This is a genomic window from bacterium (assembly GCA_024224155.1).
Classification (GTDB): Bacteria; Acidobacteriota; Thermoanaerobaculia; order Multivoradales; family JAHEKO01; genus CALZIK01.
The window spans coordinates 57672-115342 of record JAAENP010000364.1 but is presented as its reverse complement, the minus strand read 5'-3'; the positions used below and the strand labels follow the sequence as shown (position 1 = coordinate 115342).

The window sequence follows — 57671 nt, the reverse complement described above, 5'->3', positions numbered from 1 at the left end:
TGCCCGCGGAGCAGTAGCAGTCGAGGCCGTTCATGGCCTTTCCGCCGCCCAGGCCGATCCTGTTGACGATCGCTCCGGGAATGCCCGGTGGGAGCGGGAAGTCTGTGGCAAACCAGCCGAATCTGTTGGTCTTGCCGCTCGCGCCGCCGGCCGGAAACTCGTTGCCGTCCACATCGAGCAGGCTGCGGTCGAAGTTGACCTTGACGCCCTTCCGCGGGTCGCCCTGGTTACTCGCCTGACAGCCACACCTGGCCATGTTGCCGCCGGAGCTCGAGCCGCCGACCAGGGTGTAGGTGCCGTCGCCGTTCACCTCGTTCAGGAACCTCCTGGCCTTGACCGAGTCCGGACAGGAGAGCTCGCTCCGCACCACAGTGTGATTCTGATTGTCGGCCGCAAGCTCGACGGCTCCGAAAGAGAGGGCCGCAAGTCCGACGATGAGAGCCAGCAGCTGAGAGTGTTTCTTGCCCATGGTCGATACCTCCAAGAGGAAAGGTTCTAAATTACGCCGGTTCTTAACACATGGACGTTGGCGGCCGCAAATGGGAGTGCGACTATCCGCTATTATTTGGATAGCCTTTCTTTAGTCGCCAAGGAGGAGCCATGGGCGCCATCTCGTTAGCCGTGAGCCGGCTCAAGAAAGCCGGCGTCAAGCTGGGCTACGCGCACGCGCTCAACAAGCCGATCATTCAGCTGACCAGTATCAGCGTCGACGATCTCCCATTCGACGTTCAGACCTGGCCCACGCTTTCCTACAAGATCGGGGCGGTGTCCGAGCTCGCTCCCGAGCTTGCCAAGCGGCTGAAGACGGTCTTGAAGTAGGAGTCTCACATCGCTACGGGGGTGCTTCGAGCCTATGGTATTCTTACACAGAAGCTTGCGAAGCTCCTTGGACCTTCGTACGGAGTGGGAAATGGCCGGTCTTTGTACCCGGGTCATCCGGAAACAGAAGATTCCGCAGACAAAGGAGGTTGAGTATGCCGAGGCGATCTCGTGACGAGCATCTCTTTGGAGAGGGTCCCAAACGGATCCTCGCCCTGGATGGTGGTGGCATTCGTGGAATGCTGACACTTTCGTATCTGAAGCTCCTGGAAGAGCAGCTTCGCGAGCGTCACCAAAACGCGGACCTCCTGCTGAGCGACTACTACGATCTCATCGGCGGGACCTCGACCGGCGCGATCATCGCAGCCGGTCTCGCGAAGGGCTATGCGGTGGAAACACTCCAGGATCTTTACCGGGATTTCGGTAGAGACATCTTTCGGAAGAAATGGTGGCGCAAGGGCCTGGTCTTCGCCAAGTTCAGAGCCGGACCCCTACGGCGTTACCTGGATGAGCATTTCGACTTCGAGCTCGGTGATTCGAGGCTGACGACCGGCCTGATGATCATGACCAAACGCTGGGATACGGGTAGTCCCTGGGTGATCCACAATAACCCGAGAGGCAAGTACTTCAGCTCGGGCTCCTCCTCGCGCGAGCCCAACTCCAAGTACAACCTCGCTCAGGTGGTCAGGGCCAGCACCGCTGCGCCGACGTTCTTCCGTCCGGAGAAGCTGCGAATTGCTCGCGGCGTGGAGGGGAGGTTCGTAGACGGCGGGGTCACTCCACACAATAACCCCGCACTCCAGCTGTTGTTGATGGCAACGCTAGAGGGGTTCCGTTTGAATTGGGAGCTGGGCGCCGACAGGATCCTGCTGACGTCAGTGGGGACCGGGATGGACAACCCGAACTTGAACCCATCGACGATCAAGACCAAGCTCGCCCTCTATGATGGCATTACGTCGCTTTCGGCTCTTCGGGCGGATTGCGATTGGCTGGACCAGACTCTGCTGCAGTGGTTGTCCGAGAGCCGGACCCCCTGGAAGATTGACTCCGAGGTAGGCGACCTGTCCGCGGACCTCTTGACCGGGCAACCGCTGGTGACTTACCAGCGCTACAACGTCTGGTTCGATCGGAAGTGGCTCAAAGAGGATCTGGGAATAGACATCACCGAAGCCGAGGAGCGCAGCCTTCCGGACATGGCCAATCCCAGGAATCTCGCACCGCTAGAGGAGATCGGCAATAAGGCGGCGGCCCAGCAGATCGAACCGCAGGACTTTCCTCGCGGCTTCGACCTTCCTGAGAGGCAACGGCCATGAGTCGGCCGCGATGGCCATGACTCGATCGAGAAGGAGCAAGACATGAGTTCCTTGAAAAAGTGGTTAGAACACGCACCCAAGCCGCCAGAGCTCGAAGAGGGCCAGCAGTGGCATGTGTTCCTGAGTTATCGATCGGTCAATCGCGCCTGGGTGCTGCAGCTCTACGATGTGCTGCGGAGCCTCGAGTACGAGGTCTTTCTGGACCAGTACGTTCTTTCGGCGGATCAGAACCTGATCGCAGCACTCGAAGAGAATCTCGAGCATAGCGCTTCGGGCGTTTTGATCTGGTCAACGGACGCCGCCGACTCGGATTGGTGCAAGAAGGAGTATCGGACCTTCGAGGCCCGGGAGAGCAGCGGTGACGGCTTTCGCTATGTAGTTGCCAAACTCGACCGCGCTGACCTGCCGGTGTTCGCGAGTCAGAAGATCTGGATCGACTTCTCCGATCTGATGGGCGGGCCACAGGGAGCGGGGCTCCTACGCCTTCTCTACGGCCTGCACGGTGAGCCTTTGCCGGCAGCTGCCGTCAGGCTCGCCGCTGAGGTGGACCAGGAAGCTCGGCGCTCGGAGGCGAGAATCAAGGCTGCGGTGGCTGCGGGCTCTCGCGATCGTCTTCTGGAGTTGGCGGACTCCGGTGGGTTGGCCTGGGAAACGACGGCCGCGCTGGGCTGCGGAATAGTAGAAGGTCTGGTCAAGCTCGGCGCCTATGAGCAGGCACTCAAGAGCCTGGAGGTCTTGAAGGCGCGCTTTCCCAAGAGCCTGCGCGTTCAGCAACTGAAGGGCTTGGCACTTGCCCGCTCCGGGAACTGGCAACAAGCGCAGCTCGAGCTCGAGGAGCTCCGCGAGCTGGGAGAGCAGGATCCCGAGACTCTCGGCATTCTGGCGCGGACCTGGATGGACAGCTACAAGAAGAGCTCGGACCAGAACCACCTGCGCCGCTCCCGGGACCTCTACGCACAGGCCTTCGAGAATGCTCCGAATGACTACTACACCGGCATCAACGCCGCCGCGAAGAGTGTGTTTCTGGATGAGCTCGATGCCGGGAACGACTATGCGGAGAAGGTCGAGCGAATTGTAGGTACGGAAAAGAAGGACGGCGACTATTGGATGACCGCGACTGTAGCGGAGGCCCAGCTCATCAAGGGTAACTACCAGGCAGCTGGACGCCTCTACCGCGACGCCGTGAGCATGGCCGCGCAAGAGATGGGTTCGCATGCGAGCACATGGGGTCAGGCGAGGCTGCTTCTCGAGCACCTCGGACCCTCGGATGACGAGTATTCGCTGGTGGCTCAAGCCTTCGGTCACTTGGGTGAGGCAGGCACTTGAGGCCATGCGAGGATCTCCCACCCGGGAGGCGACCAACAGCGGCGCTCATCTCGGTCGTAGGGCAAGTGAACGAAATGTTGTGATTCGAATCTCGAGAAGGAGGAAACGATGAGTTTTCTGACGGCATTGCTCGCGTTTTCGGCGATCATGATCGTGTTGACGACGCTCGCCACGGTTGTGGTCGAAGGCCTGCACAAGCTAATGCGCAAGAGAGCCAGCGACTTCGAGCAGCTGTTGACCCAGCTGTACAAGGATGCTGTCGAACCGCGATTGGCGAATGCCGGCGTGCAAGTCGGTGCGACGGCAGACCAGTTCGTCCAGGATCTCATGAAGAACCCTGCGTTCGACGTCAGCAAGAAGGGTCGGCTCGCTAAGTTACCTCTGCTCAAGAATCTGTTCGATTCTTCGTTTCAGGAGTTGACCACGCGCCAGTTCGTGGAGCAGTTCGCTCAGACCGAAGCGGGCAGGAAACTCAAAGGCGAAGCGGATGACGTGGTCAAGGACCTGATCGGGAAGTTCTCGTACGAGTTCGAGCGCTATGGAGAGGCCGCCAGCAATTACTTTCGGCGGCGAGCCACGACTCTTTCGGTCATCGTCGCCTTCATTCTGGCTGTCGGCTTGAACATCGATGCGTTCAGGCTCTACGGCGCTTTGGCAGAGGACGAGACGTTGGCTGAGCAAGTCATCGCCAGCGTCGATGTGAACCAGCTGGAGACGGCGTACCAGGCAAGAATTGCGAACGCGGCCAATCCGGATGAGGCCGAGAAGGCCAAGAACGAGTACAAGCAGGTTCTGCAGGACATCAAGGAGGAATCGGAGAATCTCCGGGCGCTTGGGCTGCCGATTGGCTTCGAGTACTTCCCGTACTGCGAGGCTCGATCGACGAACGGCACAGCGGAACTGATCGATCCGCGCTGCGAGGAGTTGGGCAGCACCTCGTGGGAAAGTACGTGGCCTTTAGTTGGCCCTTTGCTGACGATAGGCAACAAGACTCTCTATAACGCCCGTGCCCGCGTGTTTTCGTCGCGAGCCGGCTATGGGTGGCTGTTCTCCGTTCTCGTGAGCGGCGGATTGATTGGTCTTGGTGCGCCATTCTGGTTCAAGACGTTCCGGTTCATAGCCAGTTTCGTACCGGGCATCAAGCTGCCGGACAGCACGGCGGCTCGCCAGGAACGGTCCGGCCAAGTCGCACAAGCGCAGCCAACGGCCGCGACAACGCCGAGCCCGCCGGCTGCCGCGGCAACTCTCGGAACGCCCTCCACGACAACCGGACAGGCCGGCGCGGCGACGACCGCTGGAGCCGGCACGGTCGCCGGTACGCCCGCTGCCGTGACAGCTCCGGCCACGACAGGAACCGTGCCGGACCTGGGTTTGACGGAGGACGATCTCGTTTCGGCGTTCACGAAATCGGAACGGTAGCTCGAACGCTCAATCTCGCCTGGGACGCCGTCCGGGAAGGGATGCGCGCTGCCTAGGTAAACGGGGAAGTTTCCGCCCTCCTATCCGATCACCAGAGTCCCGGGAGGCGTGACTCCCTTGCCCTCCTCGAGGCGCCATGTCACGGGACCCTTCCAGTCGTCGGACTGCTTCCAGCGCAGCGTGGCCACCCCGGTCGCCTGGCGCAGCAGCTGCCTCGTGTCGGACTCCGCCAGCCGGGTCATCAAGAGCCACATGCCGAAGGTCGGCGTCGGCCACTCGACCGAGCAGGCCGTGGCCTTTCGCCAGCCGTTCGCGCTGGCGCGAGTTGCCTCGCGATAGGCAGCCGGTGTGGGAGTGGGGCCGGTACCGAGGGCCAGCCGCAGCTTGCCGACAGCCTTAAAGCCTTTGCGCCTCCGGTAGACCTGGAGAATCGGATCGAAGTTGGGAGCAAATCTCGGCTGATTGGTGCCGGCGGCTGACAGGATGGGCTGGATCTCGACTTGCTGCCCAGCTACGGGGATGTCCCACTCTCCCTTGAGCGCTTTGCCAAAGGCATTGATGTCTTTCGTCCAGTTGTCGAGGAACTTGTTTGTCTTGACGACCGTTGCCAAGACGTCGCCGAGGTTCAAGTCCTTGAAGCGCTTGTCGACCAGCTGATCGTGGAACCAGCTTCTAGAAGCACCCAAGTAGCTCCGATTCCAGCTCGATTCGCTGGCGACGCCGGCGCAGAATTCGCTCAGCGCCGCGCCCGGCAGCCGAATGTCGAAGGCCAGGCGCGTCTGGGCGAGCGCGGGCACGTCGGCCAGACCGGAACCGCCGACGAAGCCTAGGCTCTCGAGCCGGGGCTTGAGGGCCGCGAGCTCCGAGGCCGTGGTCTCGTTGTCCTCGCGCGAATAGGTCGCGCGCAGTGTGCGGGAGGTTTCTTTCTCGAAAGGCGCTTCCAGGCTCGGCATGCTTTTCGTTGTGTCCGCCGCCTCAATCTCGAGCCAGAGGGCCGATTCGCTGGTCGTCTTGTTCCAGATCTCGGTGCGCTGAAAACCGCCGTTGTAGGTCGCCGACCTGAACAGCTTCTTGCCGTCCTGGCGGACCCGGAGGTTCGCCTCCTCGACTCGGCGGCTGACGCCCTTTTGGTTTCCGAGGAGTTTGCCCAGCGGGCCGAGGAACTTGAAGACGAACGACATCGAGCTGGTGCGCACACGGCGCGAGGTGAACGCGCATTCGCGCAGCCGGAACGGCAGCGCCCCGGCCTTCTCCTCGTTCACCCGCTCGGCCAGGGTGTCAAGCAGCTTGCGCACCTCGGCGCCCTTGAGCCTCTGCTCCACCTTGTTGCGGAACTTCTTCTCCGTTTCCAGGTCGATGTCCACGTCGATGAGCGCCGTGCTCGTCGAAACACGCGAGATCTCCAGACCCAGCGAAAACCCAATCTCGCCGCGGATCTCTCGGATCTTCTGCAGGATCTCGGCCTGAAGCCCCTCGGCGTCGTCGAGGAGGTTCTTGATCTTCTGCGCCCAGCTCTGGATCTTCTTCAGGTCCGCCGCGCTGATCTTGTCCCAAGCCTCGCCCGCCAGGCGCTCGATCAGCTTCCGCAGGCGAGCGCTGATGGCCGCTTCGAGCTCTTCCTTGGTCTGCACCTGGCGCAGTTTGTCGATGGTGCCGGCGATCCCGGTGCGCTCGGTGAAGGCCCGAATCTTCTCAATCACCTTGTTGTCCAGGTCGAAGAGCTCTTCGGCCTTCTTGGCGAGCCCGGCCACATCGGCCAGGGTCTTTCGAATGCCGGAGTCCGAGGACAAGAGGAGCTCCTCGAGGCTCTTGCCGCTCAGGGTCTCGATCAGGTCGACCGCCTCGGCGGCCTCACTCGAAAGATCGACCAGGTCGCCGATCTCCAGGTCCGGATCGTCGAGGCCGGTGAGCCGGCTCAGAGCCGTCCGGATCTTGGAGCCCGGTGACAGGTCGGCCTTGCCGAGCAGCTGATCCCAGAAGCTCTCGAGCTTCGCCCCGAAGGGCTCGACCTCCTTGTCGTAGAACTCGACGATCTCCCGGCTGGCCTCCAGTAGGCCCTTCACCTTGTTCGAGCCCGCCAGCCACTCCTTCCAGTGTGTGTCATTGACGAACTCGCCCACAGCGTCGGCCACATCCCCGGTCAGGCTCGTCTTGATGGTCTCCCAGTCACCGGCGGCCACGGCGTCGACTTCGCGCAGCGAGTCGATCAGCCGCGGAATCGGCGATTGGCCCAGCGCCTGCTCGAGCACCGTTGCCAGGCCGCCGCCGAAGTCATACTCGGCCTGGAGCGCCATCATGGCGCTGAAGCCGATTCGCCGCTCGCGCTCGCGCTGAAGCCGCACCCGCGCCCATCGATCCGACCGGCCGATGGCCAGGAGCATGCGCTCGTGCAGCGACAGCCCCAAGGCGGCCTTGATCGCCATCTCGCCGCTGGCCGTGACCTTCGCCGACGGCAGGCCGTCGAAGAGCTCGATCGACGTGTCTAGCGCGAAGCTGTGGCCGAACTCTGCGTCCAGGCCGAAATCGAGGTTCAGGGTGGCGTCCAGCCGGTGGATCTCGCCGTCGGCCAAACCCCCTTTGTTCACGTTCTTGCTGAGATCTACGAGCTGCGGCGGGCGCGTCGTCTTGAGCAGGTTGTTGAACGCCGTCAGCCGCTTGGTGTTTGTCTTGACCGGCAGCAGGTGCCGGTAGTCGATCCCGGTCTCGACCGAGCCCTTGGCGGAGATCTTCAGGGCTCCGGTCGACGCCGTCCCCTCGGCCCCGACGTTCGCGCCGATCGTAAGTCCGAAGTCGGCGAAGCTCGAGCCGGTGGGCGCCTTGAACTCGGCGCCGCTGCCGAAGAGGTCGCTCAGCTTCTGGCTCGAGGCGTGGATCTTCAACACCGGCTCCAGACTCACGTTGCCGGTCACGTCGACCACTTCGTCGAAGACCGACACCGAGCCCGCCTTCTCAAAACCCGAGATCTCGAGCTCGAAGGCCTGCGTGCCGACGTTGCGGTCGAGCGCTTCGACCTTCTCGTAGAGCGCGCCGAGTTTGGAATTACCGAGAATCCCGAGAGCGTTGGACGTGGGCAGTCGCGCCATGGTGCTCCTCCCTGTGGATGATTGTGGTCTTTAGCTAATTCTTAACATATTTGCCCCTGCCATCCAAATCCCCCGCCCCTGGTTGAGTGGCTACGAATTCGGTTATCAGCATCGCCTCTACTGAGTGTCCGATCGGGTAGCGCTCGGCTTGCGCAGTTGTCTGTGCGAGCTGGAAGCGCTCGAAGAGCGGCTCCCAAAGTAGGTGCTCGTCAAATTAACGACCTGCTCGCCGCTTCTCGCACGAGCTGCCCGAGGTCTCAGAGGCGCGGCATCGGGTCGACTTGTGCGCCCAGCTAGGTCAGGCTGGCGCGAGCAACCACTGATGACCGATAGGGGCGACTTGGCGGACCTACGATGACGACGAGGATCAAGGCGAAGATCTTCATCTCGGCCCAGCAGAACGGCCACAGGAGCGGGTCGACCTCGAAGACGTGGCAAATCAACTTGGCCCAGCACAGCCGAGTGCGTGAAAGCCTCCTCACCGTCTCACGTTTGGGCTCGGCAGCTTCAGAAGCTGTGGCACAAAGTGGTCTTGCTCCCCCCGGGCCGGACGTCCGCCCCGCCCAGTAACAAGACTGACCGCGTCGACGCCGAGGCTCTTCTCGAGGCGGCGCGAGACTCCGAGATTCGGCCCGGGCTCTCAACGGCAAGATCGGTCGCCGTTTCAGCCACATCACACCTGGCGTCCGCGAACGAAGCCCATCGGTGATCGCGGGACTGCCTTTCGCCGCTTCGCAGTAGCTGAAGAAGGCACTGAATACCGACAGCTTCCGCTGAATGGAAGCCGGAGCGTAGGACGCCCCATGAACGCGTGAACCGATCTTAATAGACGACCTGCCGAGGTGATCGGTCCTCCGAATAATGCGTAAATCTTGTATACATTGTGGTTGAGATGCTCACCCTGTCACGCGGTCGTCCTCGGCTGGACGCATCGCCTCGTACGTCTGCCTCGAGGAGGGCGAGTGGAGCGGTTGGCTTCACGAGATCCTCGAGCCGCATGCGTCGCCGATGCGAGTGAAGCTCAGCGGAGTCTCGGCCGCCCAGAGGGCGAAGGCCTGCTCGACGGCCTGTCGTGTCTGGGCCTGCGTGATGTCGGGACCGGGATTGAGCGATTCCTCGATCTCTGGTACTCGCCTCCCACTCGGAGGGCGCTACGGGAGATTCGGATTCGGGACCGGTCGTAAGGGACTCGGGCACTTTAGACAAGGTGCGCCTTGCCCCTCTTTTCGGGTGGTGCTCTTTCTTCGTCATCGTGTTACAGAGAAAAGACTGGCGGCAGCAATCGGGGAGGTCAGCGTGTTGAGCTTCATCGGAATCGGAGCGCCGGGAGTGGGACGAGGAAACCCGCTTTCGAGCTGGCTCCGGAGCGCAAGCGTGAGCCCCGATTCGCAGTCGTAGGAGGTTTCCGACCAGAGAGAGCACGTTCTGATCAAGGAGGAGAGCCGTGTCTTTCATCTACTTGTTTCCCAAGAAGCTCGATGCCGCCCTGCGTTGGCTCGATCTGCGGCATAGCCGGATCGACCACACCGCTCTTCACCGAAGGAAGTTCCTCGAGGGGTATTCACCCCTCGCTTTGTGGCTTCCGATCCCGCTCCTGGTGGCGCTGGCCTACGGCGCTCTTCGCCCGCGCGGATGGCTGCTCGGCCTTTTCTGTGCCGCCGTCATCGCCGCGCACGTGCTGGCGTGCCGTTGGCTGAAAAAGCGACTGATGCCGCAGATCCAGTGGGTTCTGGTGGTCCTCCTGGTTGTGGCGGTCGGGCTGCTATCTCTCGGCGGCAGCAACCGCGCGTGGTCTTCGGATCCGTACTTTCACGTCTTCGGTCCTTTCGCGGTCTTCGTTCTTGCCCTCGGGATGCCGGCGTGCCGCTGGTGGGCCGATTGGCTGATCGCGCGCAAGGGCCTGCGAGAAACGTTCCGTAAGTGCTTCGTTCCGCACCTCGGGAAGACTCAGCTCTACGTCAAGCCCCCGTCGGTGAAGCCGCCCAATCGCCCGGTTCGGATTCTCCGCGCATTCCTTTTGGTGCCGCTTACGTCACCGCTTCTGCTGGTCTTGTTTCCTTCGTTCTCACTGCTGGTCGCACCGGTCGGAGCCGTCAAGCTGGTTTCTATTAGCACGCTCGTCGTGACCTGGGCGCTGCTTGCGGCCGCCCACTACGAGGACCGGCTCAAGTACTTCCAGATCCTGCTTCGGCAGGCGTTTCTCGTGGGTTGGCCGGGAGCGGTGTCGTTTCTTGTGATCATTCTCGCCGCGGCTCGAATCGCCGGCGTGAGCTATGTGACCACGGTACTCGACCAGGCATCGTGGACGATCATCGTCGGTCTGGTCGTCATCTTCTACTTGATCTTCGGACTCTATGATTACTGGCGGCAGCGAGCACTGGCGGAGGTGCTCTTGGGCCTTCTTCACAAGGGCGAGGACGAGCATCCTCATCGGCTGCCCTACGGGAAGGAAGATGAAGTCCATAGCGCCGGTCATCTGCAGATTCATGGCGCGGGCCGCTTCATTGCGATTCGGCCGGCGAGCGAAACCAGCGGCCACGAGTGGGAGTTCGAGAGCTACCAGCCCCTGGAGGTTTTTAGGCGCATTCACAGGCAGCTCGTGGGTCGTGCGCGTACGGAGCCGGCGAATTGGCGGGAGGCGGACAACGTCGCGGTGTGCCTCGATACGCTCGAGGAGAAGGTCCGGCTCTATACCGCCGTTCCGGCCCTCGTGGTCGCCACAGTGATCGTGGGCAGTGGTTGGCTGGTGTTCAACCTCGGTCAGGAGCCGGCGTACGGGGCCAAGGCTGTGGCCGCCGAGACCCAAGGGGGCTCTTTCGAGCTGCTTCGAGCCCTCGAATCGGCTCCGAAGGGACAGACCTCCTTTGCGGTGGCGGCCTCGGGCGGCGGCACGCGCGCCGCCCTTTGGGCGTACGAGGTACTGCGGGAGCTCCACCGCCGAGACGCTCTGGAGCGCGTCGTGCTGTTGAGCAGCGTTTCGGGCGGAAGCGCCGGAGTGGCTTACTTTGCCGGCCACCGCGACGAGCTTCTCGAAGGGAGCCCAGCGGACTGGTGCGGCTTTCGTGAGGCAATGGCCGAGCGCTACATTCACCAGGTGCTCTCCGGAGTCGGCGAGTGGCGCATGGTAACCGGGACCCGGCTCGGAGAGCTTCTGACCGAGAGCTTCGAAAGGAAGTTCTTTGGCGCGTCAGCCCCGGGCGGAGCGTGTACGCACCTGGGTTGCCTCGACGAGCTCGGAGTGATCTTCAACACCGCCATCACCGGCTCGTGGGAAGAGGGGGTGTCGGCGGACTGTGATTGCGTGGCGGCCGATCGGCCGAAACACAAGTGTGGCACCCTGAGGCGGACCGGAAGTCGCCTGGTTCTGACCAACGTCGGTTCGATGACGGGAACGCGTGAGCGCTACCGGACCTGCGAGGAGGCGAAGAGGAACGGCCCTGCCGCGAGCGGCCGAGGCTGGCCGCTCGACTTCGAATACGTGGTCGTCAAGAACGCCGACGTGCCCCTGAATACCGCGGCTTCGCTCTCGGCGAATTTCCCGCCGGTCTTTTCCAACGCCCTGGTGCAGGTGGGGTCCGGGAAGACCGCGAACCGCTACTGGGTGACCGATGGCGGCGCCGTCGAGAACCGTGGCGTCGTCAGCCTGCTCCTGGCTCTCAAGGCCGAGCTGGAACAGGCCGAGGGGCAGGCCTACGAGCTTCCGGACCTCAAGATTCTGGTGGCTGAGGCCTCCGGTCTGTCGAGCCCGCTCTACAAAGAAGACCGTGGCCTCGGCGCTGTGGGTGCGGCGAAGGCCAAGATGGCCAATAAGCTGATTGCGGAGCTTCTGAGAGACGTCGGCAAGGCCTACGGAGAGCAGGGGGGTGGCGCCCGAGTCGAGATCGTCTATCTGCCCATGCCCACCGCTTTGCGCACCGCCTTCGGGACGCACTGGCAGATGCCGAAGAAGATCAAAGTCTCCGACCCCGACCTCTGGTACCGATCCAGCAAGCCGATCGCGCTCGACACCACAGAGATACTCGACGTGATCGATCTGGTCTTTGCCGCCGATCAGAAGGAACGCTCGAGCCGTGCACTCTGCAAGCCCGCGCGGAACCAATGGCTCCAGGAAGAGGAGGCAGCGACCCTCTGGAGCTGGCTCGGCAAGGACTGGGAGGAGCCGCTTGCGCAGTTCGACGCGGTCGTGCCGCGGCCGACGAGCTGACAGTCGGCCTCTCCCCTCGCCTCCCATCCGGGGAGCGTTGCGTAGGATGCGCATCCGGGGCCGGTCCCGAGGATCTGAACCGGTATCCGGTCTAGACCATCTCTTCGAGCCACTTCGATTCGAGGAAGGTCTTCCTCTTGTAGAGGCTCATGAGCCTGGTCTTGGAGATTCTCTTGAGCTCGGCCTGCGCGACCTGATTGCCTCCACCCTCAAGCCACGCGCTCTCCCAGATCTCTGCGAGATAGAACGCCCCGAGCTCGAGTATGTCGAGCGTCGCCTCTCCGAGGTCTCTCCAGAGATCTTCGTTTCGCCGCAGGCCCTCGCCCGCCGCGTTGTAGGAATCGATGATCTCCTCCGGAGATAACAGATCGATGGCGTCGTACGCAAGATCGATCGTCGCTCGAGCCGCCGCCCGTCCGCCGCTGAAACTCGAGGCGATCTGCCAACCCTCGAGCCTCTCGTTGAGCTTCTGGACGATCTCCGAGCGATATCGCTCGACCATGCTGGTTTCGTACTGCGCGTGCACGCCGGCCTCGCTCTCGTTATGGCCGTGATGAAGACGCGAGGTATGGAGCGGCTGTGCGGCGTCGCCGATGTAGTGGGCGAGGATACCCGCCGCCGCCACGTACTCGGCGATCTTTCGGTCGCGAACGAAACCGACCATCTCCTCGTAGAACTGCTGGACGCGAAACGGCAGTGATCCCTGGTACTTCTGCTCGGTGCCGATGCTCTGGTAGAAGGCGAGCCAGGTCGCCGGGTCGAGGGTCGTGGGGTCGTCGAGGTACCTGCTCATGAGCGTTTCGCCCTGGAAGTCGCCCTGGCCCTCTTCGTCCATGTCGGCAAAGTGGCTGGGTTTTTCCTTGCCGCGATAGGTTTTCCACCACAGGTCGGGAACGTCGGCGAGCGCAATGAAGGCCGCTTGTTTGCTCTTGGGGAACTTCTTGGTCAAGCGGTCGTCGTCGGAAAGCCCGATCAGCTCCTTGTTCTCCTGGAGCAGCTTGTAGAGCTTGGGGTGGGCGACCAGGTCGCAGGCCTTGGCACCCACCTCGTAGTGCCCGAGCTTTCCCCAAGTTTCGGGGAGACCGGTCTCCCAGTCGGAGACCAGCCGCACGCCCAGCTCGCGGCTGATGATCGTCAAATTGCTCGCCAGGGCAAACGACGTGCTCTCTTCCTCCGCCAGATCGAAGCTCGAGCTGCCCCATTGAACGGCGAAGGGCCGGTACTTGCCGTCGTCCTCGGGAGGATCGAAGAACCAGAGCGTGCCCGAGTCGCCCCTATGAGTTCCGAGCGAGCCGCCGGCCACCGCCGGACCGATCAGAAAGTCGGTAACGAAATCGATCCCGGCGCGCGAGCGGTAGCGATAGAAGAGGGCATAGATCCGGCCGGTCATCGACCCGGAGACCGCGCCGAAAGCCCTAGCGTTGCGGCCGACGAGGTCGAGCGAGAAGGAGTCCGGATCGAGATCCACCAACGGGCCGATTTCGCCCACTCCGTAGACCTGGGAGGTCCACTCGTTGAGGTTGTGAACGCGCACGAGCCCGGCGTCGAGCTGAAGCAGGGTCCGAAAGCCGGGCCATCCCGGGTAGGCCTTCGAGAACTTGATCAGGGCGGCCGAGGGCTCTCTCGACTCGCCGACCTCATAGGGCTCGCCGTGAATCACGGTGTAGGACGGCTGATTCTCGGGCCCGGCGACGTGCCGGCTGGTGAGGGCAAAAACGCTGTGTCCGTCGGTCACCAGGCAGCCCACCGAGCCCATCCGGGTCTGGCCCTGCACTTCGGAGAGGATCGGATAGCCGCCGCCCAGAAGCTGCGGCGCGAAATGTATATCGGCAATCGCCTCGCCCGGAACCGCCTCCGGCGTGGCGAGTACGACGCAGGTCGGAATCACCCGATCGTCGGGCAGGTAGAGCCTCGATGGAACGTACTGCTCGGGCTTGTCTTGGAGCTCGGCCGGTGTTTTCCACTTATTTACGAAGACCAGAACGCAGGGGTCGGACCAGGACGTAAGGTCCGAGTTTTGGAGCGTGCGGACCTCGTCTCTGGGTTTCTCGCGCCCGGTGGACGGCTCTTTGAAGTCCGGATCGTCGCGACGGATCAGGTAGCGCCCGATACCCGTGCCGACGATCGTGGGGAGATGGGTCGTGTGGCGGTGGTAGGCGTCTCTGGCCTCGAGCAGGTCAGCGATGGTGAGAGTAGAAAAGTCGTGCTTGGCAGTCATGGTAGTCGCTATATCCCGTCTGCGAAAGTGAGTTGACATGCGGCAGACGCCGCGGGCTGACTTGCTCTGTGTTCCGAGGCTCTACAGATCCCCTTCCTTGCGAAACAACTTGTAGTTAGGACCCAACTTGGCGCTCAGCTCCTCGGCCACATCGCCACGGAACTCGGGTTCCAGAGACTCTCCAAGCTCGTTTAAGCGGCCTCCTCGAGGCCCAGACCCCTCCGGTAGACGTTGATCCCGATATCGAGAAACTCTCGGTTGTTCTCCTTCCATGCCCGGAGGGCTTTCTGGGTGAGCTCGACGTCCAGGTCACTCACCGCCTTCCTGAGCTGAGGTTCGATGGTCTTGCCAAACTCCTGTTGGAGCTTGGCGACCCTGAGGTTCTCATCCGGGTGTCCGTCGAAGGCCTCCAGGAAGGCCTCCTGGGTCAACATGTTGATGAAGAAGCCGTCCCGCTCGATCGACTCCTTGAGCGAGTTGAGCTGCTCGAATCGGGCTTGGTTGTCGTCGCGCAGTTGCCACCGCGGGAGCTTCTTGAGATGCGGCTCGATGAGGTCGTGTCGAATGCGGCTCGCGAGGTTGATCATGGCAGCGAGCGCCACGAGCGGGGTGGGCCGGAGCCAGGAACCGTGCACCTGCTCCGAGAAGGTCAGCTCGAGTTTCAATCTGCCGTCCGCGTATTCTCGACAGAGCTCGATCTCCGGCCGATAGAGTTTCCCGTCCTTGCCGAGATAGCGTCCGGTGAGCTGCTTCGAGCGGTGCCGATGCTTTGGGTCTGGGTTCATTTTGGCCGCGATTTCGTTTCGAAGCTCTTCGATCCAGAGCAGGTTGTATCCCTTGGGGTCGCCTTCCAGCTTGGCCGCCTCTTCAATTTGCGACCATTTCCAGGTCTCCCCTCGAACGGGCTTCGGCTGGAGATCGAAGAGGTCTCCGAGGGAGCGCTCGTCCGATTCGACCTCGACGTCGGGGCTCAGGGAATCGAGGCTCTTGGGGCAGACGAGCTCAATCCATTTGTTGCCGTGGGAGACGCTCCTGATCTCGTTGGGGTCGGCGATCCCGTTGACCAGATCGCTGATCTTCTTTGCGATTGCTTGGAGGTCTTTGTCCTTTGCTTTGGGATTGAGCGGCTGGACGGTGCCACTGAAGTGTTTCTTCGTAAACAGGTCCTTGAGCAGCTTGAAGAGACTGTCGGGGTTGGCCTTGACGGCCTGGCGCTCGTTGAGCTGGGACGGGCACTTCCCCTCGTCGGGGAACAGACAGACCACCCTTTCCTGGCTTCCGTCTTCCAGGTCTTCGAACAGGCCCGCTTCATAGAGCGGCCAATCGAACTCTTTCTTGGCGGGCTTGGTCAAGACCAGCCACAGGACGTTGGCTTTGTCGAGCTCTTCCCGGATCTTCTGTCGCCACTTGTCGCCGAATTCGATGTCGGTGTCGTCGAAGAACTCCAGGCGTCCGGCCCCGATGGTCTCCAGATCTTCTTGAATCTCTTTGCCGAACACGTCGCGATCGCTCTGTTTGCGGCTGACGAAGATGCGGCAGTTTTCGGTGGGCTCTCTGCTGGGCATAGTGTTACTCCCGTGTGTAGGTGATGTGGGCGAGTGCGCGACGATCCAGGAGGCTACCTCCGAAGATCTCGTAGTGGCGCTTGTTGGTGAGGTTGGCGACGTCGAGCCCCCAACGCAGGTGGCTTCCGACGTTCAGGCCGAGATGAAGGTCGGCGACGATGTAGGACGGTACCGGTCCGCGAAAGAGGCCCGAGCTCCAATCGAAACCTTCGACCCAGCGCAGCCGAAGGGCGCTCGACCAGGGAGCTGGCGACCCGATCAGGCTCGCGGCCGCTTGCAGCTCGGGGGCGTTGGGCAGCAGGGGGTTCTCCGGTGGACTGTCGACGACGCGATACGCCGAGTGCGCCGCGGACAGGCTCAGCTGCCAGGCATCGGAGAAGAAATGGTGCAGCTCGATTTCGAGGCCTTTGGCCTCGGCTTTGCCGAAGTTGGTGAGCGACAGAATCGCCAGAATGGGCGATCCGTCGGCGTCGTTGGAGAGGAAGGTAAGAAGTCTCGGGGAGAGGCCCGCCTGGAGCGCGGAGAGCAGGGCGGATGCGGTGGCAGCCGGCAGGCCGCTCGGCGGGCGATAGGGACCATAGGTGGGGTTGAGTCGCCCGAGGCTGGTGCCCACCTGCGGCAGGATGCTGGTGGTGAAATCGGTCAGGTCGTTGCGGTAGAGACTCGCCGACAGGAACGTCTTGCCCACGCCGCCCCGGTAGCCGAGTTCCCAGGATTGGATCTCTTCGACCTCGAGGTCCGGGTTGCCGAGCGCGAGCTGCGGCACCCGATCGAATCCGAGCGTCCGGTCTCCCAGAAGGTCCGCCAGCGAAAGGTCGGTGAAGAGATCGAGCACCGGGCCGGCCGGAGTGCGGACGGCAAACTCGACCAGGGTCGGACTCTGGAAGGAGTTGTTGAAGGTCAGGCGGAGGTGATGGCGGAAGCCCGGGGCGTAGGCGAGGCCGAGCCGCATCGACAACTGGGCATCGTGGAGGCTGTTGTCATCCAGCCGGCCGGAGGCAACCAACGAGAGGTTGTTTCGGAGATCGGAGCGGACCTGGGCGAACGCGGAGCTCTGTTCGGCGGTGGCGACATCGGCGAAGATGCCGTGAACGCCGGAAGGGTCGGAGGAGTCGATCCGCTGTCGAAGGTGCGCCAGGCCGGCGACGACGAACCCGCGTCCTCCGAGGATCGTCCGGCTTCCCTGGAGCTCGATGCCCGTGTTGTAGCCCTCGGAGTACAGCGAGGCACCCGAGGACAGTCCGACCTGGTTGTCGCCATCTCGACCGCTGTAGAACGCCAGCAGATTCCAGTCGCCGGTGTTGTAATTGACGCGCATCCAGGGGCGCCGGACCCGGTCCGCCTGGGTGCGTCCGAGCGGCGCGGTCGTGGTGCCACCCTGAAAGCTCCCGGAGCCGCCTTCCAGGGTGAGCGCGGATTGCTCTCGAAAACGGTCGAAGCGAAGCGAAGCAAACGTGGTTTCGAGTTTGTCGAAAGGTGGAGCCACCAGCTCTTTCGGCAGGAGCTCGGGCTGGTACTCGACCGAGTCCACCCGGGACCGGGTCAGGTGGTCGCTCTCCTGGTGGCTTCCCGCCAGTCGCCAGTACCAGGAGGATCCGACCGGCCCGGCCGCGCGACCCTCGAGGCGCGTTGTGCCGAGCTCTCCCGCACTGAGCCGGAACTTGTAGCCCGGCGTGTCCTTTGCGCTCTTGGTGGTGATGTCGAGCACTCCCGAGATGGCGCCGGCGCCGTAAAGGGCCGAGCTCGGGCCGCGAACCAGCTCCACATTGTCGAACTCGTCGAGTGGCATGGACAGCGCGCCCCACTCCTGAACGCCGAGGAACTCGGGCACCGAGGTCTGACGCCCGTCGATCAGAGTCAAGACTCGCCGATTGATCGCGGAGTTGTAGCCTCGGGTGTTGAGATTGAAGTCATAGAGGCCGCTTTGGGCGATCTGGACGCTGGGCGTGAACGCCAAAAGGCGTGGCAGCTGTCCCGAAGAGCTCTGCGCAGCCAGCTCGCTGGGGAGCAGGGAGGTGACCGCCGCGGGCGCCTCTACCAGTCGCTCCCGGCGCCTCGACACCGAGTAGACGGTGAGGCTCTCCTGAAAGGCGCGCGGCCAGTCCAGAGTCAGCACGCACTCGTCCGGACTTTGCCAGGGAATCGTGACCTCTCGAGTCGCGGTACGACCGGCCTGTTGCAGCTCGAGGAGGTGCTTGCCGGGCGGCACACCTTCGAAGGCAAACCTGCCGGTGGTGTCGGTCAGAGTGGTCTGTCCGCCAAGAGCCACCCGCACTCCGGCCATGCGCTGTCCCTCGCGGTCGATCACGGTACCGGCCAAGCTGTGGCCGGAATCGCCGAGGCAGAACGGGGTGGACAGTAGCAGGGCCGTGACGAAAAACCCAATGAGCTTTTCTCGGGCGAGCTGGTTCCTTCCAGCCATCCTGCTCATGCTCAACCTCCTGTTCTCGCTTCATCCAGCCAGCGAGCTTCAGGCGACTAGGTGATTCCCAGCCCGTGACAAGCGGCTCCGGGTTCCCCAGGTGGCCCTTGTCAAGAACATAAGAAGATTACGAGTGAAATGGCGAACTCGACAACACCCTTTGGGGTGGGCCGCGAGGCACGGCACCGTCCGTCGGGACGTTGTGGGTTTGCGCTCGACTGCGGACTGCGCCGCGGTAGTGCAGCTGGCCGACGCACCGGAGGGATACCGACAGCTACGTGGAAGACGCTCTTGGCCAGGTCGACGGCGAAAGTGAGCTTCATGAGGGCTCCTCCTTTCTAAGTGGAAGGAGTCCATCCCATCACTTACCGGTCATGGGTGTCTCAGATCGAGTGTTGAGCTTCGCTAGTCCCAAGAAGGCGGAAGCCAGCACCTCGATTCGTTAGACGCCCTTTGGAACAGGACCTCGAGCTTCCGCAGCGACCTCGTTGATGGGTCGCGGGACTCTGTTTCCTATTCCCAAATCGATTTCTGATCCACGGCCAACATTGCTGCGCACTCTCTCTGCCTGAGCCCTAGAGCTCTGCGTGCAGCTTTGATCCGCCCGGCAGGTGAGTATTGATCAGTGGGATCAGCGCCAAGAAAGGCAATTATCGCGGGCCAGGCTCGTACTGTAGGTTGATGACGGCCAACTTCCCAATGTCGCACCGAAGCCTCTGGTAGGACAAAGCTCTCACGGCCTCTTCTTCGCACCCTCTGGGGCATCGCGCAGCGTACGCGAATCTACGCTATCGTTTCACCGAACCGTCTGAACCACCGCCGTGGTCAATGCTCGGACAAATCAATCAATTCATCCAGCAGTTCGGCCTCGGCGAGCGAGCGGAGGTGGCAGTCGCACTCGCCGTCATTTCGCTCCTTCTCGCTCTCCTCGCGACTGCGGCCTTCTTTGTCGCCAAGCGTCTGCTGCTCAAGGTCGCCGCGGCCGTGGTCCAAAGAACCAAGACGGATTGGGACGACCGCCTGCTCCGGCACCACGTCTTCTTCTGGCTCGCCCACCTCGCCCCGGGCATCGTTCTTTTCCTCCTCGCACCTAGCGCGCTTCGGGGCGCCGGGCAGCTGATCGCTGGAGTCCGCGGCGCCGCAATGATCTACATGGTCGTCGTTGTTCTCCTTGCCTTCGACTCGCTGCTCAATGCCGTACTCGAGATCTACAGCACCTTTCCCGTCTCCAAGCAGGTACCCCTCAAGAGCTTCGTCCAGGTGGCCAAGATCGTTCTCTACATCGCCGCGATCATCGTCATTCTGGCCACCCTCCTCGGCAAGTCGCCGGTCTTCCTGCTCAGCGGCATGGGTGTTCTCGCCTCGGTGCTCATGCTTGTCTTCAAGGACCCCATTCTCGGCTTTGTCGCCGGCATCCAGCTCTCGACGAACCGGATGTTGTCGAAAGGGGACTGGATCGCGATGCCCAGCCACGGGGCCGATGGCGACGTCATCGACATCGCTCTCACCACCGTCAAGGTCCAGAACTGGGACAAGACGATCACCACCATTCCCACTCACGCGCTGATCAGCGACTCGTTCAAGAACTGGCGCGGGATGTCGGAGTCCGGAGGCCGGCGGATCAAGCGATCGGTCTACATCGACATGAACACCATCAGACTCTGCACGCCCGAGATGATCGAGCGTCACTCCAAGATTCTCTACATTGCCGACTACATCGAGACCAAGCAGAGGGAACTCACGGCCTGGAACAAGGAGCGCGGCGTCGATGACACTAACATCGTCAACGGGCGTCGCATTACCAATGTCGGCACCTTTCGCGCCTATATCCTCGCCTATCTGAAGAACCACCCCAAGATCCATCAGGAGATGACCCTGCTTGTGAGGCAACTCGCTCCCACGTCCAGCGGCCTTCCCCTCGAGGTTTATTGTTTCAGCGCTGACCAGGACTGGGAGGCCTACGAGTCCATCCAAGCCGATGTCTTTGACCACCTCCTGGCGGTGTTACCGGAGTTCGACCTGCGCATCTTCCAGAACCCCAGCGGCAGCGATTTTCGACGGCTGGGTGCCTAGTTTCCCGTACCAGCCGAACCTCGTCATTGTCAGCGGCTTACGGTCCTGAGTCTGGATGACTCCTGCCCGACATCGGGCCGCGCAGCAGAGCCCTCACCTTGTGCTGACAGCCGCGGCCGCTGCCATGCTTTCTCGCGCGGTGGCGGGAAAAGGCAAAACGGCTTGATCCCGTGAACCCGCTTTTGTCTCTGGCGTTGGCACGGGCGACGTCCCAGAAGCGCGGCTCCTAGGACCAAAGGCTCGCCCGTTTGAGCTTGTCCGGCTGGCGCCGCGCGTCGCCTGTTAAGTTCGGGATCTCATGAACAACTGGCCGGTCTTCATTTGTTATCGTCAGGCTGACGGCATGACGGCCGCTGCTCGGATCTACGAGCTTCTGCAAGATCGGGCTGTCCCCCTGCCCAAGGAGGCCGACCCGCAAGACGCGCCTCCGAAACTGGACGTCTATTTTGATCAAGCGGCCCCCGGGGTAGAGGACTGGACGGCCGTTCACGAGCCCTATCTCAAGCGCGCGCGCGCGATCATCGTTATCTGTACGCCAGGGGCGAAGCTCAACGAAGGCCGAGAGGACTGGGTGCATCGTGAACTCGACTGGTGGCTCGAGCATCGGCAGATGGCGCCGATCCTCGTCGACCCCCTGGACGAGGAAGCACGTTATGTCCCAGACTCCATCGCCAACAAATGGCCCAACGCCCAGCGGATCCAGCTCATCGAAAAGGAATGGGACGGTCTGTCGGACGAGGAGCGCCGCTCACTCGACGAGCGGGTGCGGGCCCGGTTCCTCGGCGCGATCATCCCGAGTGGGGACAGTTTCTATCGACAGGAGCTGGAACAGGAGAAGCAGCGGGCTGCTCGCCTCCGGCGGACAGGCAGGTTTGCGATTGGCTTGGCTGTGGCCTTCTTGGCCGTGCTTGCATTGGCTGCTTGGATCTTCACCTTGAAAGAGGCCGCCGACGAAGCTGCGTTGGCGGCCGACGAAGCCACCGTCGAGGCAAACGTCGCTCGCGGGGAAGCGGAAGCCGCGTATCAATTGGTGCAGACCCGGGTAATCGAGGGCCAGGCGGCGAGGGCTCGGACAGAAGCCCGGCTGTTGGAGATCCTGCAGGAGTTCGACAAGTACCGAGCGTACCTGCCGATCTTTGAACAGTGGGAAACCGAGTTTCGAAAACGGGCCGGCTCGTTGGCTGCAAGCGTCAGCGATGAGCTACCGAAATGCGATGAGGTGGGCGGATTCACTGTCTATGAGGGGCAGTTGGTAGAAGTTGATCTGGACGAACCCGAGCCGGAAGCCCTGTTCGCTTATCTCGCGGTCGTCCCCGGCTCGAGCCCTCGGCTCGGAGACTGGGCCCCGGCGGTCCTGGATGTCTTTTTTGCGGCACGAAAGGATGTCAAAACTGGCCGAGACCTTAGTCGGATAGGCGTGAAGAACCTGATCGAATCGGTGGCGCCTGACGATCAGTGGGGCCTTTTGATGGGCCTCGGGATTCCGCACGTGCTGACAAAGAGCGGCCGGAACTATCGCCTCAGCAGGACAAACCTCTCGATGAACGACGAAGGCGACATGGTCATGACGTTCGAGATCTGCCGCGAGGCGGGGCTAGCGAGGAATTGAAGCCCCGTTCTGGGCGCTGACGGTATCGAGAAGAGCATCACGCTAACCTGAGACGCAGTGCTTTATCGGTTAGCTGACTTGGATGGGTGCGCTTACCGCCGGAGGAACCGTCTCTCGGTGCGACGAAGCAAGCACGGCTACACCGTGAACCAGCGTAGCGTAAGTTGCTAGCGTTGGCCCCCTACGGTCCGAGAAGACATCGTAGGAAAGCCACGTCCTGATCTCATGGCTGGACGGAAGATCGAGAGCCGCGCCTGTGCTCCGGCGTGGAGATGGATCTCGAACCGCCTGGTCTTCGAGAAAGAGACCAGGGAGGCTCTCGAGACCGGGGAGCCTTCACCGCGCGCCAGCCCGATCTCGCTCAGAGAATTTTCTGTGGATCTGCCTTCATCTTCTCGCGGACCGACTGGATCCAGAGACCCTCGTTGGCGTCATAGGTGCCCTCTTTCCTGTTGAGCCTGAGCATCTCCTTGCCGCCGGCGTGGTGGAGTCCTATGAGCTTCCACTGCGAGTTGAAGATCGGGCTGCCGGAGCTACCGCCCTCGGTAGGAGCTCGGTAATGCAGTCGCGGAGCCTCGTGATCGAGCAGCACGTTGTCCTGAATCGAGAAGGAGAGCGATCCACCCTTGGGGTGGCCGATGACATAGACGCGCTGGTCACCGTCGGCAAGCGGCAGCCTCGGAGCTACCGGGTAGGCCTCGAGCCCGTCGGGCACTTTCTCCAGGCGCAAAAGGCTGGCGTCGAGTTCACCGGGAGGTGAGCTCCAGACCAGCTCCGTGACCGCGTACTCGTCGTCGGCTCGGTCCTCTTCCTTGAGCAGCTGGAAGGTGACGATGGCGGCATCGGGGCGCAGGGCGTCCATGTTGAGAGGGTCTTCGCTTACGACATGCGAGTTCGTGAGCAACATCAACTCGTCGCCGAGACTGTCGTGAAGGTCGCCGCCGCGAACAATGAAGCCGGTGCCGAATCCCTGCCCGGGCTGATGCTCGATACGGCTGACCGCGCGCGCCCGCTCGATTGCCCGCAGCATGAACTTATAGCTCACATAGCGGACCTTGCCGAGGATCTTCTCGAGGTTCGCGTCGGGCTGCCCCTCGAGTTTGCCGGCCTTGAGCTGATCTGGCTTGACCTCGAAGCCGCCGCCCTCGCGGGCCAAGAGCTCGGCACGGAGCACCGGCAAGAGGCTCGCTCCGGGTTCGCTCTCCACGTCGAGCCGCCAGACCTCCACGAGTTGGCGTAGCGTGCTCGCCAGTTCGAAGGCGTCGGCGTTCGGCTCGCGGACGTAGCGATTGAGCCACACGCGGGCCTCGTCTTCGGGGCGGCTCGCACTCAGCGCGACGCAGGCTTCCAGTGCGGTGCCGGAGTCCCACATCGAGGCCTTGCGTTCATCCCACTTGGTTTCGATTCCCTCGAGGATCTTCTCGGCAATCTCGTTCGACGCCTTCTCGGGGTCATCAAAACCCGCGATCGGAACCCCGTCTGTGGCCGCTCGGCGCAGCAGAGCGACGGAGTTGATGCCGTGCCAGGTGTGCTCGGACTTGTCGATCTCGTAGACGGAGTGGTAGGCGTCGATGGCCTTCTTCAGGGCGTCGCGGGCCTCCGGGCTCTTGGGGTTGTCGGTGTCGATATAGATCTGTTTGTAGGCGCGGCCCAGGAGGCCCCTCGCCTCCGAGTGCTCGAAGGCCATGTCGGGCTGTTTGGCGGTTTCCTGGGCCAGGTTCTCAAGGAAGGGCAGCGCGGCGCTCAGACCGCCCTGATCGAGCAAGGCCTGGGCGTACTGGCGCCGGACTCTCGGCGTCCGCAGGCCGGTCTGCTGGAACGCGTCAGCCACCCGCTGGAGGAGGTCGAAGTAGCGCTTGCGTTGGAGATGGCCGAGGATCTTCTTCGCGGCGCCCGCGTCATACGGCTCGACAGTGGCTCGCAGGTGCTCGATCAGGCGACGGCATTCGTTTTCCGTCTCCAGCCGATCGAACTTCTCGACCGCCGCTGCGAACTCCTTTTCGAACTTCTTGTCGTTCCAGGTCATGGGCGGGGCCATCAGAGTCCGAGTTGGGCCGTCAGTGCGTCGCGCAGCTTCTGGCCGCCTAGGTACTTCGAGATGTTGTGGCGCCACTTGCCGTAGTTCTGCTCTTTGATGTCCTCGACGATCGCGTCGGCGTTTCGCCGATAGTCGTTGGCGAGCTTGGGATCGAGTCCGGCGACCGGGTCGAGCTTGTCGTAGACGTTGACCCAGCTCGCGGCCATGACTTTGGCCGGGAATCCATTGTCGCGACTCCATTCGGGCCGAAGCTTGTCCTGAATCTCGTCGAGACCGAGCGGAGAGCCTACGGTCATCAGCGCGTCGACCTGCGGGCAATCGGCGACCCTCTTGAGACAGTCGTACGCGATGACAGTGCCCATACTGTGACTCAACACAACATGCGGACCGCCGCTTTGGGCGCCTTCCGACGCCGCCTGGACGAAGCGCCGGCGAATCTCATCCTGAACCCGGAAGGTCTCGCCCGATCTTGGCGTGCTTTCGCTGTTGAAGAGATAGTGATGGACGTCCTTGAGCAAGGCTTTCATGATCCGGCGCTTGAGCCACCAGGGGAGCGGGATGCGTTCGAAGTCGACCGACTCCATTTGGCTTTCAGGTGGCGCGAAGTCTTCGTCGCCTTCCGGTGGCTCGGCGTCGAAGTTGAGTTTCTTGGCCAGGCTGTCCGCCCAACTCTTCTCATCGGCCTCGAGTTCCTCCTGCCAGCCCATGTCGATGTCGTCGTCGGTCTTGGCGATGACGCTGTCGTTGCTCTCGTGCTCGGCCATGTCGGGCTGAGGCTCGGCATACATGACGTCGGCCCAATAGACCATGCTCGAGGTGACGCCTTCAGCACCGAGATCGAGGCCGTCGTCGCGAGCGAGCGAGGTTCGCCAGATGCTCAAGAGCGCATCGGCCTCGGGCTTGTTGGCTATGCCGTGGATGAAAGTGACGTGAGGCATTGAGGCAACTCCTTTCTGTGGCACCCCTGAGCGGGTGCATACTCGTTTCCGATCTTAATTAAGTGTGGATCACAATTGTCAGCTCGGGCAAAGAGCTCGTTCGAACTCGCGGAAGGGTGTCGTGCACCGAATATCTCCTTACCAATGCGATTGCGTTATTTGAATTGTACCTCCGTTTCCGCTCCTTGGGTCAAGGCAGCGCAGCGGGTCCGTCGTCGAAAGAAGCTTCAGGCCGTGGGGCGGCGGTCACGCGGTCATCCACGGGCAGGGCGAGGTAGCCTCTTGCGCTTGTGCCGGGCGACCCACGGCGGGAGCGGATCCAGCCGGAACGCTCGTTCGCAGGTATGAGGCTCTCTCAGGTCCCGAAGGCTATGCCGGGTCAAGCCAAGGCATTGGAGGACCCAAACCACCGTCCGCTGGAGAATCGAGCCTCCCGGCGCATAGTAGAAGGCGGCATGCACCAGCGCGAACGTCGCCTTTCCCGGTAGCGTCGCAACCAGGGAGTAGCGCTGTCTCACCTTGGGCATGACGAAGGTTCTGCCGGGCGCCACGGCCAATCCCCTGGGCTTGTTGTCGGACTTCGCGCCTCGCCCCTTGGACTTTTCCTTGTCGGCCGCTTTCCTCTCCGCCGTTTCGAGCTTCGGCTTCTCTAGCCGAATTCCCAGCCTCTTTAGCCTCTCCTTTTCCTCCGCGCGCGGCTTCTTCCGATTCGCGTCCCAGGCGGCTGGATCCATCAAGTTTTCCAGTTTCTCAGGGAAACTCAGTCTCCCGCAAACCGCACCGTGCTCGAGGTTTTGATAAACGCTGAGAGGCTCGCCCTTCTCGATGTAGAGCAGATCGATCCAGAGGTTCTCAACAACCAGGGGACTCGAGCCCAGGTTCTCCACATCGGCGACGACCTCGAGAACCCGGTCCCCTTTCTGAGTGCCGACCTGCCGCAGATCGATGTCGAACTGCGCTGCCGGAAGAACGCTCTTCTCGGCCACGAATCTCGCATAGGCTCAGGCGCCGCCCACGACCGCGATCAGAAGGGTCGCCAGCTGGACCAAGGTTGCGAGTCCGTTACCTGGCAGCTCCGCGCTCCGACCAGCGTCCAAATCGGAACTCAGCCGTGCCGAGGCGACGAAGTGCTCCAGCGCCGTCAGGAGCACGAGCAAGAGCAGCAGCAGCCCGAGGATGACGAGAATCGGACAAGCCGCAGACCCCTGCCAGGCCGAAGCCTCCCCACTCGGCTCTTGCCGATCCCCTGCAGACCCTGAACCCGGCGGAGCTTTCCTGGCCAAGCTACCTTTCGGCCTCTGGAGAGGCTGAGAGTGGCGCCGAAACAGCCACGCCCACCTCTCTTCTGCGCCCGCCTCGGGCGCTCTCTCTCTTCGTATAGCAGCAGGAGTCAGCCATTCACCCACCCGGCGGGGTGGGTGAATGTTGGCGTCACGGTCCCGGTCACTCCACGACCCACGACTCCGCAGCGCAAGAGCATGGAATTCCTACCGCGAGGGTCCTCCCTACCCGGCTACGATGAGCGGTCGAGGCTACGGCCCGGGGTTCTGGAGGAGAACTTCGGTCTGCTCGGTAGTGCTGAGAAGAGACGGGCGGAGCTGCTGTATCTGCGCTCGGGCCGGAACAAGGGCTCAAAGCCGTACTGGAAAGAGATGATGGCAGCGCTACGCAAAGCTCACCAGTGGTACGCCAAGGGCTATCGACACAACATGTCGCAACACTGGCACGGTGTTCAGCAGCTGTCGCTGGAGGCCGTGCTCAAGGGGCGGATCAAGCGGCCGGGGCAGTGGGAGGCCGCCCTCCAGGCGGCCGAGTTCGACTGTGAGTCGAAAGCGGAATTTTGGGCGTTTGGATCACTCGCCGAGCTGTGGCTGCTCGCCCCCTTCGCGGGTCGCTCAGAGGCTGACGAAAAAGCCGCTCACGCGCTCGAGGAGTTCGTCGATCGAGTCAAGTCCCGACAGAAATCTCCGGAGGACCTGGACAGTCTCTTTCCCGTCGAATCGACCAGACGCCAACTCGCTCGGTATGTGGAATGGTGGACCGTAGAGAAAGGCTTTTTCTCGAAATCCAGTGACCTGGCGGAGCGAGCGAGTGCATTGCTCCCGATACTGGAGGTTTAGAGCGGGTTCCCTCGCGGGGGGCGGCCTCCTTCACCCTCACGGCCTCGCTTTTCAGAGCATCGGCGGGTCGGGCGGCCTCTCAAGAATGCCTGGTAGTTGACGCCGTCGGACAAGTGGCGGTATCATTTAGGCCACATGGCGAATACCGCAGCAAAGATCTCGACCGTGACCCCCGATGTCGTGCGAATCCTAGGTGGCCGGGCTGTTCTCGAGAGAAGGCCGCGTTCCAGCGCGGAACTGCGCGCTCGCATTCTGGACGGACTACCCTACGCAGCTCTCGAGTCGGTCATGGTGATATTCCACTTGGAACGAAGCGAGGTCTGTGAGGCGCTGGATCTGTCACCGCGCACGTTCAGTCGCCGCAGAGTCGAACAACGGCTGCAGCCCGACGAGTCGGATCGCCTCTACCGGATGGCCCGGATCGCGGCCCGAGCAACCGAGGTGTTCGGAGACACCGAGAGGGCAGCGAGCTGGCTCCATCGCTCGAACCGGGCACTTGGAGGCCACCCCCCGCTACGTCTGGTCCGCACCGACCTGGGCTCGCGCCAGGTCGAGCAGGTTCTGGGCCGAATCGAGCACGGCATCGTCAGCTGATGGCGGTCGCAGCCGCGACCGGCCCGTCTCCATCATTACCCCCGCTCATCATCTTGAGGCTCGCCAAGGCTGGCTACGCCTCGTTCGCTGGCGAGGGAGCGCGGCTCTATGGAGGCCGCTGGAACCACCCGGGAGTTCGCGTGGTGTACGCCTCCGAGAGTCTCTCGCTCGCCGCTCTTGAGTACTTCGTCAATCTCGATACGGATCTCGCTCCGGACGGCCTCGTGTCGGTGCGAGTCGAGATTCCGGGAGGGATTGAGCAAGAGGTCGTCGAGGCGGGGGACCTGCCCCGGAACTGGCGGACATGTCCGGCCCCGGAAGCGCTGCAGGACCTCGGAACCGAGTGGATTCAGCGAGGCGAGACGGGCGTGCTTTCGGTGCCTTCGGCGGTCGTGCCGGAAGAGAGGAACTACCTTCTGAACCCCGCACACGGGGAGCTTTCGAGGATCCTTATCGGGCGCCCTCGCCCGTTTCACTTCGATCCACGCATGTGGAAGTAGAGCGACTTCGAGCGCCCCAGAGGGGGACGCGGCACCACAACGAAGCACAGAGGAGATCCTCTGAAGACGGCCACCGACCCAGAGAAAAGGCTAACGCCTAGCTCAACCGCTTGATCGTCTCGTCGAAGTCCACCAGCTCGCCGGCCTTCGTGCGCTGGACGTCCTTTTCATAGAGCAGGGTGTAAAGCAGCCTGTCCCCAGAGGTCCGGGCGTCCTTGGCGAAGACCGTCAAGGCGTCGAGCAGCACGTTGTAGGCTCCGCGCGTCTTGCTGCCGCTCAGATCGCCGTAGCTGCGCGCCGCGCGGCCGGTCAGATCCACCACCTCGTTCCTGTAGTCGATGTACTTCTGCCCGGCCACGACTTGGCAACCGGCCGACCAGTTGACGGTGCCGGCGCCGCTCCAGTGGATGTTGATCGAGTTGTTGGCGCTCACCGACTCGAAGCTTTTCTCGCTGAGCAGATTGTCCTTGGCGCGCACGATCAGGGGACCACTGCCGCAGGGCTTGAAGGCGCGGTAAACGCGGGTGCTGCTCGGATTGCTGAGTGAGGCCAACTTGTGCCAGGCGAAGTAGAACTCGTGCTGTCCGCGCAGGATGAAGGGCTGGTCGGGCCGTCCGGCCACCCGGGGGTTCGGGTTCGTCGAGCCGCGAAAGACCAGCCGCTTTCCGTTCGCCAGCAGGATGAAGAGGTCCTCGTTCATCCGCCGCGGACGGCCGCCGTCATCGGCGATGAACACCTTGTTCTCGTTGCGGCGGATGCCCACTAGGTGAAGGTCGCTGTTGTCAAAGGTCCAGTCGGCTACAGCGCGGCTGGCGCTGCCGGCGGCATCCTTGTTGAGCAGCGAGATGCCTTGGAGCCGCGAGGCCGAGAAATGCTGCTTGAGCTGACGCAGCCCGGCCATCGCCTGCGTGTACTCTGGGCTGGGCTTGCCCCAGGGTGCCTTCTTGCCCGCCTTGGCCCAGGAGTCGATGATCGCCTGGGTCTTGGGGCCCGACATACCATCGACACCGCCCAGGTCGATCCCCCCGGCCACGGTCACGAACTCCTGAAACAGCCGCACCGAGGACTGGGTGCGGTAGCCGAAGATGCCGTCAACCGCGCCGAACGGGTAGAAGCCCATGGCGCGGAGCTTCTCCTGCAGCCGGCGCACCGGCGTTCCCGCCTGCTCGGAAAAGCCGTACCACTTGCCGTCCCTCTCGCCACGGAAACCGCGGCTGGTGAGGTTCCACATGTGGTAGCCGCTCAGGAAGCCCTTTCTGTCGGCTATGGATCCGCTGTCGCAGCAGCCGATTCTAAGTACCGCCATCGAGACACCTCCAATTTGTCGCCGCTCGGGCGCCTCCGAACTTTCCCGGCCAGTATGTTTTCTCTGGTCTCAAGCTAGCACGAGCGCGGCCCTGCCCGCCAGCGTCGACGCAGCCCGCCGCGAAGTCTGCGGGCAAGCTGGAGGGCGCCTTGCCTTCCTTTGGCAGATCAAGGCTGTTTCGGAGTTCGGGGGAGTCTCACATTCGCCACACCGCGCGATGCCATCGCTTCTCGGTAGGCGGGTTTGAGTACCTTCGTATCGAAGATCTCGAGCAGATGGTTGAGATCACGATAGCGCAGGATGCCGTGGACCCAGGGATAGCGCTGGAAGTGCTCGAACATGGCGTAGGGTCGATCGTCGGATTCGACCAGGAGCGGCATCACCGGTACCGAGGGCAGATAGGGCACGATGAAGCTCAGCTCTTGGGGGATGCTCTTGGCGCCGGAGAGGTCCGCTACGACAAAGCAAGCCATGTGCGCGAGGCTGGCGACGGTCTCGGTCAGGTCACGACCCTTTGGCTTTTCGAAGTTGAACAGGACAGGGACGAAATTGCGGCGCAGCAAGTGATCCTTGATTCCGTCAAGAACCCGCTTGCGGCGAGGAGCGAATCGACCCAACAGCAGAACCACACGTTGGCTGGCCGTTTCGATGACGTCTGCGATCTTGGGGTTGTCACGAAGAAGAAAGAGCAACTGAGCCGTATCGAGGTCGTCGACGGTGGTGATGAGCGACTTGGAGTCGGCTTGAATGAGCATCTCGCTCTGGTCGGCTGGTTCACCCTTGAGTCCCCAGGCGCTGATGCCGTAGACCTGGGCCTTGCGAAGGGTCGCGCCCTCGACCGTAGCCTCGACCATGGAGGTGAAGCGAAGTACGGTTTCGTCGAGATTGGCGCCGGTAAGGTCGGCGCGCCTGAGACTGGCGCAGCGGAGATCGGCCCGCGTCAACTGCGCCCCGGCGAGTTTCGCTCGGCTCAAGACAGCGAAACCGGCCCAGGCATCGCGAAGATCCGCGCCTTCGAGATCGGCCTCGCGTAGATGCGTGCCGCGTAGCTTGGCGCGGCGCATGTCGGCGTTCGAGAGGTCGAAGCGATAGAGGTTTGAGTACTCGAGCCGCGCACCGCGCAAATCGGTACGAGCTCCAGACCGCGCGCGCCACGCGTTCCATTCCTTGCGGCCGGCTCTGAGTCGCTTCAAGTGCTCGGCATTGGACATGGACTAACCTCCTGCGAATGGATCTTTGAGTCGAGTGCCTCTGGGCACCTTTCAACTCTCCAAAATTCAAACAGTTCGACTCTCACGCAGTCATGAGCTTGCGCTAGGAATCAGCATCGCCTGGTGGCCCCTCGTGGACACGCGGCTTCAGAACGGTGGTTGCGTCGAGGGTGGGTAGCAACGGGGTCGGGCCGTAGCGCGTGTCAACTCGGTCGAAAGAGCCGATCGAGCCGTTCCACGACGTCTTTCCGGTTGAGAAGTTCGGCGACCCTTGTCGCTTGGGTGTGCATCGAAGACATCTCGCGCGGGGTGGGGCTTTGCGCGAGCGCCTGCCGATACCGCACTAACGCCGCTTCGTCCTCGCCCTGCAGCAGATGAGCTTCGCCCTGCGTCGCCAACGACCACTTGTCCTGTGGAGCAGAGGTCGCGTGGTAGAGCGCCAATGAAGCGTAGCTCTGCGCCGCTGACTCGTCACGACGGTACTCGAGCTCCATGTATGCGACGTTGATGGCATGGTAGAAGGCCTGAGAGACGTCGCGATCGACCGACAATCGGTAGGCCTCCCGATACAGCTCGAGCGCCTTGTCTCCGTCGGACTTCCTACCCCCCGCCTTCCATAGCCGCTTGTGGCGACCGGCGAGCACTCCCATTGCGTCGGTGCTACCCGCGTTTTGCAGCAGCTCGATCGCGTCGTCTCTCCGGCCGAGCTCGTCATACGCGAGTGCCAGGTACACCAGGTGCTTGTCATCCAGTTCGTCTTTGTGGCCTTCGAGTTCATCGACGGCCTTCCGGAAGTCGCGCATCTCTACGGCGACCCGCGCGGAATTCCAAGGGCCGGCGGCGGCCGCGTCGTCCACAAGGTGATTGACGACCACCTGAACACAGAGGCTTCCGGCGTCGGTCGGCTTGACGATGCTCAAGTGATCACCGAATACGATCGCGCGCTGGCTTTCGGGGAACGCCTCGAGTGCGGAGTTGGCGGGAACGAATTCGTCCTCGGAGCCGGCTACCGCGAGGAAGCGAAACGGCGGGTCGTTGCCAAAAGTGTTCAGCCAGCGTTTCCTGAGATCGGTGATGAATGGACTATCCACCGACATATCGCGGATTTGTCTCATCCACCGGCGGAAGAACGACGCCTTCCTCAGGCCACCGCTCGGGGTACCAAACAAGACCACATGCCCGACGCGTTCCGCGAGGTCGTGATCGTCGACCAAAGCCCGCTGCACGCTCAATCCACCCATGCTGTGGGCGACGAACGCGATGCTCTCGTACTCCTCGAGGCCGCCCATTGAACTAACCGTGCGCAACAGCCCCGCCAGCTTGTCGAGGGGAGCGGCCGCCTTCCAAACTCCTGTGATGTCGAACGACAACCCGGTGCTGTAGCCCATGCTGAGTAGGTCCCATGCCTGGAGCTTCGGTTCATCCAGGAGGATGTCCGGGAAGCGACCCCAGGTCCTCTGAATGTCGCCGCCGAATCCGTGGATGAAACAAATCGCTGCTTTGGCGCCACTCTGACGATGTGCGAGGACGTTGGGCGCCTCGGCACCGTCAGGGCTGCTTGAAAATGGGAGTTTCATATTGTGCTTCTCGAACGCGCTATTCCTCGAGAACCTCCTTGATTTTCTTGTAGATAGCGAGCATCTCCACGTCCAGCTCAGCCGGCGGCAGGGAACTTAGCGGCCTGCTCGGGTCGTTGGCGGCCTGGAGCGGCTCGATCTCCTTGGAGTCCTCATACGTGCTGGGACTGACTGCGATCCAGAAGATTTTGAGAGGGTCCTTCTGCTTCTTCGATGCCTTGACCAACACCGGCAGTTCGTTTTGAGCGATGAAATCCGAGTTCAGGAAATCCTGGGTCACCAGGAGCACGGCCAACTTTGCCTCGGCCAGGTGCTTCTTGATCTCCTCCCTCCAGTCTGAACCGGGAGGGATCTCCGTGTCATCCCAGACATCGATGAGTCCCTTCTTCTCGAGCGGCGCCAGCCACTTCTTGATCTCATCTCGCCATTCGTCGTCGAGGTGCTTGTAACTGATAAAGAGCTTCTTGTGGGCCATAGGCAGTCCTTCTCAGGCTAGTCCTCGAGCAGTTTCTTGAGCTTCTTGTAGATCTTCAGAAGCTCAGCGTTGAGTTGGTTCTCGGGAACGTTCTCCAGGTATGGGTGTGGCTGCTCCTTTATCTCCCGGAGTGACGTGTGACTTTCGAGGAAGGGATGGTCCTCCCACGTACTCGCTCTGGTCGGGATCCACTGAATGTCCAGACCTTCTTCCATGTTCTTCTGGACCAGACTGTCCAAATCCAACCCCGGCGGTACGCCGTCGCCGTTGAGATAGGACTGGCTGACCATGAGGAGAGCCATATCGGCCGCGTCCATCCGCCCCTGAATCTCGGCGGCTAGGTTCGCACCATCCTCACGGTGGGTCACGTCCCAAACATCGTTGCGACCCTTCTTTTCGAGCGGCTGCGTGAGGAACTTGTCGACCTTGTCGAACCACTCATTGTCTTCCGCCTGGATCGAGCGTGCGACAACTACGCCCTTCTTGCCCTTGAGGATCACGGAGCTGGCGAAGTGGACGAATACGAGCTGACTAGCTTGCCCGTCGATTCGGTACGTCAGCTGGAGATGGGGATCTGACTGCTGGTAGATGTACATCTCGCCGGCCGGGTCGATCGGCCCGCTGGTGGCCGGTGGTTGGATCGGGTTCTGGGCCAGGCTGGCCATCACGCTGACAATTTCGACTTTGAGTTCCGTCGAGAACCTTTGGTAGGCCTGCAGGGTCGTTCCGCCGAAGACCGTCTCGTAACCGCTGTCCTGGAGTACTGGTTCACCCATGTCGAAACTCAGCCGTCAGAGGGGGTCGTGTCGACGACGTCACGTACTTTCACGAATCGGTCGTCGTCGTTGATTTCGTAATGAACCTCGATCCCCGCTTCGAGATCAGCTAGCTTCCAGAGCTCACCGTCCTGCTCGGCGTCTTCCGGTCGCGGTTCTTTGGCCAGTTGCTGGATCAGCGTCTCCGAGTCGATGACGGCCTCGGAGGGAAGTTGCGTCGCAGCCAGCAAGCTCTTAGACGAACGGATCACGCCGTACGAATCGGAAGGTCGTGCCGTAAAGCTCTCCTGGATCGCCTCCGAGCGCTGTCGTCGAATCCTTCCTCGCTCGATCTGCTCGAGCTGTCGCCTCAAGCCCGGCGACCACTCGATCGCGTCGTGGCTCGCTTCCTGGGCCGCCGCTTTGCGTTGCTTGAGCAGGTTTCCGAAGAGATTCAGGTCTGTGAGTCGGGCGTTTCGCTTGTGCGCCCGCCGAAGCATGTAGAAGGCAACGAGGAGCATTCCAGGAGCCGTTCCGAGGAAGACTTTGAAAACGGTCCCGAACTTGTCCTCGGCAGTGCCCGGAATGAGCAGGCCTCCGACGACGGCTGCGGCCCCGACGAGGATCCAGATGGCTCCCAGGAGGAAACCGATCGAACTCCATACACTCCCCAGGGCGATGCCGGTTGGGGCCGTTCTCCATGAAGAGTCGACCACGCCCTTCAACCCGAAACGCCGGAGCAGCCGGAGTCGATCACGGTAGCGGCGCATGACCAGGAGGTTGACCAGCAGAAGCAATAAGGCCGCCAGCGTGAAGCCCGCAAACGCGACGGCCGCCCACGCTCCGATTTCCTCTCCGATTTCGGTACCGCCACCCAGCCACATCGCCCCCAGGAGAACGACGAGGGCCAGCACGAATCCGAAGGTCGACACCGCCTGCAGGCCGTAGAGGAGTCTCTGCCAGCGGGTCTGCCTCAGTTCGCTCTGCTCTTGGCGAAGAAGGTCGAGGACATAGTCCACCTTCTCGACTTCGAGCTCCGGCCCTCTGTCAGAAGCAGTCACACCATTACCCTGAAGATTAACGATAATATGAAGACTAACAAATCTTGTTTAGCAACACCAGGGTGCTGGGGACACGGATCGGCCGGCCAAGCGCGCATACGAAGTCGACCGGTCACCGTGGCCGTTCTGCGGCCCGCTGCATGCTAAAGCAGGTCCCTGGGCCAGAAGCCTTGCCGCGAGCCGTGGGCGCCGGCCCACGGCTCTGGTTCAGACTGCTCGCTTCGCCAGAAACTCACTCTGCCTCGCGTCTTCCCTGGCATGAGGCACCGACATATTCACGATTCCACATTTCGTCGACAAACCCCCGGCCGATGGTCTATCCTCGGCTCGGTTGAATTGGTTTGAGCTTTTCTGAGAGGTCACGCGTTGCGTGATCGCCGACGAGGGGAGGTGGATTGAGATCGGGTCTCGGCAGGTTTGCGCTTCCGGCGATAGCGCTGGCGCTCTGCGCCCAGGCGCTTGCCATCCGGCCGGCAGCCGGCGCTGAGCTCGGCTCGGCGCAGCTACTGATCGCTGGCTCCCGGCTGACCGTCTCGCCCGAGAGCCAGACCGTTCCCTTCGACACTCCCACCATCGTCGAGACGACGCTCGAGGGGTTCGACGCGGCGCTCGGCACACTGCCGGCCGATCTGCTGGTCCTGGCCGATTTCACGGGGCCGGAGATCAACGGCGTCCTGACGCTGCAGACGGTCCCCAACGAGCCGTTCCGGATCCCGCGGCTGTCGCTCAAGGGCGAGTACGTCCTCGACAACATCCGCTTGGTCCAGGGCGAGGAGCTGATCGCCTACGCCGAGCCGCGATCCGCGGCCGTACTGGTAACCCAGATCCTGATCTCCAGGGTGACTTCGCGCGCGCTCACCCTCGACGAGATCCGCAACTACGGCATCGTCATCGACGAGGACAACTTCCAGGCGTTCAACTTCACCTTCGGGTTCGCCATCGAGGGAGAGATCGTCGACTACAACGTACCGGTGGTCTTCGCCCCGGTCGGCGAAGGCGAGTTCGAGTTCGTGGATATCCTGGTCCCGGCCAAACCCGACCGCTTCTCGCCGCCGCAGCTCAAGCCATTCGTCCTGGACCGCGTGAACCAGCCGTCGTCGCCTCCGGTCGGTGGCGGCTGCCGCGACGACTTCGGCGGCTGCCGGGTGTCGGAGCCGCCGCCGATCCCGGGCGCGATCATCTTTCCCACCGATCTCGGGCTGCTGAACCAGTTCTTCTCGGTGGTGCTGATGGTCCAGAACGGCGCCCCCGAGGGCGATCCCCTGGTCGTCCGCGACCTCACCGCCAAGATCTCGATCCCGCCGGCGTTGCGCGAGGCCGAGACCGAGCCGCCGACCCCGTTGGGCGTTCCGGTGCCGGTGCGAGTGCCGGGTCCCGACGGGCGCCTCGGCACTTCCGACGACGTCACCTTCCTCATCGCGCAGGCGACCGGCGAGGCCGAATGGTTGGTCGAAGGGCTGCGCGAGGGGACCCATATCGTCGACATCGACATCGAGGGCGTCCTCGACGGCCTGCCCGGCGACGAGGTGCAGCGAGTGGCGGGCGGCGCGCGCGGCGCGGTCGTCGTCCGCGATCCGACCTTCGGCATCACCATCTCTCACCCGGACGTGGTGCGCAAGGACGAGGAGTACACGCTGCGCCTGACGGTCGCCAACACCTCCAACGCGCCCGCCAACCTGGTGACGATCAAGCTCCCGGCGAGCAAGCTGATCGGCGCCGAGCTGGCCGACCCCGAGGACTTCCAGCAGACGATCGAGAGCCTGTTGCCGGGCGAGTCCGAGAGCGTGGAGTTCCGCATGCGCTCGCTCCTGACCGGAAGGGTCGTGGCCACGTCGGCCCGCAGCCCGTCCAACATCACGCCGACCTTCGAGCTCTTCGTCGGGGTCGGCGAGAACGACATCCCGCTGTCGCCGGCGTCGATCGTGCTGCCCACATCGACCGAAGTGCTGCCGGACGAGATGGTGCGCCAGGCGCTCAACCTCGTCGGGCTCGGTTTCTCGATCGCCACCGCCCCGAGCTCGCTGCTGAGCTCGGACCTGCCGCGCGTCAGCCGCGGCGAAGTCGACACCAAGGTGTTCAACCTGGCCCAGGCGGGCCGTCACGTGACCCTCGGCGAGGACCTCTTCGACAGCGTCGCGGTGTTGGCGGCGGAGTGGAACGGCGCCCGCGACGAGGCATTTAGCTGGGACACCCTGCGGCGGACGACGGAGAAGGGCAGTTTCTTCGCCGCCACCGTGGCTCAGGTGTTGGCGGAGGAGGCCGCGCTGATGGGCGCGGAGGCCGCGCTGGACCGGTTCGTTCGCACCACCGCCTTTCTTCCGAAAATGGGCGCGGCCATGGCGGCGGGCGCCGATGCGAGGGTCGAGGTCGCGAGCCGCACGTCGGGCAAGCGCCTGGCCTTCGGCGATTTGGAGCGGCCGGGCGCCCGCGAGCTGCCTTTTGCCGAGCTCTACGACCTGGCCAGCGCCGAGATGGCCATGATGGCGGTAGCCGAGGAGGCCGGCTACCGGGTCACGATCGACCGCACCACCGCCGGCATGGCGGATCTGCACGTGCTGCTGACGCTGCCGGGACCCGAGGTGCGCATGCTGCGCTGGCGCGACCTCGACCTCACGCCCGGCGGCATGGGCGTGGTGGAAGTCAGTGCCGACGACCCGACGCCTCTGTTGCTGCTGGACGAGGACGGCGACGGTACGGTCGACCAGCAGATCCCGCCGCTGGTCGAGATCCTCACGCCGCGGCCGTTCGAGGCGATCGCCGCGGTTCAGGAGGCCGAGGTGGATCCCAGCGGCCACGTCATCGAGGTGCTGTTCACCGGCGACGTGGACATGCAGGCCCTGGCGCAGCCCGACGCCAATCGGTTCCAGATCCTCAACAAGGTCTCGAACGGCGGCCTGATCCCGGGCGAGCGCGGCTTCTTCCAGGGGCTTCGCAGCCTGCGCGTGGTGCGGGTGGTATTCAACAATCCGATCAGCCCCTACATCGAACAGGACATGACCGTCGACAGCGTCCTGAGCCGGAGCGGCGAAGTCGTCGTCGGGCAGGTGCTGCCGGTCGTAACGACGGTGACGGATCCGGGCACTCTGGTCGAGGGACAGGTCATCGGTCCCGACGGAGAGCCGTTGCCTTTTGCCGAGGTGCAGCTCTTCCAGGTCGACCTCAACACCCAAACCCTGAAATGCGTGACCCACAAGACGGCGGCGCTGCGAGCCGACGAAAACGGCGAGTTCCTCTTCGACTACGTGCGGCAGACCAAGTGCTCGAGCACCTTCACCATGAAGGGCTTCGATCCGTTCAGCGCCAAGACCGGCAAGGCCACCGGCCGGGTGCGCTTCATCGGCGAGACCGTGCGGCTCGACATCGTGATGCTCGGCCGCGGCAACATCCGCGGACGCATCACCTACGAGGACGGCTCGATCCCGGATCCCGAGTCATTGCGCCTGATCGGCCTCAACCCGGTGTTCCAGGAGGGGCGGGTCGGCATCGTCGACGAGAACGGCAACTATGAGATCGGCGACCTGCCGGTCGGCACGATCAGCCTGTCGGCGCGGGACGAGGAGGGCAACTTCGTCCAGGCCACGGTGGCGATCCCGGCGTCGGGGTCGGTGGTGGAGAAGGACCTCGAGATCTTCCGGCGCCCGCCGGAGGACCCGACCGCGGAACTGAAGGGAACGGTCTTCGAGACGGACGGCGTGACGACGGTGGACAACGCCTGGGTGGCGCTCTACATCCGCGGCTTCCTGCTGTCCGTGACCCGGAGCGACGACGACGGGCGCTTCGACTTCGGTACCGTGCCGGCCGAGCTGGCGGAGATCGAGTCCTTCGACCCGGACTCGAGGCGCTCGGGAGCCCAGATCTTCTTCGAGATCGTCCCCGACCAGGTCAACGAAGTCGACATCCTTTTGCGCGACGCGCGGGGCAGCGTCCAGGGGCGGGTGCTGCGGCGGACCGCCCTCGGCCTCGAGCCCATTGCCGGCGCCATCGTCTTCGCCCACGGTACGCCGTTCAACACGACGACGGCGGCCGACGGCACCTACCGACTCGACGACGTCTTCGCCGGGCGGGCGACCATCGTCGGCTACGACCCGCAAAGCGATCGCCAGGTCAGCCGTAGCGTGACCCTCACCGAGGACGCGTTGGTGGACGTCGACCTCGTCATTCCCATCGAGGGCACGGGCACGATCGCCGGTGAGGTGCTCGGCTACGACGGCATCCCGGTCGCCGGCGCGACGGTGCACATCCGGGCCGGTCCCACGAGTTGGGCCGGCGAGGCGTTCACCGACGCCGCGGGCCAGTTCACCCTCGCAGACGTGCCGCCCGACGACTACGAGATCCACGCGACGCGCGGGGTCGACGGCGGGGTGGGCGAGACCGAGGTCCGCTTCGGCGGGGACACCCCTTTCGTCACCATCCGGTTCAAGAAGGGAACGATCCGCGGCACCACCAAGGTGCGCAAGCTCTCCGGCGACCTCATCCCGGTGAAGTCGGTCATCCGCTACCGCACGACCAGGACCCAGTTTGGTCTGGTGTCGCTGGACCTGGCCAGCCACGACCTGGAGACCGACGACGACGGCAACTTCGAGATTCCCGGCGTCGTCCTGGCCGGCGGTTACAGCGTGTCGGCGTTCAACGCCTTCCACGGCAGTAAGGCTTTCAGCGGCGAGCTAGTTACCAACGGCGAGATCGTCACCCTCGATTTCGTCTACGAGTCCAACGGCATCATCCGGGGGACGGTGCTGGCTGAAGATGGAGTGACACGGGTCGAAGGCGCGCGGGTGGACCTGCGGCATCCGGGGCTGAGCGCCTTCATCTTCACCGACGCCGATGGGCTGTTCGAGTTCCCGCTGGTGCCACCGACGAGCTCGCCCTTCCCGATCGACGCCTTCTACGAAGACGGGGCGGCCTTCCGCAACGCCCGGATCTTCGCCTGCTTCACCCAATTCGGGCAGGTGCTCGAGGTCGAGATCGTGCTCCCCAAGCAGGGGTCGGTCAGCGGCGTGGTGGAAGACAGCTTCGGACAACCGGTGGCGCTGGCCGACGTGACCCTGACCGAAACGGAGTACCCGCAGCGGCGGCTGACGCAGCAGACCGACGACGAGGGACGGTTCTCGTTCACCAACGTCTTCGAGGGCGCGAGCAACTTGCGCGCGCGGGCACTGACCCTGGGAGGTCTGGGCGGCACGACGCGCACCGAGATCGAGAGCGAGGGACAGGCGGTGACCGGCGTCGTCATCCGGCTGCAAGAGACGGGGGAGATCACGGGTACGGTCGTCAGTCCGGTGGACGGCTCGCCGGCCGCGTCCGCCCAGGTACGCCTCTACAAGATCTTCCATACCCCGAGCCTGTTCGACGCGGTGACCACGGACGCCGACGGCCGCTTCAGCTTCGAGCTGCTGCCCCTCGGCGACTACTTCGTCCGGGCGCTCGACCCGCGCACCGGTCGCCTGGGCCGCAGCCAGGAGATTCAGCTAAGCGCTAACGGCGAGGTGATCGACTTCGAGCTCGTGCTCGAGGCGCGAGGCGAGGTGGACGGTCACCTACGCGAGCCCGGTACCCTGCTGCCGGTCCCCGGCACCTCGGTGCGGTTGCTCACCCAGTCGGTCTTCCAGTTCACGACCTACAGCAGCACCAACGGGGAAGGCTTCTTCGAGTTCGGCGGCATCCCGGAGGGCCCCTTCTTCCTGTTCGCGCGAGAGCCTGATGGACGGCGGCGGGCGGACGGCCAGGGGGAGATCCTCAACGAAGGCGATCGGGTGACGGTCGATCTCCTCCTGGAGGACAGCGGCGGCATCGTGGGCACGGTGCTCAACCCCGCCGGCCTGCCCGACGGTGCGTTCAGCCCCACCAACGTCCGCCTTCGCCAGGACGGCTCCCTCATCGGCGCGTCCCTGGACAACCCGTACAGCTTCGCCGGGGTGATCGCGGGACGCCAGTTCGTCCTCGATGCCGAGGAGCCGGGTGGGCTCCACCGCGGCCGCGCCCTGGGCCAGATCGAGAGCGAAGGCGACGAGGTGACGGTGAACATCCGCATGGAGCCGATCGGCTCCGCACAGGTCTCCGTATTCGACTCGGGGGGCTCGCCGGTCTCGGGCGCCGACGTCTCGATGTGGGTCCGCGGCTTCTACGGCGGCTTCTTCGAGGGCCAGACCGGGGGCGACCACCAGGTCACCTTCTTCAACGTCGGCGAGGGCGAGCTGTCGGTTTACGCCAGCATCCCCGGCACCGGGCTGCGCGGCTCCGCCGGCGCCGTGCTCCAGGTGGACGGCGAGACGGTGCCGGTCAGCATTGTCCTCGAGGCTGCGGGAACGGTGCGCGGGCGGGTGTTCCTGGCCGACGGCGTGACTCCCGCGGCGGAGGCCCTGGCGGTCCTGCAGACCGACGACGGCGAGAGCTTCACCACCCTGACCGGGGCGGACGGGTTCTTCGAGTTCCCGGCCATACCCATCGATCAGTTCGTGCTCGACTTCCAGGAGAACCTCGGACCGGGAGCGTTGAGACTGGAGGGCCAGATTACGAGCGCTTCAGAGGTCGTGGACTTCGGCGACCGGGTGCTCGACAACGAGGATCCGGAGGTGGTGTCGATCGAGCCCGGCGAGGGGGCGATCGGCGCCGGAGCGGCCACCCAGATAGTCATCCGCTTCAGCGAGACCGTCCTGCGCGAGGGCCAGGGCGCGGTCACCCTGAAGCTCACGGACGGGACGCCGGTCGCGGTGACCTACGCGTGGAGCGACGGTGACTCGACCCTCACGCTCGTTCCCGTCCAGCCGCTGGCGAGCTTCACCGGCTACCGGGTGCGGGTGGGGAGCGAGATCACCGACCTCGCCGGCCGCGACCTCCAGGGGATCATCCAGGTCACTTTCACCACCGCCGACTTCTTGCCGCCCCAGATCATCGAGGCCTTCCCCGACGACGGCGAGGTGCAGGTGCCGCTGGACGTGCAGCTGCGGCTCGTGTTCTCGGAGCCGGTGCTGCTGGAGTCGCTCTCCGGGCCGGCGATCCAGCTCGAGGACCTCAGCGCCGGCACCGGGCTGACGACCACCTTCCTGCTGCAGCCCAACGAGCGGGAGGTGCTGATCAATCCGCAGGTGCTGCTGCAGCCGCTCAACGGCTACCGGCTCAGCGTCAGCGGGGTCGAGGACCGGGCGGGCAACGTCATGGTGCCCTTCGTGGCCGTCTTCAACAGCCTCGACGACGTGCCGCCGGACGTGGCGATCACGGTGCCGGCCGGCCCCCTGATGGAGGGCTCGCTCTACGTGCTTTCCGCCATGGGGGTGGCCAGCCCCGACCTGGCGGCGGTTACCTTCCTCAGCGACGACACCGTCCTGGGCACCGACGCCGATCCGCCCTATGCGCTGACCTACATTCCCTCGGCGTCCGACGCGGCCACCGGCTCGGTGGTGCTGGCCGCTGCCGGCACCGACACCTCCGGCAACATCGGACCGCCTGACGAGGCCACGCGCCAGGTCGACCCCGATCCACCGCCGGTGGTCACGGCGGCGGTGGACCCGACGACGGGCCTGCTCCCGGGCGACGTGTTCACCGTCTCCGGCACGGTGAGCGACGCCAGCGGCGCCGAGGAGATTCGCATCTTCGTCACCGGCGGCGTGACGTCCGAGTTCACGATCCTGCCGCTGGGCGCGACGAACGCACCCTACGAGCGCGGCTTCCTGCTCCCCGACCCGCCGAACGCCGCCTTCGTGGACGTCGTAGTGCGGGCGACCGATCGCTCCGGCAACATCAGCGAGACGCCGCCGATCCGCGCCAACGTGGTCGCCGATTCGGACGAGGACGGGCTCTCCGACGCCGAGGAGGCGGCGCTGGGCACCGATCCCTTCGATCCGGACACCGACGACGACGGCCTCAGCGACGGCGCCGAGGTCCTGTCCGCCGGCACCGATCCCCTGAACCCGGACACCGATGGCGACGGCCTCAACGACCGCTTCGAGGTGTTCAACGGCTTCAACCCGCTGGTGCCGGGCGAAGAGGACGAAGACGGGGACTTCGACGGCCTCGACAACCTCGGCGAGCAGGCGGCGGGCACCGACCCCAACGATCGGGACACCGACAACGACGCGCTGAACGACGGGCCCGAGGTCAACCTCCATCTCACCGACCCGCTCAATCCCGACACCGACGGCGGCGGCCGCACCGACGGCGGCGAGATCTCCGACGGCACCGACCCGCTCGACCCCTCCGACGACCGTCAGACGGTGCCGCTGCCGACGATCCTGACGGATGGCGACGGCTTCGACTGGCGGATCAACCGCGACGGCCAGATCGACGACGGCCAGGTCTTCGACGACGGCTACGACATCCGAATCAACAACGGCAACGGCCCGGCCTTCTCCGAGGCCTTCGTCGAGGACCTCGACCGCGAGCTGCGCATCGGTCCCGGGTCGGTCGGCGGGCTCGAGCTCACCCGCAAGGTCTTCGTTCCCGTCGACGACGGATTCGTGCGCTATCTGGACATCGTGGAGAATCTCGGTGCGGTGGACGTCGAGGCCACGGTCACGCTACGCACCGACCTGCGCGCGGGGGACACGCAGATCGTCGCCTCCTCGAACGGCGACACACTGCTCGACGTCAACGACCGCTCCGTGACGGTGGACGACGTCGACGCGGCCGGCAACCCGGCCGTCACCCACGTCTTCGCCGGTCCCTTTGCGCGCGAGCGACCGTCCGCGGTGTTCACCGACATCCCGGGCGGCGACGAGTTCTCCGTCGATTCAACGCTCAACGTTCCCGCCGGCGGGCGTGTGATCTTCATGCACTTCGGCGTGCAGAGCGCGACGCGGGCGGGAGCGGCGCTGCGCGCCGGCCAGCTGCAGGCGCTGCACGGCTCGGCTCTCGACGGTCTGGCGCCCGACGAGCAGGCCGACATCGTCAACTTCTTCGCCTTCCCCGACGCCGACGCCGACGGCCTGAGCGACGCGGACGAAGCGACGGCCGGCACCGACCCGGACAACCCCGACACCGACGGCGACGGCGCCCGCGACGGCTTCGAGGTCGCCAATGGGCTCGACCCGCTGGACCCGGCGGACGGCCCGCTCGACCCCGACGCCGACGGCCTGAGCAATGCCCAGGAGGATGCCAACGGCACAGACCCGGCCAATCCCGACAGCGACGGCGACGGGCTCCAGGATGGCGCCGAGGTCACTGTCCACCTGACCGACCCGACACGGCCGGACTCCGACTTCGACGACCTCACCGACGGCGCCGAGGTCAACGTCTACGGCACCGATCCACTGCTCGCCGACACCGACGGCGGCGGCCGCCCCGACGGCGAGGAGATCGCCGCGGGCACCGATCCGCTGGATCCCGCCGACGACGTGGTCTCGCTGCCGTTCGATCTGTTCGACGGCGAGGGCTTCCGCTGGGACGTGCAGACGGACGGGCGGGTGTCCCAGGGCAGCAACGGCGCCGTGTTCGGCGGCTTCGACCTCCAGGTCGGCTTCACCGAGGAGTTCACCTTCGCCGACAATTTCGATGACTTCGACACCGCGATGACCGAAGAGGGGGTGCGCGAGCTGGTGCTGGGCACGTGGACGCGCGCCAACGGCCTCGAGGTCACCCGCAAGGCCTACGTGCCGACGGACCACGGCTTCATCCGCTATCTGGAGATCCTCGAGAACCCGACCGCCGGGGTCATCCGGGCGCTGGTCGACGTGACAACCAGCTTCGGCTCCGGAAGGGCGATCACGACCACCTCGTCCGGCGATCCGTTCCTCACCCCCACGGATCGCTATGTGGTGCTCGACGACGGCATCGGGCCGAAGCCGGCGGTGGGTCTGGCGGTGTGGGGTCCGGGTGCCCCGATCCGGCCGCTCGAGGCGTCGTTCACGAGCGGGCGCACGGTCTTCCGCTACCGAGTAAACGTCCCCGCCGGCGGCCGCGCGATCGTGATGCATTTCGGCGTGCAGGACTTCCTCTCGTCCTTCGCGATCGACCGCACGACCCAGGTGGCGGCGCTCGAGCTCGACGCCTTCGTGGGAATGAGCGAGGCCGAGCGTGCCGACGTCGTCAACTTCTTCCCCTTCCCGGACATGGACAGCGACGGCCTTGCCGACGACGACGAGGCGGCCGCCGGCACCGACCCGACGAACCCCGACTCGGACGGGGACGGCATGGAGGACGGCTTCGAGGTCCGCAACGGGCTCGATCCGATCGACCCGGCGGACGCGGCGGGCGACCTGGACGCCGACGGGCTCGACAACCTCGGCGAGGCGAACGCCCGCACCGATCCGCTCGATCCCGATACCGACGGCGACGGCCTGGACGACGGCCCGGAGGTCAACGTCCACGGCAGCAACCCGCTGGACACCGACACCGACGGCGACACCTTGAGCGACGGCGACGAGGTCAACGTCCACAACACCGACCCGACCCTTGTCGACACCGACGGCGGCGGCCGCACAGACGACCAGGAGATCGCCGACGGCACCGACCCCAACGATCCCGCCGACGACGTGGTCGTGCTGCCCGTCACCCTGGTGGACGGCACCGGCTTTTCGTGGGACATCCAGGCCAACGGCGAGATCGGCAACGGCACGAGCGACGCCTTCGATGGCGGCTACGAGGTGCGGGTCAACGGCTCGTCACTGTTCGGGATCAACACCGCGGCGCCCGAGCAGGGGGAGCGCGAGCTGGCGATCGGGCCGTTCTCGCGCAGCGGCCTCCTGGTCACCCGCAAGGTGTTCGTGCCAGAGGACGACGGCTTCGTCCGCTATCTCGAGATCTTCGAGAATCCCTCGACCTTGTTCAGCCGCAGCGCCGACGTCCTGGTGCAAACCAATCTGGGATCAAACGCAGCGACCGACCTCGTGGCCACATCCGACGGCGATCTCGTCTTCGACGTCCTCGACCGCTGGATCGTCACCGACGATGCCGACGGCACTTTCGACCCCGCCGTCGTCCACGTCTTCCGCGGCGCCAACCGGCCGGGGCTGCAGCGCCCCAAGTCCGTCTTCACCAATGCGCCCGGCGACGACGACGTGCAGTTCACCTACCGCATCGTGCTGCCGCCGGGCGGGAAGAAGATCTTCATGCACTTCGGCGTACAGGCCGGCAGCCGCGCGGAGGCCATCGCCCGCGCCGAGGACGTCCTGGCCCTCCAGGGCAGCACCCTCGAGGGCCTGTCCGTCGAGGAGCGGGAGCTCATCAGCAACTTCTTCGCCGAGGCCGACGCGGATGGCGACGGCCTCTCGGATGCGGACGAGACGGCCCTCGGCACCGACCCGCAGAACCCCGATACCGACGGCGACGGCCTGCGAGACGGCTGGGAGGCGTTCTACGGACTCGACCCGCTGGATCCGTTCGACGGGCTCGACGACCTCGACGGCGACGGCCTCAACAACGTGGACGAGCAGGCTGCGGAGACCGACCCGCTCAACCCGGACACCGACGGCGACGGGCTGGACGACGGCGAGGAAGTCCTCACCCACGGCACCCGGCCGCTGGTTCAGGACACCGACGGCGACGGGCTGCTCGACGGCGAAGAGGTCAACGTCTACCTGACGAACCCCCTGGCCTTCGACACCGACGGCGGCGGCGAGGGCGACGGCGACGAGGCCAGCGCCGGGCGCGACCCGCTCGACGGCACCGACGACCTGATCTTCGCCGACTTCCCGTACATCCTCTTCGACGCCTCCGGCTTTCGCTGGGACGTCTTCGGCACCGGCACGATCGGAGACGGCACCGACAACGCCTTCCAGTCGGGCATGCGGCTCTACGTCAACAGCGACAGCTTCGACGGCAGCCCCGACAGCGTGGCTGAGGACTTCGGGCGCGAGGTGCGGATCCCCGAGGACGAGATCACCGGCCTCACGGTGAGCCGCAAGGTCTTCGTCCCCGCCGACGACTCCTTCGCCCGTTATCTCGAGCTCTTCGACAACCCCACGAGCGAGGACATCCAGGCGCTGGTGCGGATCGAGACCGACGTGGGAACCGGGGCGCTGACCCAAATCGTCACCACCTCGAGCGGCGACCTGATCTTCGACGCCAACGACCGCTACATCGTCACCGACGATGCCGAGGGCAGCGGCGCGCCGGCCGTGGCGCTCATCTCCTCCGGTCCCGGCGGCGAGGTCGCCGCCACCCTGGCGACGACGACTGCGCCCGCCGACAACGACGTCGACGTCTTCTACCAGATCGTGGTCCCGGGCGGCAGCCGCACGGCGTTGATGCACTTCGCGATCCAGGGCACGAACCGCGCCGACCTTATCCTCGACGCCGAGGACCTGCTGATCCTGGGCGGCAGCGCGCTCGACGGGCTGTCGGCCGACGAGATCGACGCCATCGTCAACTTCAGGGCCTTTCCCGACGCCGACGCCGACGGGCTGTCGGACGACGACGAGGCGACGCTGGGCACCGACCCGGCCAACCCGGACAGCGACGGCGACGGCCTCACCGACGGCTTCGAGGCCGAGCACGGCTTCGATCCGCTGGCGGGCGGCGAGGAGACCGGCGATCCCGACGGCGACGGCCTCGACAACCTCGCGGAGCAGGCGGCGGGCTCCGACCCCAACGACGCCGACACCGACGCGGACCGGCTGAGCGACGGCGACGAGGTGCTCGTCCACGGCAGCGACCCGCGCTTGTTCGACACCGACTCGGCGGGCCGTCACGACGGCGTCGAGGTGGTGGTCGACGGCACCGACCCCGCCGACCCGTCGGACGACTTCGTGGTCGACACGAGCCTCCGCGTCCTGGTCTTCGACGGCGGCGGTTACCAGTGGGCGATCGGCCGCAACGGCACCTTCGACCTGACCACCGGCAACGCGTTCGCCTTCGGTGCCCAGCTGTTCTTCAACAACGACCTCCTGCCCTCCAGCCCGAGAGTGGTAGGTCCCAACGACCGGCCCAACGTCATCGGCCCGGTCGCCGCCGACGGCGTGGAGCTCACCCGCAAGGTCCACGTCTCGGAGACCGAGACTTTCATCCGCTACCTGGAAATCCTGGACAACCGGACGGCGACCGACCAGACGGTCGCGCTCCTGGTCAGGAACGAGGCGGGATCGGGGGCGGCGACCGAGATCGTAGCGACCTCGTCCGGCGACCTCGTGCTCGACGCCGAGGACCGCTTCCTGGTCACCGACGACGGCACCGACAACGGCGGCTTGGCGGCGGTGGCCAGCATCTTCGCCGGCTTCAACTCGAGGCTGGACCCGGTCGAGATCGTGACCACCAGCCCCGGCGGTGGCCGTCTCGACGTGCGCTGGGAGATGGTGGTGCCGGCCGGCGAGCGCGTCATCATCCAGCACTTCGCCGTGCAGGAGAACGACCGCGCCACGGCTATCGCCCGGGCACAGGCGATCGAGGCGCTGACCGGCGACGCGCTGTTCGCCCTGTTGCCCAACGAGCCGGCGGAGATCGTCAACTTCTTCGCCTATCCGGACGCCGACCTGGACGGGCTGTCGGACGCGGACGAGGCTCTCGCCGGGACCGACCCCGACAACCCCGACACCGATGGCGACGGTCTCCTGGACGGTTACGAGGTCAACAACGGCTTCGACCCGCTGGATCCCTCGGACGGCGGCGCCAACGACAGCGACGGCGACGGCCTCACCAACGTCGAGGAGCAGGACGCCGGAACCGACCCGTTCGACCCCGACAGCGACGACGACGGGCTGAACGACGGCGACGAGGTCAACATCCACCTGACCGACCCGCTCGACTCCGACAGCGATGACGACGGGCTGGGCGACGGCGACGAGGTCAACGTCTACGGCACCGATCCGCTGCTCGCCGACACCGATGGCGGCGGCCGCAGCGACAGCGAGGAGTTGCTGATCGACTTCACCGACCCGCTGGACGGAACCGACGACCTGCTGCCGATCGCGTTTGTCGATGGCGCGGGGATCTCCGACCAGCCGGCCCCGGCGGTGGACCTCCAGGGCAACGTCCACGTCGTGTGGATGGACGACCGCGACGGCAACCGCGAGATCTACTACACGATGCTGTGGCGCAACGGGGCGACGCTGATCGACGACACGCGGCTCACCGCGGACCTCGCCGAGTCCTCGCGGCCGGCGATCGCCGTGGACACCCAGGGCCGGGTGCACGTGGTGTGGCAGGACGACCGGCTCTTCGACACCGAGGTTTTCCACACCGTGCTCGACCCGGGCCTGCACCCGCAGGATGGCACCGCCGGCGACGACGCCACCCTGGCACTGGTGGACGACCAGCTGCTGTCGGAGGACGATTTCTCGCTCAGCGGCAGCCCGCGGCTGGCGATCGACGGGCAGGGCCGCGTCCACGTGGTCTGGGAAGACAACGGCTGGAGCGCGGTGGGGTACGTGCGACTCGCCGCCGACGGCAGCCTCGACCTCGCGCCCTCGTACGAGCTCCCGCGCTTCTCCTCGCGGACGGTGCCGGCGATCGCCGTCGACAGCCAGGGCAACGTGCACGTGGCCTTCCGGGACTTCGGCCAGTTCGGCCGCCGGCTCCACTACGGGATGCTCTCCGGCGACACCGGCGAGGCCCTCATCGGGACGACCCGGGTCACGGAGACCTTCTCCTGGGAGGACGAGTTCCCGTCGATCGCGGTGGGTCTCGACGATACGGTGACGCTCGTCTACCACACCCGCCAGGCGAGCGGCGCGTTCGAGGTGAGCAAGCTCCGGCTCGATCCCGCCCTGGACGACCAGGACGGCAGCCCCGCGGATCGCGGCGTGATCGTGGTCGGCTCGCCGCAATTCCTGTCGGCCGACGACGGCGTCGGCTCGGGCCAGGCGGCCGCCACCCTTGACGCCGCGGACAACCTGCACCTTGCGCGGTACGAGGAGCTCACCACCATCACCGGCGGGCGCGGCCGCATCGTCCTCCAAGCGCTGGCCGAGGCGGGCACGGAGCTCATCGCCCCGGTCGAGATCTCGGACGGCCTCACCGCAACGACCTCCGGGGATTACACGCTGCCGGGCCTGACCGTCGGCGGCGAGACCGCCTACGTGACCTGGGCGGACGACGGCGGCGGCTCCCTCGAAGCGGTGCTGCGGATCGTCAACCCCGACACCGACGGCGACGGGCTCAGCAACCGCCAGGAGATCGGTCTCGGCACCGATCCCAAGAACGCCGACACCGACGGCGACGGCGCCGGCGACGGCTTCGAAGTACGGTTCGGCCTCGACCCGCTGGACCCGGCCGACGGCGGCCAGGACCCGGACGCGGATGGGCTCACGAGTGCCGAGGAGGACGCGCTGGGCACCGATCCCAGCGATCCCGACAGCGACGACGACGGGCTGATCGACGGCGACGAGGTGACCGAGGGCACCGATCCGAACGATCCCGACAGCGACGACGACGGGCTGACCGACGGTGACGAGGTCAACGTCCACGGCACCAATCCGCTGGACCCGGACACCGACGGCGACGGCCTGCCCGACGACTACGAGGTCCAATTCGGCCTCGACCCCAACGACCCGGCCGACGGCACCGTCGACTCGGACGGCGACGGGCTGCTGGACCGCGACGAGCTCAGCCTCCATCTCACCGATCCGCAGAATCCCGACACCGACGGCGACGGCCTCGACGACGGCGACGAGGTCAACGTCCACACCACCGATCCGAACGATCCCGATAGCGACGACGACGGCGTCGTCGACGGCGACGAGGTCAACGTCTGGCTCAGCGACCCGCTGGACCCGGACACCGACGACGGCGGCCGCAGCGACGGCGAGGAGGTCAACTTCGACCAGACGGATCCCACCGATCCGGCCGACGATGTCTTCCCGATCCCGCTGACCGACGGCACCGGCATCTCGTTCCAGCCGACGGTGGCTTCCGATTCCCTGGGCAACGCCCACGTCGCCTGGGTGGACGACCGCGACGGCGACAACCAGATCTACTACGCGATGCTCGACTCCGCCGGCTCCGTGCTGATGGCGGCCACGCAGCTGACCTTCGGCCTGACCGAGGCGGTCGGGCCGGCGGTCGCGGTCGACAGTGCGGGTGACGTCCACGTCGTGTGGGAGGCCGGGGAGATCTTCTACAGCAAGCTCTCGCCGGCGCTCGACGACCAGGACGGCTCACCGTCCACCGACGTGGCGATCACCGTGGTCGACGACCTGCGCGTCTCGGATGACGATTTCGAGAGCGGCCGCCATCCGCACCTGGCGGTGGACGGGCAAGACCGCGTCCACGTGGTGTGGAAGGACGACGGGTTCTTCTCCGTCCACTACGCGCAGCTCGACGTCGGCGGCAGCGTGGTTGTGCCCGCCCAGGTGGCCTTCGACGTCGGCGTCACCGAGGCCGCCGTACTGCCGGTGGTGGCGGTTGACTCGCAGGACGATCTGCACGTGGCCTTCGAGGCAGCGATCTCCCAGCTAGACCTCGACCAATTCGACTTCGTCGAGTACCAGGTGATCCACTACGGCATGCTGGACGGCGACACCGGACAGCCGTTGATCGATTCCACCCGGGTGACGCCGATCCCGATCCAGGGCGACGCGCTGACCCGTAGCTCCCCGTCGATCGGGGTCGACCCGTTCGACGTGGTGACGATCGTCTACGACGAGAGGCCGTTCAGCGGCGAGGGCGAGGGCGAAGCGGCGGTCTTCCGCCTGCGGCTCGATCCGGCACAGGACGACCGCGACGGCAGCCCCGCCGCGGCCGACGTGATCACCATCGCCCCGGCCGCCGTGATTACCCCGGTCGACGGGCTGGCCTCGGGTCTTCCCGCCGCGGCGGTAAGCCCGGCGGGGGTGTTGCACGTAGCCTGGCTCGAGGACCTGCAGTTCGGGGAGCGCGGCGACGCCTTCTTCGTCGCGCTGGACGATGCGGGCACCGAGGTCCTGCCGCGGCAGCCGCTGACGTCCGGGCGCACCGCAAGCGGTCCGTTCCTGGCGGCGGCGCCGGCGGTCGCGGTGCGCGACCACAGCACCTTCGTGGCCTGGGCGGACGACGGTGGAGGCCAGCTGGAGGTCGTGCTGCGGGTGATCAACCCCGATCTCGACGGCGACGGTCTGTCGGACGGGCTGGAGGCCCTTTTGGGCACCGATCCCGCCAACCCCGACAGCGACGGGGACGGCGCCGGGGACGGCTTCGAGCACCGCTTCGGGCTCGACCCGCTGGACGCGGGCGACGGCGCGCTGGACCTCGACGGCGACGGCCTGACCAACGTCGAAGAGGAGGCCGCCGGCACCGATCCCACAAGCTCCGACAGCGACGGCGACGGTCTCACCGACGGCGACGAGGTGGACGTCCACGGCACCGACCCGCGGCGCGCGGACACCGACGGCGACTTCGCGCAAGATGCCGAGGAGCTGGTCCTCGGCACCGATCCCACCAACCCGGACAGCGACGGCGACGGCGCCCGCGACGGCTTCGAGGTCGCTTTCGGTCTCGATCCGCTGAACGCCGGCGACGGCGTCCTCGACGGCGACGGCGACGGCCTCACCAACGCCGAGGAGGACGCCGCCTTCACCGATCCCTCCGACTCCGACACCGACTCCGACACCTTGAGCGACGGCGACGAGGTCACGGTTCACTTCTCCAACCCGCGGCAGCAGGATTCGGACTCCGACGAGCTCGACGACGCCGCCGAGGTCAACGTTCACCTGACCGATCCCAACGACCCCGACACCGACGACGGCGGGCTCTGGGACGGCGACGAGGTCCTGTTCGGCACAGATCCTCTCGATCCGGACGACGACTTCTCCGGCTTCGGATAAGGACGGCATGACGACGAGACTTCGATCCCTGTTCTGGCTCTTGGCGGCGGTCTGCTGGCTGCCTGCGGCGCTGCTCGTGCCGCCGCCGGCGGTCGCGCAGACCGGCGTTTTCGCGGACGATTTTGAGTCCTACGGCACCGAGGCGAATCCACCCGGCTGGTTCGACTCGAGCTCCGGCAACCCGCAAAACGGGGCCCCCGGCCTCTACAAGACCTGGCCCGATCCGGTGGACGGCGGCAACACCGTCTTCGGCAAGAAGGGGGCCTCCGACTCGTTCACACACTACCGGAGCCTCGAGATCGGCGTCGGCGACCTGTTCCGCTTCGAGGGGCGGATGTTGCGCACCAAGGACACCGCCCACATGGGCGTCACGGTGCTTTCCGGGTACCCGAACCCCGATGCCTACTATCGGTTGGCGCAGACAACGGACAACGGCAGCGTGCTCCTGACCGCCCAGGGGGGCGGACCGCTCTCGGGTGACGTAGAAGCCGACGTGACGATGGCGCCCAACGTCTGGTACCGCTTTGCCCTCCGCGCGCATGCCGAGAGCGACGGCGTGCGGATCCGGGCCCGTGTGTGGGCCGACGGCCAGCCGGAGCCCGACACCTGGGTGATCGACGCTCTCGACCTCGCCAACCCGCTGCCGTTCCCGGGCGCCGGCCCCTGGATCGGCCTGTGGGGCGAGGATCCTGGCGCCAAGTACTGGGACGACCTGGGCGTCCTGCGCGACAACGCGCCACCGGTGATCGCAATTCTCGACGGCGGCGCGCCGCTGCCCGACGGCCTGCTGACCAACCAGTCCGTGGTGCCGGTCATCGTGATCGTCGATGACTCGCCGTTCACCTCGATGGTCACCCTCGACGGCGCGCCCTTCGTCTCCGGCACGCCGGTCGAGACCGACGGGGTGTACACCCTGGCGGTGGTCGCCACCGACGCCTACGGCAACAGCTCGACGAAGACCGTCAGCTTCGAGATCGACCTGACGCCACCGGTGTTCGTCTCGGTGTCGCCGACGGATGGAACGATCACCGGGCAGGCGCAGGTGATTCTGACCGGCGTGGTCGAGGGCGCGAACGAGGTCACGGTCGACGGCGTCCCCGCGAACCTCGCCGGAACCGACTTCAGCGCCGGTCCTGTTGCCCTGGTCGAGGGCTCCAACACCTTCCTGCTGAGCGCCGCGGACCTGGCCGGCAACGTCGCCGAGCTGACCCACACCATCGTCCGCGACACGACGCCGCCGGTGGTCACGATTGCGCAACCGCCGGCCGGAATCACCAACAACCCGACCACGACCGTTTCGGGAACCGCGGTCGATCTGCACCTTGCAGAAGTGCGGGTCAACGGCACACCGGCGGCGCTGAGCGGCTCGAGTTACTCGCTCGACGGCGTCACACTGACCGAGGGTGTCAACACCATCTCGGTGGAAGCCACCGATGTCGTCGGCAACGCGGGCCAGGCCCAGCGAGCGGTGACCCTGGACACGATCCCGCCGGCCATCAGCATCAGCGGCGTGACCGACGGCCAGCGCACCAACCAACCGTTGACGCCGGTGGTGCAGGTGACCGATGCCAGCTCGGTCACCACCGAGATTCAGCTCAATGGCGTGCCGTTCGCGTCGGGGAGCCAGGTGGCCGCCGAGGGAACCTACTCGCTGACCGTGTCCGCGGTCGACGCCGCCGGCAACTCGAGCGCCGCGGCTGTCGGCTTCGAGATCGATCTCACGCCGCCGGTGTTCATCGACGTGCGGCCGCCGGCCGGCACCATCCTGGCGGACTCCCAGGTGGTGCTCGAGGGCGAGGTCAGCGGCGCCGCTACGCTCACCGTGGACGGACAGCCCGCGAGCCTGGTGGGCGAGAGCTTCACCACCGACCCGCTGCCGCTAGCGCCGGGGGACAACCTGTTCCTGCTCGTGGCCACCGACCTGGCCGGCAACAGCGCGCAGCTCGAGCACCCGCTCACTCTCGACAACGTGCCGCCGGTGATCACCATCCTGGAGGGCGGCGCGCCGTTCCCGGACGGCTTTTTCTTCAACCGCACCGTGGTGCCGGTGATCGAGGTGGAGGACGCGACGCCGGTGACGGCGGAGGCGCTGCTCAACGGCCAGCCGTACGTCTCGGGCACGCCGGTTGCCGCCGAGGGCGACTACACGCTGTCGGTGAATGCCACCGACGCCGCCGGCAACTCGTCGAGCGCCCAGGTCAGCTTCGCGGTGGACCTCACGCCACCGGTGTTCCTGAGCGTCCTGCCGCCCGACGGCTCGTTGCTGGGAACCCCGCAGGTAACCCTCACGGGACAGGTGGAGGGGGCGTTCGAAGTGACCGTCGACGGCGCCCCGGCCTCGCTCTCGGGCCTCGACTTCTCGACCGGGCCGTTCACCCTCGCCGAGGGGCAGCGGGTCTTCCTGCTCGCCGCCACCGATCGCGCAGGCAACCGGGCGGAGCAGCTCCACACACTGGAACTCGACACGACGCCGCCGGTGGTGACCATCGTGCAGCCAGCCGCGCCGGTGGCGGGGGGCACTCCGATCACGGTGGCCGGCACCGCAGTCGACCTGCACCTGGCCGAGGTCCGGGTCAACGGCGTTCCGGCCGGCCTCGCCGGGCCCAACTTCAGCCTCGCCGGCGTGGCCCTCGTCGAGGGCTCGAACACCTTGACGGCGGTGGCAACCGATACGGTGGGCAACGCCGGCCAAGACGACAAGACCGTCATCCTGGACACCATCCCGCCGGTCATCACGGTGCTCGACCAGGGGGCGCCGCTCGCCGACGGCCTGCTCACCAACCAGGCCGTGGTGCCGGTGATCGAGGTCGAGGACGCCACCGAGGTGACCACCGACGTCCTCCTCGACGGCCAGCCGTTCGTCTCCGGCACACCGATGACCGCCGAGGGGGTCTACACGCTGGCGATCACCGCGGTGGACCAGGGAGGCAACGCCGCCGCGCTCGCGCTCGGCTTCGAGATCGACCTCACGCCGCCGGAGTTCCTCGACGTGCGCCCGCCCGACGGCACCATCCTCGGCGTCACCGAGGTCATTCTGGAGGGCGAGGTGCGCGGCGCCTCGGAGCTGACGGTGGACGGGATCCCCGCCTCCCTGGTCGGCGAGAGCTTCACCGCCGGACCGTTCACCATCACCGGCACCGAGCGCACCTTCCTGCTGGAGGCGACCGACGCCGCCGGCAACAGCGCCCAGCTCTCGCATCGGCTAGAGGTGGACACCCAGCCGCCGGAGCTCACCATCACGGCGCCGGCGGACGGCGCGATCCTCGCGGTCGCGACCGTCGACGTCACGGGCACGGCGATCGACCCGAACCTCGCCGAGGTCCTGGTCAACGGCCTCCCCGCCACGGTCGCCGGCATCGACTACGTACGCACGGCGCTGGCCCTTGCCGAGGGCCTCAACACGATCGTGGTGAACGCCACGGACACCATCGGCAACGCGGCGAGTGCGCAGGTCAGTCTCGTAGTGGACACGATCCCGCCGGCGATCACCGTCCTCGAGGACGGCGTGCCGCTCGCCGACGGCTCGCTCTTCAACCGCTCGGTGACGCCGGTCATCGAGGTCGTGGACGAGACCGACGTGACGGTGGACGCGCAGCTCAACGGGCTGCCGTTCACCTCGGGCACCGCGGTCACGGTGGACGGCGCCTACACGCTCGCGGTGCTCGCCACCGACGCCGCCGGCAACTCGGCCTCGACCACGCTCGGATTCGAGATCGACACGGTGCCGCCGGTCTTCATCTCGATCGAGCCCGCCGACGGCACCCTGCTGCCCGAAGCCGAGGTAACGCTCGTCGGCCAGGTGGAGGGGGCCGACACGCTGACGATCGACGGCGCGCCGGTGCCGCTCGCCGGTGAGAGCTTCACCGCCGGGCCGTTCGCCCTGGCCGAGGGCGAGCGCATCTGGCTGCTGGTGGCCGAGGACTTGGCCGGCAACCGCGCCGAGCAGGCGCACACAGTGATCCGTGACTCGACGCCGCCGGTGGTCAGCATCCAGGTGCCGGACGACGGAGCGCTCCTCGGCAGCGTGACCGTGGACGTCTCGGGCAGCGCGGAGGACCAGCATCTCAACACCGTGGCCGTCAACGGCATCGAGGCGGCGGTCACCGGCAGCAGCTACCTGGCGCGCGGCGTGCCGTTGGCGGAGGGCGGCAACGTCCTGACCGTGGTGGCGGTGGACCTGGCCGGCAACAGCGGTCAGGACGAGATCGCCGTTGTCGTGGACACCCAGCCGCCGACCGTCATGATCACCGATCCGGCCGCCGGCACGGTGATCTCATCGCCCACCGTGACGCTGCTCGGCACCGCCGCCGACCCGCATCTCGACCGCGTCGAGGTCAACGGGCAGCTCGCCAACCTGGCGGGCGGCAACTGGTCGATCGTCGTGCCGATGGTGGAGGGCGCGAACGACTTCGTGGCGGTGGCGTTCGACAGCCTGGGCAACAGCGCCCAGGACGCGGTGACCTTGAACCGCGACAGTACTGCGCCGGTCATTACCATCTCCTCGCCGCTGGAGGGAGCGCTGCTCAACGTCGACGTGACGGACGTGACGGGAACGGTCGACGACGAGCCCGGCATCGTGGTCACGGTCAACGGCGTCGCCGCCAGCGTGGACGCCGGCCTCTACACGGCCCCCGACGTGCCCCTGGTCGAGGGCGAGAACCGGCTCATCGCCCGCGCCGTCGATTCGCTGGGCAACGCCGTCGTCCGCACCCGCATCGTGCTCGTGGACACGACGCCGCCGGAGTTCCTGGCCTCCGATCCGCCGGGTGGCGCCCTGGCCGTCGACATCGGCTCGGACTTCCGGCTGACCTTCTCCGAGGAGCTGGCACCGCCGGCGCCGGGCGACTGGACCCTGGCCACCGAGAGCGGTGCGCCACTGACCGCTACGGGCACGATCGCCGAGGACCTGCTGACGATCACGCCGGACGCCGCCCTGCCGTCGGCCACCGGCCTCGAGCTCACCCTGACCAGCGCCCTGACCGACCTGGCGGGCAACGCGCTCGCCAACCCCCAGACCCTGGTCTTCGTGGTCTCCGACACCGGCGCCCCCGACCCACCGGTGGTGGACCCGGTGCCGCCTCCCTTTCTGTGCGCGTTGGCCGTCGATCTCACCGGCACCGCGGAGGCGGAGACCACGATCCGCGTCACCGGCGGCGCCGCCATCGTCGAGGGCCCGGTAGACGCCTCCGGCGCCTTTGATCTGCGGGTGGACCTGGTTCCCGACGTTCTCAACCGCCTGTCGCTGCTGGCGACCGACGCGAGCGGCAACTCGTCGTCGGCCACCATCGTCGAGGTGGTGCAGGACTGCGTGGCGCCGATCGTCGTCGCCGCGCGGCGCGACGGCGACCAGTTCATCGCCAGTTTCAACGAGATCGTGGA

Annotated in this window: 28 protein-coding genes (2 of these 28 cut by a window edge); 12 read left to right on the top strand and 16 right to left on the bottom strand. The window is 65.2% G+C overall.

Features of this window, described 5'->3' with window-relative positions; translation table 11 throughout:
- On the bottom strand, positions 1-469 hold the 5' portion of the coding sequence (locus tag GY769_18605) for a hypothetical protein (GenBank protein ID MCP4203933.1). Its footprint begins 368 nt before the window's first position; the window shows 469 of its 837 coding nt (coding positions 1-469); it begins with the start codon at positions 467-469; the stop codon falls past the left edge of the window.
- A 131-nt stretch (positions 470-600) separates the two neighbouring features.
- Here GY769_18605 and GY769_18600 point away from each other — a divergent pair, with 131 nt between their 5' ends.
- From GY769_18600 to GY769_18585, 4 genes are all read left to right on the top strand, one after another.
- Entirely contained in the window at positions 601-819 is a 219-nt protein-coding gene (locus GY769_18600; protein MCP4203932.1) for a hypothetical protein, read from the top strand.
- A gap of 155 nt (positions 820-974) precedes the next feature.
- Positions 975-2132 carry a patatin gene (locus GY769_18595; GenBank protein ID MCP4203931.1) on the top strand — a complete coding sequence of 386 codons (1158 nt, stop codon included), beginning with the start codon at positions 975-977 and terminating at the stop codon, positions 2130-2132.
- A 42-nt stretch (positions 2133-2174) separates the two neighbouring features.
- A complete protein-coding gene (locus tag GY769_18590) occupies positions 2175-3458 on the top strand; it encodes a DUF4071 domain-containing protein (GenBank protein MCP4203930.1) in 1284 nt (427 codons plus the stop codon).
- A 108-nt stretch (positions 3459-3566) separates the two neighbouring features.
- On the top strand, positions 3567-4877 hold the full coding sequence (locus GY769_18585; GenBank protein MCP4203929.1) for a hypothetical protein: 1311 nt from the start codon (positions 3567-3569) through the stop codon (positions 4875-4877).
- 80 nt (positions 4878-4957) lie between these two features.
- Here the strand turns inward: GY769_18585 and GY769_18580 are convergent, their stop codons facing one another.
- Positions 4958-7960 (bottom strand): hypothetical protein, encoded by a 3003-nt coding sequence (locus GY769_18580; GenBank protein MCP4203928.1) that lies wholly within the window; start codon positions 7958-7960, stop codon positions 4958-4960.
- A 293-nt stretch (positions 7961-8253) separates the two neighbouring features.
- A complete protein-coding gene (locus GY769_18575; GenBank protein MCP4203927.1) occupies positions 8254-8442 on the bottom strand; it encodes a hypothetical protein in 189 nt (62 codons plus the stop codon).
- Positions 8443-9404: 962 nt separating this feature from the next.
- Here GY769_18575 and GY769_18570 point away from each other — a divergent pair.
- Complete coding sequence (locus GY769_18570) at positions 9405-12164, top strand: hypothetical protein (protein ID MCP4203926.1); 2760 nt, start codon at positions 9405-9407, stop codon at positions 12162-12164.
- Positions 12165-12255: 91 nt separating this feature from the next.
- Here the strand turns inward: GY769_18570 and GY769_18565 are convergent, their stop codons facing one another.
- The 3 genes from GY769_18565 to GY769_18555 form a co-directional block, all read right to left on the bottom strand.
- Positions 12256-14382 (bottom strand): hypothetical protein, encoded by a 2127-nt coding sequence (locus GY769_18565; GenBank protein ID MCP4203925.1) that lies wholly within the window; start codon positions 14380-14382, stop codon positions 12256-12258.
- A gap of 191 nt (positions 14383-14573) precedes the next feature.
- Positions 14574-15947: a TIR domain-containing protein gene (locus tag GY769_18560; GenBank protein ID MCP4203924.1), complete on the bottom strand. Its 1374-nt coding sequence runs from the start codon at positions 15945-15947 to the stop codon at positions 14574-14576.
- Positions 15948-15951: 4 nt separating this feature from the next.
- Positions 15952-18378, bottom strand: coding sequence for a TonB-dependent receptor (locus tag GY769_18555; GenBank protein MCP4203923.1), 2427 nt, complete (start codon positions 18376-18378; stop codon positions 15952-15954).
- Between the two features lie 819 nt (positions 18379-19197).
- Between GY769_18555 and GY769_18550 the strand changes: the two genes are divergently transcribed.
- Both GY769_18550 and GY769_18545 read left to right on the top strand, forming a co-directional pair.
- A complete protein-coding gene (locus GY769_18550; GenBank protein MCP4203922.1) occupies positions 19198-20442 on the top strand; it encodes a mechanosensitive ion channel family protein in 1245 nt (414 codons plus the stop codon).
- A gap of 343 nt (positions 20443-20785) precedes the next feature.
- Positions 20786-22051: a hypothetical protein gene (locus tag GY769_18545; protein ID MCP4203921.1), complete on the top strand. Its 1266-nt coding sequence runs from the start codon at positions 20786-20788 to the stop codon at positions 22049-22051.
- Between the two features lie 361 nt (positions 22052-22412).
- Here GY769_18545 and GY769_18540 read toward each other — a convergent pair whose 3' ends face one another.
- The 4 genes from GY769_18540 to GY769_18525 form a co-directional block, all read right to left on the bottom strand.
- A complete protein-coding gene (locus GY769_18540; protein MCP4203920.1) occupies positions 22413-24077 on the bottom strand; it encodes a DUF4071 domain-containing protein in 1665 nt (554 codons plus the stop codon).
- Positions 24078-24088: 11 nt separating this feature from the next.
- A complete protein-coding gene (locus tag GY769_18535) occupies positions 24089-25027 on the bottom strand; it encodes a hypothetical protein (protein ID MCP4203919.1) in 939 nt (312 codons plus the stop codon).
- Positions 25028-25281: 254 nt separating this feature from the next.
- Entirely contained in the window at positions 25282-26013 is a 732-nt protein-coding gene (locus tag GY769_18530) for a hypothetical protein (GenBank protein ID MCP4203918.1), read from the bottom strand.
- A gap of 15 nt (positions 26014-26028) precedes the next feature.
- Complete coding sequence (locus tag GY769_18525) at positions 26029-26310, bottom strand: hypothetical protein (protein ID MCP4203917.1); 282 nt, start codon at positions 26308-26310, stop codon at positions 26029-26031.
- Between the two features lie 195 nt (positions 26311-26505).
- On the opposite strand from GY769_18525, the gene GY769_18520 reads away from it, so the two are divergent.
- The 3 genes from GY769_18520 to GY769_18510 all read left to right on the top strand — a co-directional run bounded on the left by GY769_18520 (position 26506) and on the right by GY769_18510 (position 28241).
- The gene (locus tag GY769_18520) at positions 26506-27147 is read left to right on the top strand and encodes a hypothetical protein (GenBank protein MCP4203916.1); all 642 of its coding nucleotides are present in this window, start codon (positions 26506-26508) and stop codon (positions 27145-27147) included.
- Positions 27148-27282: 135 nt separating this feature from the next.
- Complete coding sequence (locus GY769_18515) at positions 27283-27741, top strand: DUF2384 domain-containing protein (GenBank protein MCP4203915.1); 459 nt, start codon at positions 27283-27285, stop codon at positions 27739-27741.
- Positions 27741-28241, top strand: coding sequence for an RES domain-containing protein (locus GY769_18510; GenBank protein ID MCP4203914.1), 501 nt, complete (start codon positions 27741-27743; stop codon positions 28239-28241). The genes GY769_18515 and GY769_18510 overlap by 1 nt, the downstream gene beginning before the upstream one ends.
- A gap of 97 nt (positions 28242-28338) precedes the next feature.
- Here the strand turns inward: GY769_18510 and GY769_18505 are convergent, their stop codons facing one another.
- The 6 genes from GY769_18505 to GY769_18480 all read right to left on the bottom strand — a co-directional run bounded on the left by GY769_18505 (position 28339) and on the right by GY769_18480 (position 34626).
- Positions 28339-29547 (bottom strand): peptidoglycan-binding protein, encoded by a 1209-nt coding sequence (locus GY769_18505; GenBank protein ID MCP4203913.1) that lies wholly within the window; start codon positions 29545-29547, stop codon positions 28339-28341.
- 167 nt (positions 29548-29714) lie between these two features.
- Complete coding sequence (locus GY769_18500) at positions 29715-30758, bottom strand: pentapeptide repeat-containing protein (GenBank protein MCP4203912.1); 1044 nt, start codon at positions 30756-30758, stop codon at positions 29715-29717.
- Positions 30759-30961: 203 nt separating this feature from the next.
- Positions 30962-32335, bottom strand: coding sequence for a tetratricopeptide repeat protein (locus tag GY769_18495; GenBank protein ID MCP4203911.1), 1374 nt, complete (start codon positions 32333-32335; stop codon positions 30962-30964).
- A 19-nt stretch (positions 32336-32354) separates the two neighbouring features.
- Positions 32355-32810 carry a toll/interleukin-1 receptor domain-containing protein gene (locus tag GY769_18490; protein ID MCP4203910.1) on the bottom strand — a complete coding sequence of 152 codons (456 nt, stop codon included), beginning with the start codon at positions 32808-32810 and terminating at the stop codon, positions 32355-32357.
- Between the two features lie 17 nt (positions 32811-32827).
- Positions 32828-33586, bottom strand: a complete 759-nt coding sequence (locus tag GY769_18485) for a hypothetical protein (protein MCP4203909.1) — start codon at positions 33584-33586, stop codon at positions 32828-32830.
- Positions 33587-33594: 8 nt separating this feature from the next.
- Positions 33595-34626, bottom strand: coding sequence for a hypothetical protein (locus tag GY769_18480; protein ID MCP4203908.1), 1032 nt, complete (start codon positions 34624-34626; stop codon positions 33595-33597).
- Between the two features lie 395 nt (positions 34627-35021).
- Here GY769_18480 and GY769_18475 point away from each other — a divergent pair, with 395 nt between their 5' ends.
- Both GY769_18475 and GY769_18470 read left to right on the top strand, forming a co-directional pair.
- On the top strand, positions 35022-52292 hold the full coding sequence (locus tag GY769_18475) for a hypothetical protein (GenBank protein ID MCP4203907.1): 17271 nt from the start codon (positions 35022-35024) through the stop codon (positions 52290-52292).
- 7 nt (positions 52293-52299) lie between these two features.
- A protein-coding gene (locus GY769_18470) for a hypothetical protein (protein ID MCP4203906.1) crosses the window boundary here: on the top strand, positions 52300-57671 show its 5' end (the start). The gene runs 11890 nt beyond the window's last position; the window shows 5372 of its 17262 coding nt (coding positions 1-5372); it begins with the start codon at positions 52300-52302; the stop codon falls past the right edge of the window.

Coding starts and splice junctions, on each gene's coding strand:
- GY769_18600 (MCP4203932.1), top strand. CDS start 601: ATGGGCGCCATCTCGTTAGCCGTGAGCCGGCTCAAGAAAGCCGGCGTC.
- GY769_18595 (MCP4203931.1), top strand. CDS start 975: ATGCCGAGGCGATCTCGTGACGAGCATCTCTTTGGAGAGGGTCCCAAA.
- GY769_18590 (MCP4203930.1), top strand. CDS start 2,175: ATGAGTTCCTTGAAAAAGTGGTTAGAACACGCACCCAAGCCGCCAGAG.
- GY769_18585 (MCP4203929.1), top strand. CDS start 3,567: ATGAGTTTTCTGACGGCATTGCTCGCGTTTTCGGCGATCATGATCGTG.
- GY769_18580 (MCP4203928.1), bottom strand. CDS start 7,960: ATGGCGCGACTGCCCACGTCCAACGCTCTCGGGATTCTCGGTAATTCC.
- GY769_18565 (MCP4203925.1), bottom strand. CDS start 14,382: ATGACTGCCAAGCACGACTTTTCTACTCTCACCATCGCTGACCTGCTC.
- GY769_18560 (MCP4203924.1), bottom strand. CDS start 15,947: ATGCCCAGCAGAGAGCCCACCGAAAACTGCCGCATCTTCGTCAGCCGC.
- GY769_18555 (MCP4203923.1), bottom strand. CDS start 18,378: ATGAGCAGGATGGCTGGAAGGAACCAGCTCGCCCGAGAAAAGCTCATT.
- GY769_18550 (MCP4203922.1), top strand. CDS start 19,198: ATGCTCGGACAAATCAATCAATTCATCCAGCAGTTCGGCCTCGGCGAG.
- GY769_18545 (MCP4203921.1), top strand. CDS start 20,786: ATGACGGCCGCTGCTCGGATCTACGAGCTTCTGCAAGATCGGGCTGTC.
- GY769_18540 (MCP4203920.1), bottom strand. CDS start 24,077: ATGACCTGGAACGACAAGAAGTTCGAAAAGGAGTTCGCAGCGGCGGTC.
- GY769_18535 (MCP4203919.1), bottom strand. CDS start 25,027: ATGCCTCACGTCACTTTCATCCACGGCATAGCCAACAAGCCCGAGGCC.
- GY769_18520 (MCP4203916.1), top strand. CDS start 26,506: ATGGAATTCCTACCGCGAGGGTCCTCCCTACCCGGCTACGATGAGCGG.
- GY769_18515 (MCP4203915.1), top strand. CDS start 27,283: ATGGCGAATACCGCAGCAAAGATCTCGACCGTGACCCCCGATGTCGTG.
- GY769_18510 (MCP4203914.1), top strand. CDS start 27,741: ATGGCGGTCGCAGCCGCGACCGGCCCGTCTCCATCATTACCCCCGCTC.
- GY769_18505 (MCP4203913.1), bottom strand. CDS start 29,547: ATGGCGGTACTTAGAATCGGCTGCTGCGACAGCGGATCCATAGCCGAC.
- GY769_18500 (MCP4203912.1), bottom strand. CDS start 30,758: ATGTCCAATGCCGAGCACTTGAAGCGACTCAGAGCCGGCCGCAAGGAA.
- GY769_18495 (MCP4203911.1), bottom strand. CDS start 32,335: ATGAAACTCCCATTTTCAAGCAGCCCTGACGGTGCCGAGGCGCCCAAC.
- GY769_18490 (MCP4203910.1), bottom strand. CDS start 32,810: ATGGCCCACAAGAAGCTCTTTATCAGTTACAAGCACCTCGACGACGAA.
- GY769_18485 (MCP4203909.1), bottom strand. CDS start 33,586: ATGGGTGAACCAGTACTCCAGGACAGCGGTTACGAGACGGTCTTCGGC.